Genomic DNA, 57,026 nt, shown 5'->3' on the forward strand with positions numbered 1-57,026 from the left:
CGCCACGGCGATCTCGATGCTCTCGGCGTATGTGCTGGCCCGCTTCGAGTTCCGCACGAAGTCCGCTCTGCTGATGGCCGCGCTGGTCACCCAGATGATCCCGTCGTTCATCGCGCTGGGACCGCTGTACCTGCTGATGACCGACCTGCGGCTGGTCGACAACCGCCTCGGCCTGATCCTCGTCTACATCGCGGTGTGCATCCCGTTCTGCACGGTGATGCTGCGCGGCTTCTTCGAGAACATCCCGGACGCCCTGGAGGAGGCCGCCATGATCGACGGCCTCTCGCGGTTCTCGGCGCTGTTCCGGGTCCTGTTGCCGGTGATGCGCCCGGGCATCGTCGCCGCGTTCATCTTCAACTTCGTCAACTGCTGGAACGAGCTCTTCCTGTCGGTGACGCTCATGAACAGCGACAGCAACAAGACCGTCCCCACGGCCCTGAACGGCTTCATCTCCAGCTTCAACATCGACTGGGGCTCGATGTCCGCGGCGGCCGTGCTCACCATCCTGCCCACCATGCTCCTGTTCGCCTTCGCCAGCCGCCACATCGTCCAAGGCCTCACTTCCGGGGCGGTGAAGGGCTGAAGGACAGCCGCTTGACGCATACGGAGATCGCCGTCGCGCCCCTTGGCGTCGCCGCAGTGAGCAAGGTGAAGTTGCCCCGCTACGACGACGCCGTCCTCTCGCGAGTCCCTGAGTGCGGTCAGTCGTAGACGCAGCTACTCACACCGGACGGCAACTGACGGTACGAACTCACCTTGTTGCGCCAGGAGACAGGGAGGTTGACATGGCCGCCAGGGGCGATGCGCACGTAGTTCCCGCCGTAGTCCCTGTCCCAGTAGACGCAGATGTTCCGGCTGGAGTGGTTCGCGACGGAGTTGGCCCGGTCGTTCCACCCGTACTCCGTCAGATACGGGTTGAACCTCGGCTCGTTCGAGTCGGAGTAGATGTCGCCGACCGCGTTGTTGTCGTCCCACATGCACCACGTGGCGGACGGGCAATCGGACCAGGCGTCCGCACCGGCAGGCGACTGCTTGCCGGCCGAGGCGACCGCACCGCCGCCGACCGTGAAAGCCCCGGCCAGCACAACGGCCCCCAGCAACCGAGCAACTTTGATCATCAGCTTCCTTCCCCGTGAGCAGGCGGCATCCACGGGGCGGAAGCCCCGCCCAACGATCGAATCCGCACAGACCAGTGCCTGAGCTCCACCTGCGGCTGATGCGACGCGGGCCTCATCGGGTGCCGGCCGGCACCCGTTACACGTGAGCAACGCGATCCAGCCACCGCTTTCGCCGACCCAGCGCGGGGTCACAGGACCACGTGGACAGGAATGCTTCCTGCGGGGAGATGCGCGCCCCGGGTTCTGCGGCCGGGGCAACGCCATACGGCGACCGTTCGCCCGAGGCACCGCCGAACACCTCGGCGACGGCCCGAACCCGAGAGGTCAGCGTGTCGCGGTCGGCCTCAGGCTCTTGCGGTGGGCCCGGTTCGTGGCCATCAGTACGTCGAGCGCGTCCCGAGTGCGGACAAGTTCCTCGATGTGCGCGGAGAGCCGGTCACGTTCCTCGGCCATCCGTTCCAGCGCGGCGTCGGACGTGGCCTCGCTGGGTGAGTCGACACAGGGCAGGAGTTCGGCGATGGTCCGGCTGGACAGACCTGCCGCGTACATCCGCTGGAGGAAGGTGACCCGCCCGACGTGCTCCTCCGTGTAGTGCCGCTGTCCACTGGCGCTGCGAGTGCTCGTGAGCAGGCCCTGTTCCTCGTAGTAGCGCAGGGACCGGACGCTCACTCCGGCCCGTGCCGCGAGGTCGCCGATTCGCATGCCGCCCTCCCTGCTGTGATCTGGGGCACAACCCTTGCCTCTGACGTCAATGTCAGGTTCTAGCGTAACCGTGTGCCCGACCAGGGCACGACGCAGCACGCGGGACAGACCAAGGAGACATGACGTGACGACCCTTTTCACCGGCTACCGGCTCGGCGAACTGGCGCTGCCCAACCGAGTGGTGATGGCCCCGATGACCCGGGTCCGGGCCGCCGCCGGCGGTCTCGCGACGCCCTCGATGGCGCGCTACTACGCCCAGCGGGCCACGGCCGGCCTGATCGTCACCGAAGGGGTGCAGCCAAGCCTGATCGGCCAGTCCAACCCGGGCACTCCGGGCCTGCACACCGACGATCAGGTGACCGCGTGGCGCATGGTGACCGACGCGGTGCACACCAACGGCGGCCGGATCTTCGCCCAGATCATGCACGGCGGACGCGTCTCGCACCCCGACACCACCGGAATGCAACCCGTCGGCCCCTCGGCCGTGGCGGCCGTCGGCGAGGTCTTCACCCCCACCGGACCGCAGCCGGCACCGACCCCGCGTGCCCTGGACACGGCCGAGGTGCCCGAGCACGTCCGGTCGTACGCGGACGCCGCGCGCCGGGCCGTGGACGCCGGCTTCGACGGTGTGGAACTCCACGGCGCCAACGGCTACCTGATCTCGCAGTTCCTCTCCCCCAACGCCAACCTGCGCACGGACCGTTACGGCGGCTCCGTGACCAACCGGATCCGGTTCGCCGTCGAGGCGGTCACCGCGACCGCCGAAGCCATCGGCGCGGAGCGGACCGGAATCCGCCTCTCCCCCGGTGGCCCCTTCTGGGGCATCGAGGAGACCGACGTCCCCGAGCTCTACACCGCGCTCCTGACCGAACTGTCGCGGCTGCGCCTGGCCTACGTCCACCTCGAGGCCACGACCGAGGAAGAGACACTTCTCGGACTGCGCCGGACCTGGCCCGGCACCCTTGTGATGAACCCGGTCCTGCCGATGGGCCCCAAGCAGACCGGCCACGCCGACGCGGATCACTGGCTCAATCTGGGAGCCGACCTCATCAGCTTCGGGCGCGCCTTCATCGCCAACCCCGACCTGGTGGAACGTCTGCGCACCGGCCTCCCGATCGCCCCCGCCGACGACACCACGTACTTCCAGGGCGGCGACAACGGCTATCTGACCTACTCGGCCTACCAGCACTCCGCGGCGTGAGGAAGGCCGCGCCGACGCCTGTCGCCGGTCGTCGCGGCCGGCAGGTGTACGGGCGGGACGTGGCCGTTGCGGAAGCCGCGCGCACTCTTGTCGTCCACTGCGACTGTGGTGGCCGCGTCCGGATCGCCACCGGCCAAGTCGGCCGGCCCACCTGGGCAGACCCGCTCCAGCACCCGGCGGATGGTCGCGGCACTGGGCGCGATACGCGCCGCGAGGGCGCCGACGCAGACTGACGACACATCGAAGCTCCGTTGCAGGCAGACGACTTGGGAAGGTCTTCTGCATCAACGGGGTTTCGTTGCATCAGGCACGGCCACCCCGCCCTGCGACGCTACAAGATCACGCGACTGGGCAACGGCCCCGCGCCGGGGCCTGCCATGCTGAGCAGGTTCGAGTCGATCCTCACACCTCGGAGGTTTTGATGCGTGCAGGCGTCGTTGTCGCCGCGCAGCCCGGTGTGGAGGACCTCGCCGTGCGGGCCGAGGAGTTGGGCTTGCACAGTTTCTGGGTCAACGACACCCCGATGGTCCACGGCGACCCCTTCGTCGCGCTGAGCCTGTGCGCGAAGGCCACCAGCCGCATCCGACTCGGCATCGGCGTGACCTCACCGGCACTGCGCTCGGCCCCGGCCACCTCGAGCGGGCTCGCCAGCCTCAACGCCCTGGCACCGGGCCGGATCATCTGCGGAGTCGGCACCGGAAACACCGCCCGGCGCACCCTGGGCATGCGGCCGACCACGGCGGCCAGGCTGGAGAACTTCACCGCCGCACTGCAGGACCTGTGCGCCGGACGTTCGACCGAGTACCGCGAAGGTGACCGGGTCCGCGACATCCGGTTCCTGCACGCCGGGGCGCAGGTGAACACCGCCGACCCGATCGAGTTCGTCGTGGCCGTGCTCGGGCCGAAGGGCGCCGCCGTCGCCGGCCGCCGCGGCACCGGCCTCATCTCCTTCGGCCTGCTGGACCCCACCGCCTGGCAGGCGCTGCACGACACCCGCCGCCACGCCGCCCAGGGGACACCCGGCGACCCCGACTCCCACACGGACTCCCGGGCGGACTCCTACGTGGTCACCTCGCTCCATCTACTCCACGAGGACGAGGACCCCCACGGCGACGCGGCCCGGGACGCGACGGGCCACCTCGTACTGTCGCTGCTGGCCTTCGCCGCGGACACTGCCGCCGACACACCCGCCTTCGCCGAGCAACTCGGCCCCGAGGAACGCGAGGCGGTGCGGCGGCTCCTCGACCGGCGCGGCACTACCGCGACCGCGCCGGACCGGCACACCAAGCTCTACCCCAACTACCTCGGACGCATCGCGCCGCAGGACCGGGACCTGGTTCTGCCCTCGCTGATGAACACCCTGGCCCTGGTCGGCACCCGCGACGACCTCCTCGCCCGCATCACCACCCTGGAACAGGCCAGCGTCGACGAACTCCTCATCCAGCCGGTGATCGACCCGCCCACCGAGATGGCCCAGCTCGCGAAACTCCTCACCTGAGCCGACCCGCACGCCGCACGTCCTTGACCCGCACACCTACAAGATCACCTAGACCTTGCCCTCAGAACTGCGGGGCGTGCTGGACGTGCACGACAGCTCCACTTGGGCCGTAGGTCAGCACGGTGCCCTCCCATCGGCCGAAGTCGAGGCCCTCCCCGGCTGAGCCCCTTGTGTACCGCTGGATGGCAGTCGAGGCCCGGACGGACGTGTTCAGCGTCTGCGCCATGCGGGAGCAGAACACGTTGCCGTCGCTGTTGCCAGGACCGATGAACGCCACCGAGCAGGAGAACAGGTCCACGCCCGCGGCGAACTTGCTCTTCAGCACGGCAAGTCGCGGAAGGTTGGCAGTAGACAGGTTCTCCTTGCAGAACTCCACGAAGGCGGGCGCGCCATGGGCCATCAGCTTGAGGCGAACACGCTCCGCGGTGTGGTCGGCGGTGTGGGCGGAGCTGTCCAAGAACCACTGCAGGGGCGTCTCGGCGTCGACCTCGATCACTGTGTCACCCGCCGGCTTGTTGCCGGTCAATCGCACGTCCCGGTACACGAGGCGATGCGGGCGGAACGCACCATCGCCGGCAACGAGTTCGTCCGGGAAGGCGTCCGGCGCCCTGAAGAATCCCTTGAGCGCTTTGAAGGTGTTCCTGCCAGGCTCGACAAGCCCGTCCTCGAAGCCGAGTTGCAAGAGCTGGAAGCGGCGGATCGCCCCAATGGTCTTCGGGCCGACCAGACCGTCCACGTCCAGCGCAGGGGCCGGTCCGCCCGCCGCCGAATCCACGTGGTTGAGCAGCATCTGGACGGTGAAGACGTCGTCGGAGTCGTTTGCTCCGCCTTCACCGACGCTCTCGGACAAGTCCCGAACACTCATTGCATGCTCCGTACGTGTCTGACTACTGCACGCCAACTGGTCATCTAGCCCTTTGCCTTGAAATACTCCTGGAGCTCTCGCTGGATCCCCTGGAGCACGTTGCTGGTTTGCTTCAGACTTGACAGGCGGGACTCTGCCGTTCGCGCGTAGTCCTCATCCTCCAATTCTGCGGCGAACAGATACCCGCTAAGAGCGTCCATGGCCGTTTCTCGATCGACACCATGACCGCTCTTGAGCAAGAAACGATCCAATGGACCGTCATCGCCAGCCATCACATTGGCGACTACCGAGGGATGCCAGTCTTCAGCATTGGTAAGCGAATGATGCGTATCGAATCTCACGGTGACCAATTCGCCCTTGGGGATCTCCACACTCCAGCGACCCTCATCGTTGGTATAGCCCTTGCCGATGAGACTGCGATCGCGATAGACACTAACTTTGATCATCGCGATCGGCGCGTTATCGATGACTGCCCGCACTTGCCCATACATGAGGTTTTCCTCACACGCGCTGTCTGTCATTCGCAGTAATAGTGGCCAGAAACCATCCTGAACCGGCCTGCCGCGCCATCCCCAAATTCCAGTATCCCCTGGATGTCGCGGTTCGCAACGCGTGTTGAAGGCGGAGAGTTCATGCACGATGCTCCTGGCGTCGATGGACCGGCCCGAGGTCCCGCCGCGGCCGGCCGACTGTAAGCGTTCGTCGCGCAGGGGCCAGCCGACGAGGTCGTACCCCCTCGGACGCGGCCAGCTCCCTGATCGCCCCGCCTTCGTCGGCCCGTACGCGTAGCACTCCACCTCGCTGGTGAAGCAGCCGTCCTCCCCGACGACCATGCCGGTCGCCACCACCCGGTCCGCGCCGAGCAGTTCACCGATCGGCTCGACGACCTCGGCTCCGTACGGTGCCCAACGCGGCCCTCCGGTTGATCAGTTCGCCTTCGTAGAACGACTTGCTGAACGTCAGCGTGCTCGACTTCGCGATAACCGTCTTGCCCAGGTCGAAGAAGGCTGCTGTGAGCAGCGAGCAGTGGTTTTCCACGAGCCCGAGCATAGGCGCCCGCCATTCGGCGTAGGGTGAGGCGCGTGTGATTGCCTGAGGGGGATCTCGGGTAGACCATGGACGCATCGGGTCACCCGGATGGCGTAGGCCGCCTGAATGAAAGAAGGCGGCTCCCTGCTGCAACAGGAGGCCGCCTGGAGTGGCTTATCACAGGTCCCTAGAAGGGGGAGAGCCCTCTCCATGTCTCATTCTACGACGGATGGCCACGAAAACCCATCCGACCCGTCGCAAGTCCTGCCGCCGCGGCTGACTCAGCATCGGAATCTGCTGGTCAGCAGCGTGTTGGCCGTGGCCGGAGTTCTCTGCGTGCTCGTGTTCGCGGGGGTTCTCGGTGCGGAACAGACATCGGCCGCAGCCGCGATTGCAGGGGTCGGCACGGCAGCGGTATTGGCAATCTGCAATTGGCAGGGCCGTGGCGGCAATTCCGGTCGTCGAGACCGAGAATCGCTTCCGCCGAATTAGTACGCGCCGCCAGTCTCGCAATGTGAGTGAGTTCCCCGGACCGACGCCTATCAATTCAGGTCCGGGGAATTTCATTTTCAGGAGCCCTAACATGCGCTTTCAATGACCAAGGTGCAGTTGTCACCATCCGACCTCGCCGAGCGCCGCCCCGGCATCGGCAGGCAACGCTGGGAGGCAGATCGGCTTCTCAGACCAGTGATCATTCAAAGGCCCCTGCCGATGACAGGATGTCCGCCGAGGAGCCGATGGGCGAGGTCACGGGGAGGCATCGGTGACAGACGTAGCGCTTGCGGTGCTGGACGATATGCCGTGGGAACGGCTGGAGTCTGCGCTCGGGCATACCCAGGTCAAGGAGATGCGGCGCGCTCTGCGGCGCCTGGCGCTCAAGGGGCAGGCGGCGACCGAGGCGGACTGCGCGCCCCTGTTCGACTGCTTCGCGCTGGGCGCCGGGCATGTGCCCTTCCTCGCGACCGCCGTGCTGCCGTTCGTCGTAGCTCTCGCCGGCCATCCGCATATGGGCGCGCGGGCCACACTCGTCCAGATGCTCGCGGGCTTGTCCGGTACGGCTGCCGATTCCGATCCGGGACTGGTGGACACGGAGTGGGGCGAGGCATGGCGGCGGCACCGGCCCAGTGTCCTGGCGCTGCTCGCGGACCCCCGGCCCGAGGTGCGAAGGGAAGCCCTGCCGCTCGCGGACGAGGTCGACCTGTTGCTGGCGCGGTGGCACACCGAGGCGGATCCGACGGTACGGCTACCCCTGCTGCTGGCACTGGGGACCGCGGCGGCCGGTTCCGCCGACGATCCCGGGACCGTGGCCCGAGTGCGATCAGTGGTGACCGAGGTGCTGCGAGGCGACGCCCCCGTCATGCGGGTCGCAGCCGTGCACGCTTGGGCTGCGTTCGATCCGCAGGCACCGGTCCGTGAGACGGGCCTTCTGTTGGAGGTCCTGTCCGACCCGGCTGTGCGCCCGCAGTTCGAGGCCACCTGGTATGTGCCGGACGTCGACAGCGCCTTCACCCGTGAGGACGTCGTCTCCTGGACGGTCCGGCTCTTCGAGGGCTCGCCGCAGAGGGCACTCTCCTTCATCGTCCAACTCATCGATACGGCACGCCGGAACGGGGACACCCCGCTGTGCCGGACCGCCCTGGACGAAGCCTGGCAACTCCTGATGGCACGGCCGTCCGCAGCATCCACCCTGCTGCCGCTCGCGGGCGCACTGCTCGCCGCCCCCGACGCCGATGTGCGGTACCGGGCGGCCCACCTACTCGCCGTGCTCGGGGAGCAAGCGGCGGCCTACGCCGACGAGTTGGCCGCCCTCCTGGACGACCAGGGCGAGGCCGAGTTCCTTGAGGGCACTGTCGGCGACCAAGCCCGCTGGGCATTGACCCGCCTCGGCGACCAGCGCGCCCTGCCGGGGCTGATCGAGCGGCTGTCTGCGCCGTATCGAGGTCAGTACTCCCGCGGGTACTGCGCGGGCGACCCGCACTTGCCGGAGGTCGAGGACGTCCTGACCCCGCTGCGGGCGCACGCGGAAGTCCTGCTTCCCGAGGTGCGGAAGCTACTGCGGGACGACGCAGCGGGGAGTGGACTGACCCGCCCCTTCCTCGAAGTGCTTGCGGCATGGGGGCCCGCCGCGGCGCCGGCCCTGCCGGAGGTGGTGGCCCGGCTGGACGACACCCGGTACTCACTTGGTGCGGTCGACGCGCTGGTGTCGATGGGACCTGCAACGGCGTCCGCCGAGCCCGACGTTCGCAAGTGCACGGTCCTCGACTTCCCCGGCAACCATCAGAAGATTGCGTGGGCTGCCTGGCGCCTCGGCGGCGACCGCGATACGGCCCTGCGGCTCATCGGCGAGGCGGTGCTCAACGAGGAGGAACCGCTCTACGGTCCCGTCGGCCTCCTCGGCGACTTCGGCCCGTCGGCAGCGAAGTACGCCGACCGGGTACGGCACGTCATGGAGCACGGCGACACCTGGGTGCGGCTGCGGGCGGCGATTGCGCTGTGGTCGATCACGGGCCGGCCGGAGCCGAGTGGGTCCGTCGTAGAGGAATGCCTCCTTCGCCTCGCCGATGGCGACGAAGCCTACGGCCACTTCCTGGACGCGCTGCGGGCCCTCGCCCGGATCGGCACGGTCTCTCCGGCGGTGCGGGCGACCCTCCGTTCGGTGCGGGGGTCCGACCGTCGGCTGTCGGCGTATCAGGACTACCGGGCGGTTCTTCAGGACGAGGAGATCCGCTCCGCGATCGACAGCGTCCTCGCCTTGCCGTGACAACCGGCCGGTGGGGGTGTCGGGACCGGCGCCGTGCGCGAGAAGCGTTCGAGGGGGCAATGCGTGCAAGGCTCGTCGCCGGAGGCAGGTGAGGGCACGCTGCCGCCGCCTGCCGACCACAGGGGTCGGTTCTCGGCTGGGTTGTAACTGCGCTGGTGTGAGGCCTACGGCGCTGACGGAGTTGTGTCGGCGATCGAAGCCGTCACGCGGACGGAGTCGCAGTCTCCGGAGGGGAGGGAAGCGTTCGTCCCAAGCGGGCGAGTGGGGACACCGCCATCAACACCGGCGACAGCAGCATGCCTGCGGCTGTCACCAAGAGGCTGGTGCGGGTTCCCCACGCTTCCGCGAGGAAGCCGCCGAGCAGTGAGCCGAGTGGGGTGAGACCCAGGCCGACGAAGTTGATCGTCGCGGCCACGCGGCCTTGCATCCCGTTCGGAGTGACGGTCTGCCGGACGGCCATGACCGTGACGTTCACGAGTTGACCGAAGATCCCGAAGACGAAGTTGACCGCGATGAGCGCCGGAACGGTCACCGCCAAGGTGCCGTGCAGTGTGGGCACCAGCAGGAACGCGCCGTCGCCGAGTGCTGCCGCGGACACGAGCACGGCGCCATGTCCGAAGCGGCTCGGCAGGCGGGCGGCCAGCAGCGAGCCCAGGAGCGCGCCCGGCCCCGTCGCCGCGAGCGCCAGCCCGACAGCGGTGCCCGACAGGTGCAGATCCCGCGGCAGGAACAGCAGATAGACGGTCATCACGGCCGCGAAGAAGAACTGGAAGGCGGCTGACGCGAGGCACACGGTCCGCAGCGAGCTGTCGTCGGCGACAAATCGGAGGCCCTCATGGATCTGCCGCCAGATCCCAGGGGATCCTTCCAGGCGTTCAGGGATGGATTCGCGGCGCCTGATCCGTCGGATCGACATGAACGACAGCGCGAAGAACACCGCACTGGACGCGGCGGCGATCGGCGCCGACAGTACGGACACCAGCGCACCGCCGAGGGCGGGACCGCCGATCTGCGCGGCGGACCGGCTGCCCTCGAGCGCGCTGTTGCCGCGCACCAACTGATGGCGTTTCACCAGCCGTACCAAGGACGCCTGGTATGCCACGTCGAAGAACACGGACAGAGCTCCGACGGCGAAGGCGACCACGAACAGCGCCGGCATGCCGAGCGCACCGAGGAGGCCGGCAACGGCGGCGGCGCCCAGCGCCAGGGCCCGACCGGCGTCGGTCAGCACCATCACCGTACGGGTCCGCCACCTGTCGACCCATGCGCCGACGAAGAGCGACAGCAACAGGATCGGCGCCTGCCCCACCGCGCGCAGGAGGCCCAACTGGCCGGCACCGGCGTCGAGCGTCAGGACTGCGAAGAGCGGCAGAATCACCAGGCTTGCGTGTTCGCCGAGTTGGGAGGCCGTCTGGCCCACCCAGAGCCTGCGGAAGTCGCCGTTGCGCCACAGGCTCGGCTGAACAGGTCGACCGGAATCGGATACGACGGAGGAAGCGGACGGCACAGGACCCCTCGGATGACCGAAGACGAGACCCGCCAACCGGCGCACGACAGGTGCACCGACCATCTCAGGCAGCGGGAAAGGAAGACTCGCTGTGCCGCGTATCCAGGGCAGCACGCGATGACAGGCCGCGTACGGCCTCAAAACGTCAACGCGCGCCGGGACGACCGACCATGCCTTCACTCCTCGTGAGTCACTCGCTGCGCAAACAGTAGCTCCCGCCCGGCAGGGCACGAAAGGTGATTAGGGAGCCGGGGAAATGGATGGATTGGTCCGACTGTTCGCGCCGCCCCACCGAGGCTCAAGGCCATGGCTCGCTGGTCACCAGGTGATTCCCGCCGCCACCGGCAGGTGGTCGCTTTCGGTGGCAGGCAGCACCCACGAGCTCGCCGGCTTCACGCCGCGGACCAGGATCTGGTCGATTCGCGCCACCGGGAACTTCGCCGGCCAGCTAAAGCCGAAACCGTCCCCGGCCGCCTTCTGGACCGAGTTCAGTTGTGACGTGATGCCGGCGAAGGCGCGGTCGTCCACGGTGCCGTTCAGGTCGCCGAGCAGTACCACCCGCTCGTTGCGCTCGGCGGTGAGCGCGTCGGCGAGCGCGTCCGCGTTGCGGTCCCGGCTGTCCGTCCAGAAGCCGTTCCTGGGCATCACGCGTACCGACCCCAAGTGGGCCACGTAAACCGCCAGCGGACCCTGGTCCGTGTCCACCGTGGTGCGCAGTGCCCGGTTGTAGGTCATCTTGACGTCGTCCGGCTTTGAGTCTCCCAGCGGCCCGACGTCCTGCTTGATGTCGACCGGCCGGGTGTCCGACAGCGGCAGCTTGCTCCACAGCCCGACCGTGCCCAGCACCGTGTGGTGCGGGTACGTCTTCGCCAGCACCTTCTCGTACGTACCGCGGGCCTGCGAGGTGATCTCCTGCAACGCCAGCACGTCCGCCCCGGAGGCGGCCAGGTCACGGGCGGTGGCGGCCGGGTCGGGGTTCTCGGCCCCGACGTTATGGCTGACCAGGGTGAGGTCGCTGCCCGGGTGGGACTTGTCGACGAGCAGCCCGCCGAAGAGGCTCACCCACACCACGGACGGCAGCAGCAGTGCGACCAGCGCGGAGGCGGACCGGCGCCACAGCGCACCGGCCAGGAGCACCGGAACGAACACGCCGAACCACGGCAGCAAGCTCTCCACCAGACTGCCGAGGCCCGCGCGGTCCGTGATCTGCGCGTGCAGCAGCATGAGCAGGCCCAGCAGCAGCGCCGACACCGCGAGTATCCGGCCGCGCTTCCAGGGACCCGGCCGGGACACGACGCGGATCGCACGGCGGATGCGTGCGTGCCGGGTTCCGGTTCCTGTCTCCGGGGTCCGCGAACTGGTTCCGGTGTGCGGGGTCCGGGTACCGGTTCCTGTGTCCGGGCGCCGCGTACCGGGCCCGGCGTCCGGTCCGCCGGCTCCGCCCTGTCCGGCCTCCCCCGTGTCCACCTGCGTCATCGCCGTTCCTCGCTCGCTGTCGGTCACTGCTGCATCCTCGGGTCCTGGGTGGGGTCGGCATACATACGCGGGCAGCCGTGATCGATCGCCTCGGTGCGCAGTTCGTAGTGCCAGGGTTCGTTCCGGTAGACCTGGCACAGCCCGTACTCGGCGCCGTGCCGGGACAGCCATGCCGTCGCATCGGTACGCCCGATGTCGACCGCGTCTCCCGACACGTGGGGAGATGTAGTCGCGGTGGCCACCCATCGGGCGGCCTCGCCCTCGGACCCGTATTTAGCGACCGCCTCGCGAAGGAGCTGATTCTGGTACTCCGGGGACCGCCAGCCGCCGTTGACGTAGAAGTCGACTCCGCTGTCCGCGGCATCCGTTGCAGCCTGACGGAGGGCCTTGAGCAGCTCTGCATCGAGGTGGGCCACAGCCGGCATCGCGTCATCGAACACCGTCACGCCGTCAGGTACGGCACCGTCGGCCTCGCCGAGCGGACCTCGGTGCTCACTGCGGCGCGTATTCGAGGGTGGCGGGGCCGAGGAGGGCGCGGAGGCCGTCGAGAAGGACGCGGACGAGAAGGGCGGCGAGGACTTCAGCGTCTGGTAGCCGAGGGCTGCGGTGATCGCCGCTATGACGGCGATGAGGCCGACGAAAAGGAGCGGCCATCGAATCCGGCGGGGCGCTGTTGGTGCTAATCGTGGTGTTCGAGACATGTTGCCAGTCAAGGCAGTGCACTGTTGCCCGCGCGTATGCGGTTTTCGATATGCCGACGATATCCGCCGGCTCCTAGCATGAATCACATGCGTGTGTTGATCGTCGAGGACGAGCCCTATCTGGCGGAAGCCATCCGTGATGGCCTACGGCTGGAAGCCATCGCGGCCGACATCGCGGGCGACGGGGACACCGCGCTGGATCTGCTGAGCGTCAACGCCTACGACATCGCCGTCCTCGACCGCGACATCCCCGGGCCGTCCGGGGACGAGATCGCCAAACGCGTCGTCGCCTCCGGCAGCGGCATGCCGATCCTCATGCTCACCGCGGCTGATCGCCTCGACGACAAGGCCTCCGGGTTCGAGCTCGGCGCCGACGACTACCTCACGAAGCCCTTCGAGCTCCGAGAACTCGTGCTCAGGCTCCGGGCACTCGACCGCAGACGCGGCCACAGCAGGCCGCCCGTGCGAGAGATCGCAGGTTTGCGGCTCGACCCGTTCCGCAGGGAGGTCTACCGGGGCGATCGCTACGTCGCACTGACCAGGAAACAGTTCGCCGTGCTCGAGGTCCTCGTCGCCGCCGAAGGCGGTGTCGTCAGCGCCGAGGAGCTCTTGGCGCGGGCGTGGGACGAGAACGCGGACCCGTTCACCAACGCCGTGCGCATCACCGTCTCGGCACTGCGCAAACGGCTTGGCGAACCCTGGCTGATCGCCACGGTGCCGGGCGTCGGCTATCGCATCGAGACGCCACCACGCTCCGGACACGAGGGAGCAGACCGTGGATAGGGCGCCTGGGTTGAGCGTTCGCGTCAAACTCACCCTCAGCTACGCCGGGTTCGTCATGCTCGCCGGTGTCCTGCTGCTCGGCGCCGTGTGGGTGTCTCTCCTGCAATACGTCCCGGACGACTGGGACCGCCGAATGCTCTACGAGAATCCCAACCGCCAACTCCTCCTGCGTACCTTCGCCCCGGCGGCAGCCGCCGTAATGGCGTTTCTGCTGGTATTCGGTCTCCTGGGAGGATGGTTCCTCGCCGGCCGGGTCCTCGCCCCCCTGAGCCGCATCACCGACGCCACCCGCATGGCCACGAGCGGATCGCTCTCCCACCGAATCCGGCTACCGGGCCGCAAGGACGAGTTCCGCGAACTCGCCGACGCCTTCGACACGATGCTCGCGCGGCTCGAAGCGCACGTCGCCGAACAGCAGAGATTCGCAGCCAACGCCTCGCACGAGTTGCGTACCCCGCTCGCGATCTCGAAGTCGCTTCTCGACGTGGCACGCGCCGATCCGAACCATGACACCGGCGAACTTCTCGACCGGCTCCACGCCGTCAACACCCGAGCGATCGACCTCACCGAGGCACTGCTCCTGGTCAGCCGCGCCGAGCAGCGATCCTTCACCCGGGAACCCGTGGACCTGTCCCTCATGGCGGAAGAAGCCACCGAAACACTCCTCCCCCTCGCGGAAAAACACGGCGTCACCATCGAGACCAGCGGCGAGGTCACGCCCGCGAGCGGCTCGCAAGCGCTCCTGCTTCAGCTCACCATGAACCTCGTGCACAACGCGATCGTCCACAATCTGCCGGAGCGGGGCACCGTGTGGGTCACCACCAGCTCCGGCCCCAATTCCGTGATGCTCACCGTCGAAAACACCGGCGAAAAGCTCACCCCAGAACTCGTCTCCACACTCACCGAACCATTCCGGCGCGGCACCGATCGCATCCACACCGACCACGCGGGCGTCGGCCTCGGCCTGGCCATCGTCAAAACCATCGCTCACGCCCACGACGGAACCCTCACCCTCACCCCACGCTCCGCCGGCGGGATCCGCATCGCCGTGGAACTACCCGCGACAGCCCCGGACACCGACAGGCGCAGCACGAAGGAACAGTGAGCCGTCAGCCCACGTCGAGCGGGCGAGTGCAGGGGCGGCATCACTTGGTGCCGGCAGCGGTCGGGTCGGTGCTGCGGTACCGACCCTCGCGGCGGGTTCAGTGTCTGTCCGGAACCGTGAGCAGTGTCAGGTGCGAGAGGTCTCTGGGCGGGGGAGTCGACACGGACCACAAGGGCGCGGGGCTTCCGTCGGCGACCGCCGCCGGCGCGTCCGTCAGGTTCATCCGCTGGCGCAGGCGGCCGTAGAAGTCCATCGGCCCGAGCCGGACGGCTCGCAGCCGGCGTGGCGCGGCGTACACCCCGATCCAGTCCCCCGGTTCGAGCACACCCCGCACCTGGCCGTCGATGCTGACCGCGGCCTGCCCCGACCGTTCGAGGACGCGCAGCCCAACGGGTTCGTCGGGTGCGGTGACGATGGACCGGTTGAACGTCATGTGCGGGGCGACGGGTGTGAAGACGAGCGCTTCGGCGCGCGGTGAGACGACAGGGCCGCCGGCGGCGAAGCTGTAGGCGGTGGAGCCCGTCGGGGTCGCCACCAGCAGGGCGTCGGCCGAGTAGGAGGCCAGGAGCCGGCCGGACACGTACACGCCGACGGATACCTGGCGGTCCCTGGAGAGCTTCTCGAGCACCACGTCGTTGAGCGCGGTGACGTTCAGCGGGATGCCCCACTCCTCGTCGACCTCGCAGTCCGAACGCACCTGAGGTGCCGGAAGCAGGGGTCCTCGGCCGTACCGCATCAGCTCCTCCACATCCGCCGGTACCTCCAGGCGTCGGGAGGCACGCAGCGCGAGCAGCATGCGGCTGTCGACGCGGAGACGGTTCTCGCGCACCGCGTCCAGCGCCACCCGCACCTCGGAGACCGGTACCTCGGTCAGGAATCCCACCCGGCCGAGGTCGACCCCGAGCACCAGCGCGTCGCTCTCGACAGCCAGCCGGGCCCCGCGCAGGAAGGTGCCGTCTCCGCCCAGCGTGACGATGAGATCGGGCCGACCTGCCGCTTCGACCTCGTCGCGAGCGCTGCGCCGGCCGCCGTCGTCCCATACGTCGATGTCCGCGCACCGTACGCCGTGCTCCTCGCACCAGGCGCGGACCACATGGCCTGCCTCCACTGCCTCCGCACGTCCGCCGTGCACGACCAGACCGAGCCGGTTCACCGTCATCTCTGCCTCCGGGACTTCGTCCTCGCACGGACGGGCAGGTGATCTCGATGCTCGCGGCCCTCCCAGCCTCGCGCCCTGGGGGACCCGGTAGGCGGAGGGTGCGGCGCCGCTGGAGCTGAGCCACTGCCGAAGGCGACGCCTATCCGCACATGCGCAGTGCCCTCACGCGGACCAGTCCGAGATTCCGCCGACCGCATGCTTCGGCGATGTCGCTACACGGTGTGCAGGGGCTCCTTGAATGCCTTGCGGAACACCGGTCCGGCGAAGGGAATGATCGGAGACAGCATCTTTGCCTTGAGCGAGGTGGGATGCCGTTCGAGTTTGACGTCGACGCGGGTGCCGTCGTCCGTGGGAGTCAGGTGAAAGTTCCATCCACCCGAGCCGAAGGGCTGCGAGTCGTGCGTGGTGACCGTGACCTCATTCGCCGAAGGGTCCCATTCGTAGCGTGCGCGCTCCCACGATTTGTCATTTCCCTCGGTGACCTCGGCCCAGGTGTCTCCCCGCTCATGGACCCGGAAGTGCTCGGCGTCGATGGAGGGCCACTCCTCGACACGGGAGGGACTGAAGTTGGTCAGTACCCCCATCACTTCGGAAGGGCTCATCGAGGAGTTCACATGAAAATGCAGGGATGGCATGTCTTACTCCTTGGTTTTTCGCCGACGCTGGTTCAGAGATCCCGGCCCGGCATACCCACTTCTCAGGATGCACCTCCGCCCAGCACTGCGCACCGGCAGGTTCTCGACCTGCTCTCACGCTTTCGCAGGCTGTTTCGAGTGCTCTCGCGCCGCCCACTTTCGACAACAGCAATGATCAAGGGTGTTGGAAGCCAGGTGTCAATTGGCAGGCAGGCTCACGACTCTTGATCACTGCTCCGAAAGATCCGGTTGAGGTGGTGGTCCAGCACTGCGGCGGCGGATCGTGGGCTGCGCTGGCCGACAAGGACGCTGGTGCCGAGTCCCGCGGACATGGCCAGCAGGCCGACTGCCTCCACCTGGACGTCCACACCGGGCTCGACGAGACCCGCCTCCTGTGCCTGCCGGAGGAGCCCTGTCAGGACCTCCTCGGCGGCATCGGGGTTCCGGATGAATGGCTGGGACGCGAGCGCCGGGTCGGTCACGGCCAGCACGGCGTACGAGGTATGGACGAGGTGGAAGGCCCGGCTTGCCTCGTCGGTCGGCAGTGACGCCATCAGGAGCGCCTCGATCATCGCGCGCGGTCCTGGATCGTCCTCCCCCTCCGTCCGGGACCGGGCCGCGACGCGTTCCCCGAATCTCTCCGCCAGATGCTGCAGCCCGTAGAGCAGCAACTTCTCCTTGGTCTCGAAGTAGTACTGCACCAGCCGCAGCGACACTCCCGCCTCCGCCGCCACGTCCCGCATCCCCACCGCGTGCAGGCCTCGTCGCCCGGCCACCCGGACGAGTGCCTCGGCGATCTCCGCACGCCGCTCTGCGTGGTCCACGCGCTTGGGCATCGGCCGCCTCTCCGCTCGTCGGTTGCCCTTGTCCGGGCGCCCTCAACTCATGATGATACAGCCGTACCATCAAAGTGGTACGTTCGTATCACGAAGAATCGAGATCCCGGAGGTGGCAGTGTCCGCGACCACGACCCGCAGCCAGGCCGACGTCGGCCGCTACGTGAGCGATGCCTTGCGTAACCGCTACTTCGCAGCGTGCGACGCGGTGTACGGGCTAGGGGAGCCCCCGCTCGCGGAGGAGGACGTGGAGACCTCCTTCGGCACCACAGCCCCTATGAGCGGGGTCCTGGCTGTAGTTGTTTGACCAGGTGGAAGACCTCGCGGGCAGCCTCACGGCTCGCCACTTCCTGGCCTACGTCAGCAGATCACGGTATCCCGCAGAGCGCCGACGACAAGTCTGCGGGGCAGGCGGCGTACTGGACATTGGTCGAACTGGACATGCCCGTCCCCCTTCCGGTCCGATGGCGCGTCACGTTGCCGGTACCGGGCCGCATGGGGCGGTCAGAATCGTGAGGACGCCACAACTGATCGGCAGGCCCCTATCGGGACACGCCCCGCCGCCCGGCACCGACAACGCACCATCCCCGGCCAACGGCCGACATTGTGAGACCAGGACACTTCGGTCAGGCGTGTCATGAGTCAGACCCCGGACCCGGGACAGCACCCGCCCATCCTCCCGCCCGTCACAGCATCCCCACCCAGAAATACTGAGCATTACAGGCACCGGCATGTGGATCTCACCCGGCCCACGATGATGGGCTGTACTCTCCACTGCTTCCGGAGCTTCTACGCCTCACCGTTCGAAGCCGCCGCGGCCCCGGTCAGGAGCAGAGCCACCAACCACGTGAGCCGGGGGCGAACTCGCAGGCCACCTCGCCACATGGGGCTGCCCACCATGAGCACCCCGTCCGACCGGCCCGGGACGGCCGGATACAGTGCGCGCGACGGCAGCCTGGTTGCTCAAGGAGGGGAAGCGTGACCGACACCAGCGAAACCCGACCCGCCGACAGTGCAGCGCACGAGACCCAGCGGACCCGGCTGCGCCGCCTGATGCGGTACCTCCCCCTGATCGCCCCCGTCCTGCTGTGGAGCGTGCCCTGCTGGCTGCTGCTGCACGCCGGCCAGCACTGGCCGCTCCCAGTCACGCTGGCCGGAACCGCCCTGTTCGCCCTCGGCCTGATCGGCATGCCGCTCGCGATGGTGCGCGGCCACGGCCGACGGCAGCAGGATTGGGCGGCGATCATCGGGGACACCCTGCTGGGCACCATCTGGGTCCTGTTCACCTGGTCCGTCGTGCTCGGCGTCCTGCTGCGGCTCGCCCTGACCGTGACCGGCGTCGGCGACGGCCAGGAGCGGGCCCGGATCGTCACCTGGGCGGTTCTCGGCGCAGCCGCCGTGCTGCTCGCCTGGGGGTACGCCGAGGCCCGCCGGGTACCACGGGTGCGCCGCCTGGACGTGCAACTTCCGCGCCTGGGGGCCGGGTTGGACGGCACGCGCGTCGTCCTCATCACCGACACGCACTACGGCCCGCTCGACCGCGCCCGCTGGTCGGCGCGGGTCTGCGAGACGGTCAACACGCTGAAGGCCGACCTGGTCTGCCACACCGGAGACATCGCGGACGGCACGGCCGAACGCCGCCGCGCCCAAGCCGCCCCACTCGGCACCGTGCAGGCCACCCGGGCCCGGGTCTACGTCACCGGCAACCACGAGTACTACAGCGAGGCCCAGGGCTGGGTCGACCTCATGGACGAGTTGGGCTGGGAGCCGCTGCGCAACCGCCACCTGCTGCTCGAACGCGGCGGCGACACCCTCGTGGTCGCCGGCGTGGATGACGTCACGGCCGAGTCCTCCGGCCTCGCCGGCCACCGCGCCCACCTCGTTGGAGCCCTGCACGGCGCCGACCCCGACCACCCCGTCCTGCTCCTGGCCCACCAGCCCAAGTTCGTCGACCGGGCGGCAGCCGGCGGCGTCGACCTCCAGCTCTCCGGCCACACCCACGGCGGCCAGATCTGGCCCTTCCACCACCTGGTCCGCATCGACCAGCCCGCCCTCGCCGGCCTCAGCCGCCACGGCACCCGCACCCTCCTCTACACCAGCCGTGGCACCGGCTTCTGGGGCCCGCCCTTCCGCGTCTTCGCCCCGAGCGAGATCACCCTGCTCGTACTCCGCTCCCCGCAGCGGCCTCCCACGCCGTAGCGCTGGGCGGGCCGGGGGTTCCGCCTGGAGATGCTGCAGTGCGCCGGCACCCCGAAGAAGGGCTACGCATCCTGCAACGCCCTGCGCGTCACCAGCGGCACCACCGCCTTCCAGGAAGAGCAGGCGACGAAGAAGGGCATCGCACCCCAGACGTCCGTCCGAACTCCGCCGCGGACTCCCCCACCGGCTACGGCCCCAGCGACCTGCAGCCGGCCTACGGCCTGACCTCCGCCGCCTCCGCCAGCGGCTGCGGCTGCGGCTGCGGCTGCGGCTGCGGCTGCGGCAGGACCATCGCCATCGTCGACGCCTACGACGCCCCGAACGCCGAGTCGGGCCTGGCCAACACCCACGACAGTCAGGCTCTGATTCCCCTGTCCGGAGCCTCCCGCCGATCCGCTTCACCGCGGGCCGCACCGACCCCGGCTGGCCAAGTTCCACGGGGCAAGGGCTGTGACTACTTCCACTTGCGCGGATGGCTGCACTGGCAAGGCATCCCCCTACAGCGCCGACGGTGGACCGTGGCCACTTCGTCTCGCAGATCAGGGTTGTGTGAACTACGTATTTACGCGGCCGACCTCGATCGTGTGTGGAGCGAGCCGTGGTGTACGCGACTTCGATGGCCCTGGGAGTGCCTGAGGTGAGGGAGTCGCCGGGCGAGGCCGCTGGCGCAGGCGATCACCCCGCCAGGCAGAGGCGACGGCATACACGGAGCGCGCGGCGTCCAGCGGCTCCTGCATGCCGGCCACCATGCAGGCGAAGCCGGTGCCCGCGACCGGCACCGCGTCATTCCGGAGGAATGCGAAACTCGAATTCGGGACGGTCCCACGGCACGGCGGGCGGGTTCGCAAACGCGGTCCCGGTCCGCACCGCACCAACTCGGTGGTAGAAGTCCTCGGCGGGAAGATGCGACACGACCTTGACACGGTCGAGCCCGGCGGCACGGGCCTCGGACTGCATGTGCGCGACAAGCAGCCGTCCAATACCCCGTCCTTGCGCTTCGTCGGCGACGAACAGCAGGTCGAGCTCCGGTGGAGCGAGGACAAGCGAGTAGAACCCGAGGACCCGGCCTCCATGCTCGTCGGCGCCCACGGCTACGAAGGCGCGGTGGGCTTCGATGTAATCAGGACCGACCCGGTAGCCCGCCACTGCGGCTGCGTACTTACCCTCGTAGGCGCCTGAGCCACGCACGAGCCGCGTGAGCCGTTTGGCATCCCGCGCGACTGCCCTCCGTATCGTGATCGACTGGCTGATCGGGGAAGTGCGTGAACTCATCGGGACAGCATCTCGCACCGGGGAGTGCCTTCCTGCGGCGGGTCGGCTGCTCGGGCGGGCGTTCCTGCACCGCTCCCGGAACCACTCGTGCGAGCACGCTCTCACGCGGCTGGGCCTCGTCGAAAGATGGCGGGTGCGCAGTCTGGACCTGCTGCTCGACTTGCACGGCGGCCCGCACTCGGGGAGGGGGCGTACTGGTCATGCTCGTCGCCATCAGATTCACCTGCAATAAGCGACTCAGCCAGCACACCGGGATCCTTAGCGCCGACTCGCCAATTCGTCAATCCAGGCCGGTTGCCGAGATTCGGTCCACGGCACGTAGCAGTTCGTCGGTGTCCCAGCCCGGAAGCGGATGTCGGGCGAGTTCCCACTCCAGGTACTTGTTGTAGGGGCGGGGACCGCGATCGAGAGCGAAGAGCAGTTCCAGCAGAAAGCGGACGCTGTCGGCGGCGTCGAGGCGAGCGGCGAGGCTGAGCGGTCACTGTGCGGATCTCCGGTGGAGTGGTGACGGGCACGACTGTCGAGGGCGGCCCCTGTTCCGGGAAGCACCCCGCACCGTCTGCGACCGCACAAGGCGGCCGCCCGGGAGATCAACGCACCTCTGGACCCTATCGGCCCGCCGACCGTGACGCAGGGCATCCGGGAAGTGGTCGTGACGCGCGCTCTCAGCCCTCCATGCCGATGACCCCCGGCTCCTGCGCAGTGGAGCACCTCAGCGCGAGCGCCGCGATGTCGTCGTCGAGCCTTCCGCCGCTGTGGTGGAGCAGATCCCGGTGCAGCCGGTCGAGCAGGTCGCGAGGCTGCTCCAGGTCCTGCTGCCGCATCCAGTCCGCCAGCGGGAAGAACCGGCCGGCGTGGTCCCGGGCCTCCGATACGCCGTCCGTATAGAGCAGCAGCCGGTCGCCCGGGGCGAAGGCGACGACGTCGACCCAGTAGCGGTCACCGATCAGCGCCGCGAGGTTGAGGGGCGGGGATGCGATGGTCGGCTCCAGGACCCGGACCTTCCCGCCATGTGCGATCAGTGGCGGGGGATGCCCGCAGTTGAGAAAGCGTACGCGGCCGCCGCCGTGCGGGATCTCGGCGAGGAGGGCGGTGGCGAAGTGCTCGGGCTGGTCCGGAACGGGAAACGCGGCACTGTGGCGGGTGATGGTGGTCTCCAGGCGATGGATGATGGCTCTCAGGTCGGGCTCGTCGTACGCGGCCTCCCTGAAGCAACTGATCACCGCCGAGGCCGCCCCCACGGCGGACAGGCCCTTGCCCCGCACGTCGCCTATGAGCAGCCGGATCCCGTGCGGTGTGCCGATCGCCTCATAGAAGTCGCCGCCGATCCGGGCCTGCTCCTGGGCCGCCAGATACAGCGACTCGATCTCGACGTCGTCGATGCGGCGCGGCAGCGGCCGTAGCAGCACCTTCTGGGCCGCGTCGGCGACGAGCCGGACGTGGAAGAGGATCTCCTCCCGCTGGAGTCGGACATGGCTGCCGTATGCGGCCGCCAGGGTGACGGCGATGATCGCGGCCGCCGTGTACTGCGTCCCCAGGTCGGTGTAGAAGAAGCTGAGAACGATCATGATCAGCAGGCAGAACGCCCCCAACAGGATCGTGGGGAGCACGGGCCACATCGCGGCGGCCAGGGCCGGTGCGGCGGGCAGAAGGCGGCTGACGGCGATCTCCCTGGGAGTGGAGAACGCCAGGCCGGCGATGAGGACGGCCAGGATCACGGGTGACAGCCGGGCGGCTTCCCATCGGCCGCTATAGGCGGGGCGACGGCGCCCGAGCCGTGCAGACATGATCACAAATGGAATGATATCGGGCTAAGCCGACATTGGGCGCGGAGAAAATCATGCGCCTCACGGGAGCCCGCACGGCGGACCGGGCATACCCTCGGGAACCGAGGCCGGCCAAGTGTGGCGGTACGGACATCCAAGGTCTGGCAGGCGAGGATCCGGCGGGCGGGCTCTGGCCACTTGGGATCACCGATGCTAGAAAGGTCGCATGGCGAATCGATTCGCCCGTTTTCGGCACCTATCGGTCAAGCGGCTTGTCGGCAAGAGCACCCGTAGTGTGGCCGGGCAGGTGCTGATATTCCAGGTGGCTCTGGTGGTGCTGCTCGTGGCCTGCGCCGTCATCGCCCTCGTCCTGCAATCGGAACGGGACACGAGCGCCGAGGCCAGGCATCGCTCCACGGCCGTGGCGCAGACCTTCGCGCACTCACCGGGCGTCCTGGAGGCATTGCAGACCCCGGACCCGAGCAAGATCCTCCAGCCGCTGACCGAAGCGGCACGCCGGGCGGCCGACGTCGACTTCATCGTGGTCATGAACACCGAGGGCATCCGGTACACGCACCCCTTGCCTGACCGGATCGGAAAGCGGTTCGTGGGCGAGATCGGGCCGTCACTGGCGGGCAAGGTCTACGTGGAGAACGTCAACGGCCCGCTCGGCCGCGAGGTGCAGGCCACGGTCCCGATCAAGAACGCCGACGGCGAGGTGGTGGCCCTCGTCTCGGCCGGGATGAAGGTCAAGAACGTCGAGAGTCAGGTGGACCGGCAACTGCCGATCATCCTGGGCGCCGGGGCCGCGGCCCTCGTGTTGTCCACCGGTGTGACGGCGCTGGTCGGCAGGCGGCTGCGACGGCAGACACACAGCCTGGCCCCGGACGAGATGACCCTCATGTACGAGCACCACGACACGGTGCTCCACTCCGTACGGGAAGGCGTACTGATCGTTGGCCCGGACGGGCGGCTGATGCTGGCGAACGACGAGGCCAGACGCCTGCTGGAGCTGCCTCCGGACGTCGAGGGACGCCTCGTGCCGGAGCTGGCCGGCCTCGATCCCGAGACCAAGGCGCTGCTCGCCTCCGGGCGCGAGGCCACCGACGAGGTGTACCTCGCCGGAGAGCGGCTGCTCGCGGTCAACCAGCGGCCCACGGATCGTGATGGCGGCCCCAAGGGAACGGTGGTGACGCTGCGCGACTCCACCGAGCTCCAGGCGGTGACCGGCAGGGCGGAGGTCGCCCGGGAGCGGCTCAGGCTGCTGTACGACGCCGGACTGCGGATCGGCACCACCCTGGACGTGCTGCGCACCGCTGACGAACTGGCGCGCGTCCCCATTCCGCGTTTCGCGGACTTCGTCACCGTCGACCTGGCCGACGCCGTCCTGCACGGCGAGGAACCGGCCCCCGCGGCGGCGGACATGCGACGCGCGGCCGTGTGCGGCATCCGGGACGACCATCCGCTCTCCGAGCAGGGCCGGCTTTTCGCCTACCTTCCCGCCACTCCCCAGGCGCGCGGTTACGGCAGCGGCCGCTCCCAGTTGGTGAGCGATCTGCCGACCGCCACGAGCTGGCGTGTGCAGGACCCGGAGCGCGCCCAGGCGATCATCGACTACGGTATCCATTCCCTCATCACCGCCCCCATCCAGGCCCGTGGCGTCGTGCTGGGCATGGCCAACTTCTGGCGCGCGCAACATCATGAGCGCTTCGACGACGAGGACCTGTCACTGGCGGAGGAACTGGTGGCCCGTGCGGCGATAAGCATCGACAACGCCCGCCGCTACACCCGTGAGCACGCCATGGCGGTCACCCTCCAGCGCAGCCTGCTGCCGCAGGCCATGCCCGAGCAGAACGCCCTCGACATCGCCTACCGCTATCTCCCGGCCCAGTCGGGTGTGGGCGGTGACTGGTTCGACGTGATCCCCCTGCCGGGGAGCCGGGTGGCCCTGGCGGTCGGCGATGTGGTCGGCCACGGCCTGCACGCCGCCGCCACGATGGGACGGCTGCGCACCGCGGTGCACAACTTCTCCGCCCTCGATCTGCCGCCCGACGAGCTGCTGAGCCACCTGGACGACCTGGTCGGCCGCATCGACCAGAACGAGGCGGCGGCGAGCGCCTCGGGCGTCGTAGGGGCCACCTGCCTGTACGGGATCTACGACCCCGTGACGCGCCGCTACGTCATGGCACGTGCGGGGCATCTGGCGCCCGCACTGGTCCGGCCCGACGGAACCGCCACCTTCCCGGACGTGCCGGCCGGTCCGCCCCTCGGCGTCGGCGGCATGCCGTTCCAGACCGCGGAGCTGTGCCTTGAGGAGGGAACCCAGCTCGTCCTGTACACCGACGGCCTCATCGAGGACCGCAGGCGCGACCTGGACGTGGGGATGGAAATGCTGCGCGACGCGCTGACAGGACACCCCAAGCGGCCTCCGGAGGAGACCTGCCGATACGTGCTGGACCGGCTGCTCCCCGAGCGCCCCAAGGACGACGTCGCCCTGCTCGTTGCCCGCACCCGGGAGCTGCCGCCCGACCAGATCGCCGACTGGGACGTACGGCCGGACCCGGCGGCGGTCGGGGCAATGCGCGACGCCGTCTCCGAAAAGCTCGAGGCGTGGGGCCTGTCAGAACTCGGCTTCACCATGGAACTCATCCTGAGCGAGCTCATCACCAACGCCATCCGGTACGGCGCCGAGCCGATCCACGTTCGGCTGATCCGCGACCGCACGCTGACCTGCGAGGTGTCCGACGGCAGCAGCACCTCACCGCATCTGCGCTATGCCGCGACGACGGACGAGGGCGGCCGGGGCCTGTTCCTGGTGTCCCAGATAGCAGAGCGGTGGGGCACCCGCTACACCCCGCAGGGCAAGGTCATCTGGGCCGAACAGGCCCTGCCCGAGGTCATCGAACAGCCGGTCCCGACACCGGCCGCGGCGGGGAGGCACGCGACCGAAGCGGAGGCCGACCGAAAAGCCCCGAGGTGAGCACGACGTGGCCCGGCCATAGCGCCGTGGGCGGTCCACGCCGGCCCGAGGGCAAGGACCGGCTCGGTCCGGTGACGGTGGCCGCGACGGGCCGTAAGTGACCGAGCAGTCGGGCAGGGGTTGCGGGAACGGCTCGATCAGCTCTGGTTCGTGTGCGGGGTCCAGCCCGGCGGACCGAAGACGTAGCCCGCGCGGTCGCGCCAGCGGGTGGCGCCTCGTACGTCGCGCCAGGCGGCCGCGTACTCGTGGAAGGCGACGCGCAGCGGGTTGTAGGTCTCGATGTTCTTGGTGAGGCCGTACACGACGCGCTCCCTCTCGGCTTCGAACGTGCCGAAGGTCCGGTCCCAGACGATGAGGATGCCGCCGTAGTTGCGGTCCAGGTAGGCGTTGTTGGAACCGTGGTGGACGCGGTGGTGCGAGGGCGTGTTGAAGACGAACTCGATGGGCCGCCACAGGCGGTCCACTCGCTCGGTGTGCAGGAAGAACTGGTAGATGAGGCTGACCGATTGCTGGAGCAGGATCATCCAGGGCGGAATGCCGAGCAGGGCGAGCGGCAGCCAGAACGGCAGGGTGGTCATCGGGGTCCAGCTCTGCCGCAGAGCGGTGGAAAGGTTGAACCGCACGCTGGAGTGGTGGACCACGTGGCTCGCCCACAGGACCCGGACACGGTGGTGCGAGCGGTGGAAGACGTAGTAGGCGAGGTCCTCGGCGAAGAACAGCAGCACCCAGGTCCACACCGACGCGGGAGAGAGCTGCCAGGGCGCCAGGCTGTAGAGCGCGGCGTAGGCGACGATCGTGACGGCCTTCCACGGCAGCGCGATGACCTGACTGCCCGCGCCCATCGACATGCTGGTCACGGTGTCGCGGGCCTCGTAGCCGCGTTCGTCGTCGTCCGGGAGGAAGCGGTACGACAGTGCCTCCACGGTGACCAGCAGGACGAAGGCGGGTATGGCGTAGACGACGGCGGGTATCACGACGTGCCTCCTTCGGGTTCCCGGGTGTGCGAGCCGGCGGGGACGCTGCGGGCCAGCAGTGCGCGTGCCGCGGCCTCGGCACCCTCTTCGTCGCGTGAGGCGATGAGTGCGGCGAGCTTCATGTGTCCGGCGACGTCCAGCAGTTCGGTGGCCCGCAGCTCGGTCGGCACCTCGCCGGCGGTGAAGCCCTCTCCGACCAGGCTGTTGAACGCGAGGAGGTAGGCGATGTTCCCGGACCCCTCGACGATGAGCCGCCACCAGGTGACGTCTGCCGCGGCCAGATCGGTGAGGTCGGGGCCGCAGTTGATGTACGCGGCGGCCGCCCTGACGATCTCGGCCGCAGTCTCGTCCGGGCAGCGGGCGGCGCACAGTCGGGCCGAGTCCGCGCCGATGGAGGCCCGCATCTCAAGGACGTCGCGGCGAAGGTCGTAGGACGTGGACAGTTGCTCGGTGTGGGCGAGTTGCAGGGCGAGGTCGAGACCGGCGGTGCGCCGCCAGTCGAGCACCATGGTGCGCCCGCCGTGGCTGACCTCGACCAGCCTCGCCTGCTGGAGACGCTTCACCGCCTCCCGTACCGCGTGCCGGTTCACCCCGAACTCGGCGGCGAGTTCACGCTCGGCGGTCAGAGGGACTCCGGGCGCGAGGTCGCCGCTCAGGATGCGGTCTCTGAGCAGCGTGAACAACTGCTCGGAGACCGCTTCTCGCCGGATGCGCTGCTCTGTCATGGACACACCCTGGCCATGCTCACCCGGACTGGTCAACTGGTTGGACCAGATTGGGCATGTTCACGGGGTGTCGGTCTGGAGGCCTGCCAGGGCACGGGAGTTCGCCGGTGTGCCGACGGAGCACTACGAACGCCCGACCGCTCTCAGGGAGCCACGGTCACGCGGGCTGCCACAGCTCGATCCGATTGCCCTCGGGGTCGGTGACCCAGCCGAACCGGCCGACGCCCTCCATGTCCTGCGTCTCCTCGGCCACGTCCGCTCCCTTGGCGCGCAGTTGCGCGAGCATCGCGTCCAGGTCGCGGACGCGGAAGTTGAGCATGGTTCGCTGGTCGCGGGACCCGAAGTAGTCGGTCTCGGCCTCGAACGTCGCGAACACCGTGAGCCCGGCTTCGGGACGCCACAGGCCGTGCTCGTCGGTATCCAGGCCCAGGCAGTCGCGGTACCACGCGCTCAGGGCCGCCGGGTCTGCGGCCCTCATGAAGTAGCCGCCGATTCCAAGCACACGTTCCATGCCGCCATCCTGCCAGGACGACGATCGGGCGGCCCGGCATCACACCTGGGTGCGCCGCGCTCACCCGCCGTGCAGTTCGACGGAGGGCTGCGGGCCGTCAGGGATGCAGGCTCCTGTCGTACGGCGGTCGGGCGACGGCGTCGAACCGTCGCCGTCGGCACTCACGCACGCAGCCACCCGGCGGCGCAGAGGGACACCGTTGCGGCGCAGCACGTCCCGGACGTCGAGGATCAGAGGGAAGACCTCGTGGTTGCGGTCTTCGCCCTGTTCATCCCACGCCCGCTGTTCCGCCTCGACGGCCATGCGGTCCTCGGCGAACACCCGCTCGGTGAAGCGCCTGATGAGCGGCCAGGCCAGGTGCAGCGCACCGGGAATGCCGGGCTTCTCGATCATCAGCAGGCCGTAGGCGTGGCACGTGCGCTGCTCGGCGTCCTCGGGCACATACACGGCCCAGAGTCGGAAGGCCGGGCGTTGGGCGTTCTCGGGTACCAGGTCGAGTGTCTGGTACGGGTATTCGGTGCGGATGGTCATGACGTCGGCGGAGTCCCTGCCGCCGAAGCCCTCCGCGGCCAGCAGGCCCGCGCCACGATTCCGCTTTCCACCGGTGTGGGTGAAGAGGTAGCGGGCCTCCACCGAGTTCGCGGAAGTCTCGTACCCCAGCAAATCGGGGTGGAGCTTGCCGACAACTCCGCGGTGGAGAAACTGGTGGTTCATGTCGAGCAAGTTCTCGTGCATGAACGAGTAATGGCAGCGCACCGTTCGGGAGAAGGTCATCGTCCTGTACTGCGGTGATCCGAACGCGGGCAACACGGGCAGCGGGGTGTCCGCGGCCTTCTCCGGGTCGCCCGGGAAGACGAACACCAGGCCGTATGCCTCACGGACCGAATAGCCGCGTACGCCGCGCGGCGGTCGGCCATCGCCCTTGGACAGATAGGGGATCTGCGAGATACGGCCGTCGCCGCGATAGGCCCACGCGTGATAGCAACAGCGAAGCGTCTCGCCCTCGACGACGCCCATGCTCAACGGCACCTGTCGATGGGCGCACCTGTCCTCCAGGGCGTGGACGGTGCCGCCGGCCCCTCGGTACAGCGCGATGCGCTCACCGGCGAACGCGGTCGCGATCACCCGGCCTCGCCGCACCTTCCGGGACAGCGCGACCGGGTACCAGAAGTCCGGGTTCGCCCCGACACGCCTCAGGTCGATACCGGCGAGATCCGTACCGTGATGCCCCGGGCGCCGACTGCTGCTGGTCCCGTCGGAGTCTGTCTCGTTCATACCTCTCCCTTACAGCGGGGATACCGGCATGGATAGGCCACGCATCACCGACCGGCAGACGCGACAGAGCCCAGCACCATCCCAGCCTGGCGGTCCCCGGCCGCCCTGTCCTGCCCAGGACGCCCGCAGGGGTGAGCCGTCGGGTCGTGAACCGACAGAGCGGCATTCCGGTACGCCCGGCGCCTGCCGCGGGGGCCGCCGACGCCCACGACAAGCGAGTCCGGCCCTGCGGCGATACGCTCGTTGTGTCTGCTGCACGGCTGAGAGGCACGTAGATGAACTGCTATGAATGCGCCCAGGCCGGGCGCACCACAGAGGCAGTAGCCGTCTGCCGAGTGTGCGGAGCTGCTGTCTGCCCAGAGCACGTGCGTTCCGAGTCGGTGGTCCTGCGAGGTACCGCCCAACCCGGCGAAGTGATCCACGAAGTGCCGGCCAGGCGTCTGACCTGCCCGGTGTGCCGGGCGGCGGAACAGGAGACCTGAGCCGTTCCCCGACCCACGGCAGGTCAGGTTTCCACGAAGCTCGGTTCACGACGCAAGAACGCTGCTCCGATCGATGAGCCCTGCTCCCCGGTGCGGTCATATCTCAAGGACCGCACGGGAAAGGGGCGAGCCGATGAAACTCACCACCATGACGCAGGTCACCGTGGACGGAGTGATGCAGGGAAACGGCCACGCGACGGACGAGGAGCGTAGGCAGGGATTCGATCGCGGCGGATGGGCAATGGGGGTCTTCGACGACGAGAGCATCGCGCTCATCAACGAGACCTACCAGCGCGCTGACGCGTTCCTGTTCGGCCGACGGACGTACGAGATCTTCGCCCCCTGCTGGGGCGCGGAGGAGAGGGCTCGTGCGGCGGCGGCAGATCCGGGCAACCACCAGATCGCCGCTGCCCTGAACACCAAGCCCAAGTACCTCGCGTCGACCACGGTCACCGACCCGCAGTGGGCGAACACGACCGTCCTCTCCGGTGACCTCGCGGCGGCCGTCCGCGAGCTGAAGTCCCGGCCGGGCGGTGAGCTTCAGGTGCACGGCAGCGGCGCCCTGATCCGCTCGCTGCTCGCCGAGGACCTCGTCGACGAGATCACCCTCCTCGTCGTCCCCGTGGTCCTCGGCCAGGGCACGCGGCTGTTCCCCGCCGATGGCCCGGACATCGCACTGGACCTGGTCGAATCGCGAGCCGACTCGAAGGGCGTGACCATCCAGGTCTACCGGCCCGCCGGCCGCCCGCACTACGCACCGGCCGGTCCGTCGCACAGGGCGTGACGCGGTTCCCCCCGCACTGACCGCACCCTCCTCTGCGCCGGCAGCCTGACGGGCGCCCGCTCGGTCGCCGATGTCACGGTCGGGGTACGCCTCGCCGATATTTCTGGCCCCGCAACCGCCGTGGCCGAAAATGTGTCTCTGAGCGCGTGGCGCGGTCGCTGTGGAGTGGGTGAGGCTCCCGCGGCGCGCCGACAAGCGGCCTGGGGGGCGTAATGAGCACATGGGAAGTGCCGGGATACACCGAGTCGCTCGAACTCGGTTCGGGAGCGAGCGGGCGGGTCGTCCTGGCCGTCCACGAGGAGACCGGCGTCGCGGTCGCGGTGAAGTACCTCAGCGAGGCACTGCGCACCCGGCCGGGCTTCGTGCACGACTTCCGGGCGGAGGCGCGGCTGCTGGGCGGGCTCGAGAGCCCGTACGTCACCGGGCTGTACGAGTACGTGGAGAGCCCGCACGGCGCCGCCATCGTGATGGAGCTGGTGGACGGGATCTCGTTGCGGACCCTGCTGAGCCGTCAGGGCCCGCTCGGCCCTGAGGCCGCGCTCGTCATCCTCAAGGGGTCGCTGCTCGGTCTCGCCGACGCCCACCGCGTCGGTGTCGTCCACCGCGACTACAAGCCGGAGAACGTCCTGGTCGCGCCGGACGGGTCGTCCAGGCTCGTCGACTTCGGGATCGCGGTGGACTCGGGCACCAGCGCCGGCGTGGCGGGAACCCCGTCGTACATGGCCCCGGAGCAGTGGACCGGCGCGCCCGCCTCGCCTGCCGCCGACGTGTACGCGGCCACGGCCACCTTCTTCGAGTGCCTGACAGGTCACAAGCCGTACTCGGGCGACAACTTCGCCGAGTTGGCGCTCCAGCACGTCGAGGCGCCGGTCCCTGCCGAGGAGGCGCCCGAGGCCGTGCGCGGGCTTGTGCGTAGCGGACTGGCCAAGGACCCGGCAGAGCGGCCCGCGCAGGCCGAGGAATTCGTGACGGAACTGGAGGCCGTCGCCGGCGCCGCCTACGGGCCCGACTGGGAGGAGCGCGGCCGAGGCAGGCTCGCCGCGCTGGTGGCACTGCTGCCCCTGCTGCTGCCTTCGGCCCGCAGCACCCCTCGGACCACCACGGACACCGCGCGCACGGTTCTGCGCCAGGAGCCGGGCTACTCCCTCACCCCAGCACGGTCGTGGCTGCCCGGCCGCCCCGGAATGCTGGTTTCCGGCGCCGCCGTACTCCTCGCGGTTCTCCTGACCTACGGGGTCCCGTTCACCCCGGGGACCGCCGCTCAGCGGGCGGAACGGGCCCTGGCCACGACCAGCGCCCAGCCCGGCGCGGAGCCGGCCGGGACCACCGCGCCGACGCCGTCGGCCTCCTCGTCCACGTCCCCGACGCCCGGCGACTCGGTCGACCCGTCGTCGTCACCGAGCGAGTCTTCCTCGGAGCCGACGGCAACCGACGGCACGGAACCCACCGCCACCCCTGCCGAAGGGGAGGAGACGACGCCGGCCGCAGACCCGGAGACCACCGCGCCGCCGACGACTGACTCTCCCTCATCGCCTGCCGCACCCGCCGTCAAGGACGTCGCGGTGTCGAACTTCGTACAAACGGGTCCGACTACCGCCGCCGCAACCATCAACGTCAGCACGGACGGCACCGGGCCTGTCTCCATCACCGTCTCGTGGTTCACGGGCAACCTAGCGGGACTGCCGGGCGCCTCCGACGGGGCGCCGCAGACCTTCACGCGCAGCGGCGCCACCCAGTACTCGATCCCTGTCGACCACACCTTCCAGAACACCGGCTGCTACTGGACGGTCCAGGCCACGACCGACCCGGGCTCCGCCGACGGAGGTGCCTCCCAGCAGCTTCTGACCAGGCGGTGTGACATCCGATGACCACCCACCACGACCGCACTCCCGCGCCGGACGAGGAGGAGCCGACCCGGCTCCTAGCGCCCTCCGCGACCATGCCGCTCGGCCCCGACCGCGGTGGCGCACAGAGCGACGAACCCGACTCGACCGACGCCGAGTACAGCGCCACCGTGCTGGCCAGCCACTGGATACAGCGGCCGGAAACGGACGACACACTCGTGGACCAGGGTGCTTCCGAGGCTCGGCCGTCGACCCCGCCGGACCGCGTCGAAGGCACCGTGCTGCGTTTCGGCCCAGGGGTCACCGCCGCCGTCGCGGAGCGCACTCATCGGACGATCCCCGCCGTGCCGGTACCCCCGGCGCCCCCTCGCCGACAACTGCGCAGACACGCGCTGCCCGCGCTGGTGCTGCTCTGTGTCCTGGCGTTCCTGGCCTGGCAGCGCCTCGGGCCGTCCGTCGAGGTGAGGACGGTGGCGGTCACGGCTCAGCCGGCGGTTCTGGCGTGCGACGACACGGCTGACGTCGTCGGCCTCGTCACGACGAACGGCCGTCCGGGCACGCTGTCGTATCGCTGGACCCGAAGCGACGGCACCACCTCCGGCGTGCTGCGCGAAGAGATGGTCCGCGGCCAGAAGCAGGCACGCCTTCATCTGCTGTGGACCTTCCAGGGCGAGGGCCACCGCGCGGCGCGTGCCGAGCTGCGGATTCTCTCGCCCGCCCACAGCGCGGTGGCCGCCCAGTTCACCTACGACTGCCGCTGATCCCGACCGGCTGTCCGAAACCGGTCGGGAAAACAGGCACCAAATGGGCACGTGAGGGTTGAGAAACGGGCGATGACCTCCCCCGCCATTCAGCCCTCACCTCCGTCATTCCGGCACTGCGCACGTTGCAATACGGGCACATTCGGTCACGAACTGCTCTACGCCGAACCTGGTGACCACCGGTGAAACCCTTGTAGAAATTTGGCCACCGAAGCCGAATGGGACGGGCTCCGGGAAACAGCCGGCGCGGGAACATCGCGCCGCGCGTGAAACGGAGGTGTCGCCGTGGACGCCGAAGAACGAAGACGCGGAATTCTGGAAAGGGCACGCTGTTCCGGATCCGTCGATGTGGGACAGCTCGCAGCCGACCTCGGGGTCTCCAAGGAGACCGTGCGGCGGGATCTGAATCTGCTGGAGGGGCACGGGCTGGTCCGCCGTACTCATGGCGGCGCCCATCCCGTGGAGAGCCGCAGCTTCGAGACGACGCTCGCCTTCCGTACCACCATGCAGGTCCCCGAAAAGTCCCGGATCGCGGCAGCCGCGGCCGGCCTGCTCGGGGACGCCGAGACCGTCTTCGTCGACGAGGGCTACACCCCGCAGCTCATCGCCGCAGCCCTCCCCCGCGACCGCCAACTGACCGTGGTCACCTCCTCGTTGGCCACGGCGGGTGACCTGGCGTCCGCCCAGAACATCACCGTGCTCCTGCTCGGTGGCCGGGTGCGCGGCGGGACCCTCGCCACCGTCGACCACTGGGCGACACGCATGCTGGCCGGCCTCGTCATCGACCTGGCGTACGTCGGCGCGAACGGCATCTCCCGCGAGTACGGACTCACCACCCCCGACCCCGCCGTCAGCGAGGTCAAAGCCCAGGTCCTCAGGACCGCCAGGCGCCGGGTCTTCTCCGGCGTCCACACGAAGTTCGGCGCCGTGAGCTTCTGCCGCTTCGCCGATGTCACGGAGTTCGAGGCGATCGTCACCGACGCCGGACTCAGCGCCGCCGAGGCACACCGCTATTCACTGCTGGGCCCCGAGGTCATCCGGGTCTGAGCCGCGGTTCATCTCCGTAACCCACTCCACCCCCGTCAGTCCGGGGGCCTGGTTCCGCACACCCTGAAACACATCTCCTGGAGTCAGTCATGCGCACACGAAGAATGATCCAAGTCACCGCCGCGGCGGCGGCCGCGGGCTCGCTGCTGGTCGCGTGCAGCGGGGCGGGCGGCTCCTCCAGCTCCGATGGCAGCGGCAAGAGCATCAACGTGCTGATGGTCGGCAATCCGCAGATGGAGGACATCGCGAAGCTGACGAAGGACACCTTCACGAAGGACACCGGCATCAAGGTGAACTTCACCGTGCTGCCCGAGAACGAACTGCGCGACAAGGTCACCCAGGACGTCGCCACCCAGGCCGGCCAGTACGACGTCGCCACCATCGGCGCCTACGAGGTGCCCATCTGGGAGAAGAACGGCTGGCTGCACGAACTCAGCTCCTACGCCGACAAGGACACCGGCTTCGACAAGGCCGACCTGCTCAAGCCCATGGTCACGTCCCTGTCGGGCTCCGACGGCAAGCTCTACGCCCTGCCGTTCTACGGGGAGTCCTCCTTCCTCATGTACAACAAGGACGTCATGGAGGCGAAGGGCATCACGGTGCCCGAGCGTCCGACCTGGCAGCAGATAGCCGACATCGCCGCCAAGGTGGACGGCGCGGAGCCGGGTATGCGGGGCATCTGTCTGCGCGGTCTGGCCGGCTGGGGTGAACTCGGCGCGTCGCTGACGACCGTGGTCAACACCTACGGCGGCACCTGGTTCACCAAGGACTGGAAGGCGCAGGTCAACTCCCCGGAGTTCAAGAAGGCGGCGAACTTCTACGTCGACCTGGTCCGGGGGCACGGCGAGGCGGGAGCGGCACAGGCCGGGTTCACCGAGTGCCTGAACGCCATGAGCCAGAAGAAGGTCGCGATGTGGTACGACGCGACCAGCGCGGCCGGATCGCTGGAGGACCCGAACTCCAGCAAGATCGCCGGGCATGTCGGCTACGCGTACGCGCCGACGGCCGAGACCAAGAGCAGCGGCTGGCTGTGGAGTTGGGCGTGGGCCATGCCCAAGACCACGAAGAACGCCGATGCCGCGTCGAAGTTCATGCTGTGGGCCTCCGGCAAGGACTACGAGCAACTGGTCGGCGAGAAGCTCGGCTGGTCGCGTGTCCCGGCCGGCAAGCGGGCCAGCACATACGAGATCCCGCAGTACCAGAAGGCCGCCGCGTCGTTCGGTGACATCACCCTGAAGTCCATCGAGCAGGCCGACCCGGCCGACCCCGGTGTCCAGCCGAGGCCGACCGTGGGCGTCCAGTACGTGGCCATCCCCGAGTTCCAGGATCTCGGAACCAAGGTCACCCAGGAGATCTCCGCCGCCATCGCCGGCAAGACCAGCGTGGACAAGGCACTCGACGACGGCCAGAAGCTCGCCGAGGACGTCGCCAAGAACTACCAGTGACCGTCACCGCCCGGCCGGCGTCCCGGCCGGCCGGGCCCGCTTTCCCCATCCCGGCCGTCACTGGCAGAGGAAACCTCCATGACCACGCTCACCGCACCCCCCAAGACCGCACCACCACCCAGCCGCAGGCGCACGCCCGCGGGCGCCGGCAAGTGGCGCCGCCGCATCCCGCTGCTGCCGGCGCTCGTCTTCACCATCGTCGTCACACAGCTTCCGTTCGTCGCCACGCTCGTCATCTCCACGCTCCAGTGGAACGTCCTCAAGCCGGGCGAGCGGCACTTCGTCGGCCTGTCCAACTTCAAGTTCGTCTTCACCGACGAGCGGCTGCGCACGGCGGTCCTCAACACCGTCGTACTCACCGCCTCGGTCGTCCTCATCAGCGTGGTCCTCGGCCTGGGCCTGGCGATGCTGCTCGACCGCCGGTTCCTCGGCCGCGGTCTGGCCCGGACGATGCTCATCGCGCCGTTCCTGGTCATGCCGGTCGCCGCGGCGCTGCTGTGGAAGCACGCCATCTACAACCCCGACTACGGCCTGCTCAACGGCACCCTGAACGCCGTGTACCGCCTGTTCGGCGCGGACAACGGCCCCACGATCGACTGGGTTTCCTCCTACCCGATGCCCGCCGTCGTCCTCTCGCTGGTCTGGCAGTGGACGCCGTTCATGATGCTCATCCTCCTGGCCGGTCTTCAGGCGCAGCCCGGTGACGTCCTGGAGGCGGCCCGCGTCGACGGGGCGTCGGCCATGGCGACCTTCCGCTTCATCACGCTGCCGCATCTGCGCCAGTACATCGAGCTGGGCGTCCTGCTCGGCACGATCTACGTCGTGCAGACCTTCGACGCGGTCTACACCATCACCCAGGGCGGCCCCGGCTCCCGGACCACCAACCTGCCCTACGAGATCTACCTGACCATGTTCCGCAAGTACGAGTACGGCCAGGCGGCCGCCGCCGGCGTGGTCGTCGTACTCGGCTCGATCGTGATCGCGACCTTCGCGCTGCGCACCATCGCGTCGCTGTTCCGCGAGGAGGTTTCCCGATGACCACTCACGCGGCAGTCGCCGCGCCCGGCGCGCGACTCAAGAAGGCCCTTCGACGCCGCGAGGACCACGGCGGTACGCCGCGGCTGTCCCCGCTGTGGACGTTCGTCGCCTGGCTCGCCACGCTGGCGTTCTTCGCGCCGGTGGCGTGGATGGTGCTCACCTCCTTCCACCAGGAGGCGGACGCGGCCACCAACCCGCCCAGCCCGCTGGCACCGGTCACGTTCGACCAGTACAAGCTGCTGTTCAGCCGGGACATCACCCCGTTCCTGCTGAACTCGACCATGGCCAGCGTCATTTCGACGCTCCTGGTGCTCGTCCTGGCGGTGCCGACGGCCTACGCGCTGTCCATCAAGCCGGTCGAGAAGTGGACCGACGTGATGTTCTTCTTCCTGTCCACCAAGTTCCTGCCCGCCATCGCGGCCCTGCTGCCGGTGTACCTGATCGTCAAGGACGCCGGGATGCTCGACAACGTGTGGACGCTGATCATCCTCTACACCGCCATGAACCTGCCGATCGCGGTGTGGATGATGCGCTCGTTCCTCGCCGAGGTGCCCAAGGAGATCCTGGAGGCCGCCGAGGTCGACGGCGCGGGCCTGCCCACCGTGCTGCTGCGGATCGTCGCGCCGGTCGCCATGCCCGGACTGGCCGCGACCTCGTTGATCTGCTTCATCTTTAGCTGGAACGAGTTCATGTTCGCCGTCAACCTCACGGCGACCAACGCGTCGACCGCGCCCGTCTTCCTGGTCGGCTTCATCACCAGCGAAGGCCTCTTCCTCGCCCGGCTGTGCGCCGCCGCCACGTTGGTCTCCCTGCCGGTCCTCATCGCCGGTTTCGCCGCCCAGGACAAACTGGTCCGAGGGCTGTCCCTAGGAGCAGTCAAGTGAAAGCCGCTGTCATCGAAGCACCCGGCAAGGTCACCGTCAGCACGGTGCCCGACCCCACCCCCGGGCCGCGCGAGGTCGTGGTCGACGTGGCGGCCTGCGGGCTGTGCGGAACCGATCTGCACATCCTCCAGGGCGAGTTCGCGCCGACGCTGCCGGTCGTGCCGGGCCACGAGTTCGCCGGCGAGGTCGTGGGCCTCGGCAGCGAGGTCACCGAACTCGCCCTCGGCGACCGGGTCGCCGTCGATCCCTCGCTCTACTGCCACGAGTGCCGCTACTGCCGGGTCGGCCGCAACAACCTGTGCGACCGGTGGCAGGCGATCGGTGTGACGGTGGCCGGTGGCGCCGCCGAGTACGCTCTCGCGCCCGTCGCCAACTGCGTACGGCTGCCCGACCACGTGGACGTCCAGGACGCGGCCCTGATCGAACCGCTGTCCTGCGCGGTGCGCGGCTACGACGTGCTCAACAGCAGGCTCGGCTCCCACGTGCTGATCTACGGCAGCGGCACGATGGGCCTGATGATGCTGGAGCTGGCCAAGCGCACCGGCGCCACCTCGGTGGACGTCGTCGACGTGAACCCGGAGCGACTGGTGACGGCCGAGAAGCTGGGCTGCTCCCAAGTGGCGCTCTCGGCCGACGAGTTGGGCCGGGCGGGTGGCTGGGACGTGGTCGTCGACGCGACCGGGAACGCCGCCGCCATCCAGGACGGCCTGGAGCGGGTCGCCAAGGCGGGCACGTTCTTGCAGTTCGGAGTCTCCGACTACGCGACGAAGGCCACCATCTCGCCGTACCGCATCTACAACCAGGAGATCACGATCACCGGTTCGATGGCGGTGCTGCACAGTTACGAACGCGCGGCGGAACTGTTCGCCACCGGGGTGCTGGATCCGCAGGTCTTCATCAGCCATCGGCTGCCGCTGACGGCGTACCCGCAGGCGCTGGAGCAGTTCGCCGCCGGCCAGGGACGCAAGATCGTCGTGCTGCCCTGACCCTCGCACGGGCATGCCCGCACGTCAGCACATCGGTGCTGCCAAGCCGTGTTCGGGACGGGACTGTCGTGCTCAGGCCCTCTGCACACTTGCCTTCGATGCTTGATACTGCTCGGAACTGCTGTCTATCGAGCACGTATTGACATGCAAGCGTCGAAGCCCGCAGAGTCGTGCACCGACAGTCCCCGTGCCCCCACAGTCCCGACAGTGCACCGGCAGTGATGCAAGCCACCTCACCGAGGAGTGTTGCCGTCATGTCCGAAACACCCGCTGTCTCACGCCGACTGCTCCTGGGCGGAGCCGTCGCCACCGGCGCGGTCGCGGCCGGGATGACCGCCGCCGCACCGGCCGCGCACGCCGCGACCGGGCAGGCGCCCCGCCGGCGTCCCGGGCAGAAGTCGATGATCGGCGTGCCGTTCGAGGTCCACAGAACCGTCCGCGTCGGTGTCATCGGCCTGGGCAACCGCGGCGGCGGCATGGTCATGAGCTGGGCGGCCGTGCCCGGCTGCACCGTGACCGCCGTCTGCGACATCCGCGCCGACCGCGCGCGAAGCGCCGCCGACCGGCTGGTGGGCAAGGGCGAGCCCCGCCCCGCCGAATACGGCGGATCGGCCGACTCCTATGCGCAGATGCTCCGGCGCGAGGACATCGACCTGGTGTACGTCGCCACGCCGTGGGAGTTCCACTACGAGCACGGCAGAGCGGCGCTGCTCAGCGGCAGGCATGCCGTCGTGGAACTCCCCGTCGCGACCGAGCTGCGCCAGCTCTGGGACCTGGTCGACACCTCCGAGCGCACCCGCAAGCACCTGCTCCTCGCCGAGAACTGCAACTACGGCCGCAACGAACTGGCCATGCTGCGGATGGCACACGCCGGCCTGTTCGGAGACATCACCAACGGCCATGGCGGCTACCAGCACGACCTGCGTGAACTCCTCTTCTCCGACACGTACTACACCGACTCCTGGCGGCGGCTGTGGCACACCCGCAGCACGGCGTCCCTCTACCCGATGCACGGGCTGGCGCCGATCGCGGCGGCCATGGACGTCAACCGCGGCGATCGCATGGTCACCCTGCGCGCCACCGCGACCGCCCCGAAGGGGCTCGCCGACTACCGCGAGCGCTTCATCCCCCGGGACCATCCGTCCTGGAAGGAGACGTACATCAATGGCGACCTGGTCACCTGCCTGATCGAGACCGAGAAGGGCAGGGTCATCAGGGCCGAGCACGACGTGAGTTCACCCCGGCCGTACAGCAGGATCAACACGCTCGCCGGCAGCCGCGGGATCGTCGAGGACTACTCCGGGCCGACCCCGACCGGCGCGCGCGTCTATCTCGAACCGGACCACGCCGGCCACACCTGGCGCGACTTCGCCGACTACCGCAAGGAGTACGACCACTGGCTGTGGCGGAAGGTCGGTGACGACGCCGCGAACAACGGCGGTCACGGCGGCATGGACTACGTCCTGCAATGGCGCACCGTCCAGCTCATGCGCGCCGGGCTGGTGCCCGACATCGACGTGTACGACTCGGCCGCCTGGTGCTCGGCGGTCCCGCTGAGCGCGGCGTCCCTGGCGCGCGGCGGCCGCCCGGTGGAGATCCCCGACTTCACCCGCGGCGCCTGGGACGGCAAACGGCCCGGACTCGACTCCAGCCCGACGGACATGCCGCCCGTCGGCTGAACGGCGAACCGCCTCACGTCGCGGCGCCGCCACGTCCGGCCGGCCGCCGGGTCGGGGTGCGGGCTTCGGTGGCCCCACCCCGATCGACGGCTTCGGCCCATACTCGGATCCATGGCCATCTACGACACGCTCGGCACGACGTACGGCCGGACACGGCAGCCTGATCCGCGGATCGCCGCTCAGATCCATGCCGCGCTCGGGAACCCCGCGGGCGTGGTCAACGTGGGCGCGGGCACCGGCTCGTACGAACCGCCGCAGACCGTTCTCGCCGTCGAGCCCAGCCAGGTCATGCTCGCCCAGCGGCCGCGCCGGTCCGCGCCGGCCGTGCGCGCGATCGCCGAGCGTCTGCCGCTGCGCGACAACGCCGCCGACACCGTCATGGCGCTGCTGACGGTCCATCACTGGAGTGACGTCGGCGCCGGCATCGCCGAGCTCCGGCGGGTCGCTCGCCGCCGCATCGTCGTCCTGACCTGGGACCAGCAGGTCTTCCGCGAGCGGTTCTGGCTCGTGCGCGAGTACCTCCCGCAGGCCGCCGCCTTCGACGACACCCGCGCCATCGCGCCCGAGCGGCTTGCCGCTCTGCTCGGCGGAGCCCGTCAGGTGCCCGTTCACATCCCGCACGACTGCACGGACGGGTTCGGCGCGGCGTTCTGGCGCCGGCCCCACGCCTATCTCGACCCACAGGTGCGTTCCGGAATCTCGATGCTCGCCCAGACCCGGGAGGACGCCCTCGCCCCCGGCCTGGCAGCGCTCACCGAGGACCTCGCGACCGGCCGCTGGCACCGGTGCCACGCCGATCTGCTCGCGCTCGACTCCATCGACGTCGGCTACCGCCTCCTGGTGGCGGACTCCTGACCCTGTCGCCGGGTACGGCCAGCCAGCGTGAGTGCGGTCCTCGGGTGTGGTGAGGTGGGGATCATGACGACGAGTGACGCGATCGTGGTGCCCGGGTTGTACATCGGCTACCCCGCAGTGGCCTTCGGCGGCTATGTCGCCGGGGTGCTGGCCCAGAGGTCCGGCGCGGGAACGGTTCGGGTGGACTTTCGCGGGCCCGTGCCGGTCGAGGTACCCGTGCGGATCGCCGAAACGGCGGACGGCGCCGTGGAGTTGGGCGAGGCCGAGCGGCCTCTGGCCGCCGCGCGCCCCGCCGAGCTGCTGCTCGACACACCGGCCGCGCCCTCCTGGGACGAGGCGGCGGCAGCGGCCGAGAGGTTCCGAGAAGCGCCGCCTTCGGGCGTGGTCGACTGCTTCGGCTGTGGCCTGCGTACGGCGGACCGAGGTCTGCGGGTGCACGGTACGCCGGTGCCGGATCTCGGCATGGTGGCCTCGGCCTGGGTTCCGGACCGCGCCTTCGCCGACGCGGACGGCCTGCTCCCGACCCGGTTGGTCTGGGGCGCGCTTGACTGCCCGGGACACTGGGCGGGCCGTTTCCTCGGGACCCTGCGTCCGGGTGCGGTCACGGCATCCCTCACGGGCACGGTCCTGCGTCCGGTCGTCGCGGGTGAACCGCACATCTCGTACGCGTGGTTGCTGTCGGAGTCCGGCCGCAAGCACACGATGGGCGTGGCGCTCGCCACGGCGGAGGGCGAACTGTGCGGCGTCTCCGAGGCGTTGTGGATCGACCCCAAGGCCACTACCTGAAGCTGCCGCCTCTATTGCTTTCGCCGCCATTCATTGCAACGCCCCATTGCATTCAAGGGCAGCGTCATTGCATCAATTTATCGCCCTCTAGCTGCACTTACGCCATTCTGCAGATTGACCCGACTGTGAATGCAACGTAGCTTTCGAGCATTGCAAACACGTCATATCGCGAGATGAGGAATGGTCATGAGTGAGTCCGTCCACACCGTCGCGACGCTGCCGACGGCGCGTCAGTCCGGTTGTCCCTTCGACCCGCCGGCAGAGCTGCTCGAAGCCCGTCAGCACGGCCCCATAAGCCGCTGCACCCATCCAGGCGGAAAACCCGGCTGGTTGATCACCGGCCACGAGCTGGTCCGGTCCGTCCTGGCCGACCCGCGGTTCAGCTCGCGCAAGGAGCTCATGAACGTCGTGGACTTCGAGCTTCCTCCGGCGCCGCCCGGCGAGTTCCTCCTGATGGACGACCCACAACACCGGCGCTACCGCCAGCCGCTGGCCGGCAAGTTCACGGTACGGCGGATGCGCCTGCTCACCGAGCGCATCGAGCAGATCACCGCGGACTGCCTGGACGCCATGGAGAAGGCAGGGCCGCCGGTGGACCTGGTGACCGCGTTCGCCAAGCCCATCCCCACCATCGTGATCTGCGAGATCCTCGGCGTGCCGTACCAGGACCGGGGTTCCTTCCAGGAGCAGATCGACACGTTCATGGGCGGGGACGTGAGCGACGAGGAACTGATCGCGGCCTACACCGCGACCCAGGAGTACCTCGCTCAGCTCGTGGCCGCCAAGCGCGCGAACCCCACCGACGACGTGCTCAGCGAGCTCACCGACAGCGATCTGACGGATGAGGAGCTGAAGGGGATCAGCCTGATCCTGCTGGCCGCCGGATTCGACACCACGGCGAACATGCTGTCCCTCGGCACCTTCGCGCTGCTTCAGAACCCGGCACAACTGGCCGCGCTGCGCGCCGACCCCGCGCTCACCGACGGGGCCGTGGAGGAGTTGCTGCGGTATCTGAGCGTCGCCAAGTCGTTCATGCGGACGGCACTCGAGGATGTCGAGGTGGGCGGCCAGACCATCGAGGCCGGCACGACGGTCGTGCTGTCGTTCAACACCGCCAACCGCGACCCCGAGCGCTTCACCGACCCCCACGTCCTCGACCTGAGCAGGCAGGACACGGGCGGGCACCTGGCCTTCAGCCACGGCATCCACCAGTGCCTGGGCCAGCAGCTCGCCCGCGTCGAGATGCGGGTCGCGTTCCGCGCGCTCATCGACCGGTTCCCGACACTGCGCCTGGCGGTACCGGCCGAGGAGGTCGGCCTGCGCCCGGAGACCGCGGACATCTACGGGGTCAAGAGCCTCCCGGTGACCTGGGACACGGAGGAGTCATGAGGACGGCGCAGGTGAGCGTCGACCGTGAGCGGTGCATCGGCGCCGGGATGTGCGCCCTCACCGCCCCCGAGGTCTTCGACCAGGACGAGGACGACGGCCGCGTGCTCCTGCTCCAGGTCGAGCCGACCCCCGACCGCCGCGCCGCCGCCCGGATGGCCGCCGGTGTCTGCCCCTCCCGGGCGATCACCTTCAACGACCCGGAACCCAGCGGCTCCTGACGCCGGGATGATCACGCATCCGGACAGAGCCCCGCTCCGCGTATTGGTGCGGGGCTCTCGTCCGAACGGCACGCCTCAGGCATCCCTGGGCCGGCGTCAGCACGGCCTCCGCCAGGCGTCCAGCTCCAGCCTCTTCAGCATCGACGACAGGCGCAGTTGGCGGGACTCCCGGCAGAAACGGGACGTGGGCTCGGCGTACTCCACGTGGAAGACCGCCTTGCCCACCGCGACGAACGGTTCGAGGAGCTCGCACTCGCCGTACTGCGCGCACTCCTCGTTGACCGCGAAGTCGAAGTCGGCGATCAGTTGCGGGATTTGCGCCAAGTCGTTCTTGAGGCCGACGGCGAGCCCGCGTTCGTGCGCGATGGCCGCGATCATGCGGTTGTAGCGGAGTTGGTCGTGAGCGGTGAGCCGGAAGCCGGTTTTGTTTGCGTAGCCCTCGACCAGGTCCGGTTCCACCGCGTCGAAGCCCTTGTCCCGGCACATGTCGAAGCGTCGTTCCATGATGGGTCTCAGGACCCCCAACCGGCGGATGTCCAGCCATCGTTCGCCGTCCCAGCCGTTGGTCAGGCCGAGCACGGAGCGGGGAAAGTCGCGTCGGTCGGGGCGGAAGTTCTCCCAGGCGCCGACGTTGATGTAGCAGATCACCTTGCGGCCGTCCCGGTGCAGGCGTGCGACGTCATCGGCACCGTTCTCGAATCCGTCGATGTCGTAGACGGGCACGTCGACGGACGGGTCGACCTTGCCGTCCAGTTGCCACTGCCAGGCCAGCCCGGGCCGTGGCTGCCAACGCGCGCCGGTGGCGGTCGCCTTGCCGGGGACAGGGGCGGGGTCGTCGGAGCATGCGGTCAGGGTGGTCAGGATGAGCAGGGCGGCCATGACGGCCGGGACCGCCCGCCTCACCGGCCCGCCTCCGCCAGCGCGGGCGTGAGCTGCGACCAGGGGTTGGGCAGGTCTCCCGTGACCGGCCCGGACACTCCCGCGCCCCGCTCCCCCGCCGTCCGCATGGCGAGCGGCACGAGCGGTTCCGGAACGCCGTAGACCAGGTGGCACAGCCGCTCGGCGGGCAGCCGCTCGGTCCATGAGGGGCGGCTGAAGTCCGACACGTATCTCGACCAGTGCCCTTCGAAGGTGACCGTCAGGTCGGCCAGCCGGGCGTAGCCCGGCGCGGGATGGACGCCGGGGTTGAGGACGACCGTCGAGGCGCCGAGCCTGCGCACGGAGCGGACCAGGCGTCGGCAGTCCGGCAGCCCGTGCGGGGCCGCCGGCACCTGGTCCAGGAAGCAGCCGTCGACGGCGTACCACTCCTTGTGCCGGCGCAGATCCTCGGTGATCTCAGCGGGGTCGCGGGCGCCGTAGTCCGTGTCGAGGTACCCCAGCACGCGGGCCCCCGCTGTGCGCAGTGCCTTGGCCGCCGTGGCGAACGCCGGGTCCGGGGCCCGGCCGGGTCCGTTCGCAGGGTTCAGTACGACGGCGTAGGTGCGCGCGGCGCAGGTGATGAGCCGGTGCCAGGCGCCCGGGTCCTCGGCCGGATGCACGTACAGCGGGATCAGCAGGCTCACCGCGCCGGTACCCCCTCGGCGGTGCGCTGCCCGGGACGGGCAGCCGCCCACAGTGCCGTCACGGATGCGTCGAGGCTGTGCACCGGTGTCCAGTCGAGGGCGTCGTGGGCCGCGGTGATGTCCGAGCACTGCCACGACACCTGCGCGGACCGGGCGGATCCGCCGGCCCCTGCCTCGACGACCCGGCCCCGGAAACCGGCCGCTTCCGCGAGCGTGCGCACCAGGTCGCGGACCGGGCGGGCGTCGCCGCCGCCGATGTTCAGCACGGGTGGCAGTGGTCCTGTGGCCGTGACCGCCAATTGGGCGGCCCGCGCCACATCGCGTGCGTCCACGAAGTCGCGGTGCGCGGACAGGTCGCCGAGCCGCAGCTCCGCGTCCGGGTCGTCCCCGGCGTCGGCGAGCATGCGCGCGACCCGGCCGGGCAGCCCGGTGGACGGGGCCCCCGCGCCCACCGGGTTCCCCACCCTGAGCACCGTCGCGTCCAGCCCGGACGCCGTCACGGCCACCGTGCCCGCCAGCTTGGTCGCGCCGTACGGGCCCGTCGGCCGGGTCGCCGCCGATTCCGTCACCCGCACTCCGGGCTCGGTGGGCCCGTACTCGGCGGCCGAGCCCAGATGGACCAGGCGGGCTCCCGGCGCCGCCGCCCGCAGGGCCGAGCACAGCATGGCGGGCCCACGGGCGTTCACCTCCGCGAGGGTGACGGCGTCGCCGCCGGTCGCGCCCGCGCAGTTGACGACGGCGTCGGGCGCGGCCTCGGCCAACGCGGCCGTCAGGTCCTGCGGGCGGTCGGCGGCGAGGTCCACGGTGACGTCGGCGCTGGGCGAGCGGCCGGCGACGAGGACCCGCGCGTCCGGCAGGGTGCGCAGGTGCTCGGCGACGTGCGCGCCCAGGTAGCCGGTGGCGCCGAGTACGAGGATGTGCATGGCTCTCCTCAGGCTCCCTTGAGCAGGAGCGACTTGCGGCTGGTGAACTCCGCGTTGGCCCGGTCGTAGTCGTCGGGGCGGCCGATGTCCAGCCAGTAGCCGTCGAACTCGTAGGCGTGCGGGGGGCGTTCGGCCGCGAGCAGGTCCATCACCAGCTCGTCGAAGCCGAGCGGCAGCCCGGGGGTGTAGTGGTCGAGAGTGGTGCGGGAGACACCGTAGACGCCCATGGAGACCCGGTAGTCGATGCTGGGCTTCTCGGTGAAGGCGACCACCCGGCTGGCGTCGGTGGTCAGCACCCCGAAGTCGATGTGCACCTTGCGGGCGTACGTCGCGATGGTCAGGGGCGTGCCGGACGCCTCGTGCGTGCGCAGCACGTCGGCGTAGTCGAGGTCGGTGAGGATGTCGCCGTTCATGACCAGGAAGTGCTCGGGCAGCCGGTCGCGCAGGGTCAGCAGCGGGCCCATGGTGCCCAGCGGGCTCTCCTCGGTGGCGTAGTCGACGCTCAGACCCCATTGGGTCCCGTCGCCGACATAGGCGCGGATGATCTCCCCCAGGTGACCGATGGCGATGGTGCAGCGGGTGAAGCCGGCCGTGGACAACTGACGCAGCACGATCTCCAGGATCGCGTGCTGGTCGCCGATGGGGACGAGTGGCTTGGGCAGCGCGGTCGTGTACGGCCGCAGCCTCACGCCCTTCCCCCCGGCCAGGATCACTGCGTGCATGGCATACCTCCTGCGGTGCGTGCCGGTCGGGTCAGATGTTGTAGATGCCGGTCTTGTAGCGGGCCAGGTTGGCCGGGTCGGTGAACCACTGCGCGGTGCGTGCGAGCCCTTCCTCCAGCGTGCTGCCGGGCCGCCAGCCGGTCGCCGCGGTCAGCCGGGTGGCGTCGGCGACGAGCCGCATCACCTCGGATGCCGCGGGCCTCAGGCGCGCGGAGTCCTCGCGGACGTCGAGCGGGGCGTCCATGACCTTGCCGATGAGCGCGACCAGGTCACCGACGGAGATCTCGCCTCCGGTCCCGGCGTTGAAGGTGCGGCCCACCACCTGGTCCGCCGGCGCGGTGCCGACCGCGAGGAACGCCCGCGCGGTGTCCTCGACGAAGGTGAAGTCCCGGGTGGGGCGCAGGTCGCCGAGCGTGATGGTGCGCTGCCCGGCCGCCACCTGGCCGATGACGGTGGGGATCACCGCGCGCATCGACTGGCGCGGGCCGAAGGTGTTGAACGGCCGCAGCGTCACCACGGGCGTGCCGAAGCTGGCGTGGTAGCTGTCGGCCAGCCGGTCGCCGCCCGCCTTCGAAGCGGCGTACGGCGACTGGGTGTTGATGGGGTGGTCCTCGGTGATCGGCACGGTCTGTGCGGTGCCGTACGTCTCGCTGGTCGAGGTGTGCACCAGGCGCGGGGTCTGAAGCGCGCGCACCGCTTCGAGCACGTTGAGCGTGCCGGTGACGTTGGTGTCCACGTAGCTGTGCGGCGCCTGGTAGGAGTACGGGATCGCGATGAGCGCGGCGAGATGGTAGGCGCAGTCGGCGCCGTCGAGCAGGCCGCGCACCGAGCCGGGGTCGCGTACGTCACCGAGGACGATCTCCACCTGGTCCAGGACATCGGCGGGCAGGGTCTCCAGCCACCCGTAGGAGGAGAACGAGTTGTACTGGGCCATGGCCCTGACGCGGTGACCGCGGGCGACGAGCGCCTCGGTGAGATGCGAGCCGATGAAGCCTTCGGCTCCGGTGACGGCGGCGAGCGGTGCGGAGGTCAACTCTTGGTCCCTTCATAGTCGTTGCCGGACGGGAGCCCCGGCGCCCAGCGGGTGCCGGTCTGCGGTCCGATCGGGATCGTGCGCGTGGTCAGACGTGTGGAGGACCTTGCGGTCCGGTCGGGGATCATTCGCGTGGTCAGGCGTGCGGGGAGGGCCGGCCGAGGCGGCGTATCGCGCACGCCGCGAGACAGACGGCGGCCACGGCGCAGGCCGCGGGCAGTACGGCAGGTCCTGGTGGCAGGTCCAGGAGGGTCACCGCTGCGGCCGCGCCGGCGGCGGCCAGGCAGAGCAGCGCGGGTGGCCAGGCCACGCCGAACGCCTGGAGCAGCAGGGCGGTCCACAGCACTGCGGCGAGCAGCAGCGGTGCGGCCGGGTCGGAGCCGGTGAGCAGGGCGGCCGGCAACAACAGCAGCAGGTAGGCGGACAGGCACAGTCCGAGGACGGCGGCCGAGCGCAGCAGGAATCCGACGGGGGTCGCGCTGGCCCGCAGCGCGGCGACCGACCAGCCGCGGTAGCGGTACAGCAGCCACTCGGCGGGGCCCATGCTCAGGGTCAGGGCGATCACCATGTACGGCTGCCGCCGGCCCTCCAGCATGACGAGCACCGCCGCGGCCAGCCCGAACAGGCCGTACGGGACGGACGCGAGCAGCCGGGGCCGCGCGGCGTCGGATGCTGCCGGGCCGGCGCGGCCCTTCCTCAGGACCCAGCCCGCGGCCGCAAGCGTGGCCAGGAGCGCCAGCAGGGGCAGCCCGGCCCGCAGTTCCGGCCCGGGCTCCCACCAGGGCAGTGCCGCGGCGCCCGCGATGAGTGGGCTGAGGGCGGCCAGCAGCAGCCGCTCCCGGGCCAGGACCAGCAGCACGCTCGCCGCGGCCAGGTACAGGGACTGGGCGGCCGCCGCCCCGACGGCCACGGGGGTGTCGGCGGGCAGCACGGCGAGCGACGTGGCCATCGCGGCACCCAGCAGCGACCCGCTCAGCAATGTGCCGGACGCCTCCCGGCGTCCCGCCACCAGCCGCAGGTGCGCGCGGTGGCCGAGTGCCTGCCCCCAGGCCCACGAGGCGGTGCCCGCCACGATCAGCACGGGGGCGTGCCGGTCGAGCGACCACAGCGGCGCGGTCAGCAGGTAGGCCAGGGCCGGCAGCGCGAACAGCACGCCGCGCAGCAGGCAGCGCAGTGTGTCGGGCCGCCAGGGGTCGGTCGCGGGCGGCGGCTCGGGGAACGTGCGGGGCACCCGCTCGTACAGCGCGGTCGCCAGCGAGAACAGGTTCGGGTGCCCGTACCGCTCCTTGATCAGCGAGGCGGACAGGCCCTCGGCCTCCAGCAGTGCCGCCACCTCGTAGGGATGGACGGCGGGGCCGATGGCGTCGGCGAGTTCGGCGGCCAGCGTGCTGATCGCCTCCTCGTCAGGACCCCGGCCGGGCAGCCGGATCGCGAGCGTGGCGTCGTCCAGGGCCCAGCGCGGGCGCCGGCGCGGCGGGCGGGGTTCGGCCAGCCGCAGGGCCAGCGTGTCCCGCTCGGCACCTCCGGGTTCGAGGGATATCGGACCGCTCATCCGGTCAGGCTCCCCGTGCCGCTGACCGCCGGAGACGGCAGCACCACTCTGGCGGGCAACTCGACCTTGCCTGCGGCCAGTTCGTGGTAGATGGCGCGGAACGTGTCGATGGTCTGCCGCAGGGTGAACTGCTCGATCACCCGCAGCCGCGCCGCTTCTCCCATGGCCCGGCGCCGCACGGGATCACCCAGCAGCTCCAGCGCGGCGGCGGCCATGGAGGCCGGGTCGCGCGGCGGCACCACGAGCCCGGTGTCGCCGACGGCCTCGCGCACGCCGCCGACGTCGGTGGACACGGTCGCCCGGCCGCATGACATGGCCTCGATCAGCGTGAAGGGGAAGCCCTCGCTGATGCTGGACAGCATCACCACGTTGCCGGCCGCGTAGGCGTCCTTGATGTCCTCCACGCGGCCCTCGAAGGTCACCGCGTCGCCGTGCCCCAGCTCGGCGGCCAGGGCCTCGCAGCGTTCGCGGTATCCCTCACCGCCCCGAGGGGTGCCCCCGAACAACCGCAGCCGTACGTCGGGGAGTTGCTCCCGGACGAGGGCGAAGGCGCGGATCAGGGTCTCCAGGTCCTTGATCGGGTCGACCCGTCCGGCCCAGCTCAGGGTGAGCGACTCCGGCTCCGGGCCGGCCGGCGGGAAGGCGGCCGGATCGACGCCGTTGTAGACGGTGCGTATCGACTCCGGGTCGGCGCCGCCCTGCTCCTCCCAGAGCCGGTTGTAGCGGTTGCCGGGGGTGATCAGCGCCGCCTGACGGTAACTCTCCTCCGCCAGCAGCCGGAAGAAGCCGAGCACCACCGCCTTCACCGGCCAGCGGTAGGGCGCGGTGCGATAGCCGAGGTAGCGCTCACGCAGATACACCCCGTGCTCGGTGAGCAGCAGCGGAACCCCGTACCGCTCCCGTGCCGCGAGCCCCGGCAGGACGGCGACGCCGCCGCTGACGGCGTGCGCGACGCCGTCCTGTGGGGGCGGCGCGGCCAGCGGGCGCAGCGCGTGTTCGAGCAGAGCGGTGGCGGTGAGCGCGTCGTGCAGCGTCGGCCGCGCCTCACGCACGGCGAGCCCGGGGCGTGTCCATACGGAGGTCAGGATCGCGATCGCGGCGTCGCCCCGCAGGAAAGGGCTGAGCTCGCCGGCCGCCGCCGCGCGCGCCAGGGTGTGCAGGGCGGGTGCGAAGCCGTCCTCGGCGCCGGGGTCGACGAGCGCGGTCAGGAACCGCTCGTAGGCGCCGGCGAGTTGCCTGCGCGACCGGCCGCGCGGCGGCCGGCCCTCGGGAGCCGCGCCCCACATGGGGACGGACAGGACGCCGCGGACATGGTCAGGAAGATCCCACACGATCGACTCCCGTCCGGTGCCGGTGACGGCGATGACGTCGAACTCGATGTCGGGCATGCCGGTGACGAGCTGGTCGCACCAGACGCTCACACCCCCGTGACTGTGCGGGTAGGTGCCTTCGGTGAGCAGGGTGACGCGCGAGGCGGCGTTGCGTCGCGCGCCGTGGTGAACGTGCATTGATGTGCTCCACGGCCGAAGTGTGAGGAGGGGTACCGGTCCCGGCGCGCCGATGGGCGGCCGGGACCTCGCTGCCGGTGGACCCCGGTCAGCTCCCCGCGGGAGAGACGGGCTCGGCCACGCCCTCGGGCACGCGGGCGTCCGGTGCCGGGTCGGTGGCCGGCGCGGAACCGTCCGGGCCGGCGGCCGTGGAGGATGCCGCGGACTGCGGCAGGGTGAGGGTGAGCGGCGTGGCGGTCTGGCCGGTCCACCCGGACCGTTCGCCCGCGTACGCGCCGCCGAAGGCGGAGCCGGCCCGCGTGGTGCCCTCGGGCATCGTCGCGGGGACGTCGACACCGGCGGGGCTCTCGATCGTGACGGTGCCGCCGATCCGGTAGGCGGTGACCTGTCCGTCGGCCACCGCGGTCCGCCACGAGGCACGCCGCTTCAGCTCGTTGCCGATGTCCTTCATTCTCAGGTTGACCACCGGCGTGTTCTGCGCGAACAGCGTGCCGTAGGTGTCGAGCATGCCGTCCAGGACGGGGTAGGCGATCCGGTCCTCGGCCAGGTTGGACTGATGGATGAAGTGCGGCTTGGGGTCGTTGCCGAGGACGTGGCCGAGCGCGATCTGCCGCTCCAGGGGCACGATGTACTGCGTGTAGCCGGTCGCCGTGTCGAGGGGCTCGGCCAGGCAGGTCGTGGTGGCCGGGTTGTCCTCGCAGATGCCGCTGCCGCCCTGGGCGCGGCTGGTGTAGATCCAGTTGTACTCGTCGACCTGCTCGGCCGCCCGGCCCGCGTTGTAGAAGATGTTCATCGGGTAGCGCGGGATGGTGGTGGCGGGGCCGACCTGCCGCTGGGCGGGCTCGCGGGAGTTGTCCGAGCCGAGCCAGTCGATGCCGTTGTCGGCGAGGGCGAGCGCCAGGTTGGGGTTGTCGGCAGGCTGCTGCGGCAGCACCCGCAGTCCGGAGTGCTCACCGGTCACCAACTCGTCGTCGTCCAGCGGCAGTCCGGCCGACCGCCCCCAGGCGGTGTTGTGAGCGATCTCGTCGGCGACGTCGTTGCGGCTGACCCACTTGGTGCTGCCGTCGGCGTTGGTGGCGCACCGCCACGGCACCGCCGTGGTGTCCTGCTGGCAGCCGAGGAAGGCGTGTGTGTAGGTGTGGTTGATCCACCGGAACTCGGCCCGTTCGGCGAGGAACCGGTCGGCCAGCGGGTCGGCTCCGTTGTTGTCCTCGCGGTGGTCGACGCTGCCGGCGCCGTTGTAGGCGAGGTCGAGGGTGATGCCTCGCTCGCGCTGCCAGGCGACGGCGCGGTCGACGTCGGCGGGCGTCATCCTGATCGGGTCGGGCGTGGCGTTCGGGTCCGTGCAGTCCACGTCGCCGGGTGTGCAGTTGAGGGTGGAGTTCCACCGGTCGTCACCGGCGAACACGTCGTCCACGTGCACGGCGAAGTAGTTGCGGGAGGAGCCGAGGTGGACGCCGCCGGTCATCCACTCGACGATGCCGCGGGCCAGAAGCCGGAACTGCTGCTGGTACTGGTTGTAGACGAACGTGACGACGAGTTCACGCCGCCCGTCGTGCCGGTACTCCCCCACCAGGGAGCCCTGCTTGGCCGTGCCCGGGATCGGGGCCTGGACGTACGGGGTGAAGTCGGCGCCCGTCATCGGCGTCGACAGGAAGGCGTAACTCTCGCCGACGGTCGGCGAGTTGTCCTCGAACGGCACCGGTCCGTCGAGGTAGCCGAACGGGCCTGCCCGCCCGGCGTCCGTCACCTGGGCCTGCACTCCGTCGACGCTGCCGGCGTATCCGCCGTAAACGGGGTACTGCAGGCCTGCCTCGGGGCGGGCGTAGGTGTACGCGTCGACCTGCGGGATGTCGAAGGCCGTCTCGTACGCCATGAGCGCGGCCATCTCGGTCGAGTTCGCCGGGAACGGGTTGTCGTTCGGCAGGACGACCGCCTGGAACTTGGCGCGGTCGTGGCCGTCCACGGTGTCCGAGAGGTAGCCGGCGTCGATCACGGGGCGGTCGGACCGGGTGAGGTCGATCTCCGTGTACGGCGTTCCCGCGGCATCCAGTTCGGCGGCTATGGCGTCGGTGGCCGGGCCGCCGTCGCTGACTATGAGCACGCGCAGGTCGATGCGGGGCGACGGCTCGGCCGATGCCGGTGCGGCCGGCAGGCCGAAGGCGGCTATGAGCACACCCGTCGTCAGCAGCGTGGTGCGTAAGGTCCGCTTCATGCGGTGCTGTCCCCTCCCCGGGCAGGGGTGAGTACTGCTCCGCTGAGCGGACGCACCCCCGCGCGTGACGCCGGCTTCCCCCTCAGAGACCGGTCGTCGACGCATTCGTCGCGTCAAATAGTGATGTATCTGTGGAGCTTTCGTGCTCTTGCTGCGGAACCTGACGGAAAAACGCAGGTGCACAGGGATGGGTCGCGCCCCCTGGACCGTGTGCTCGACGGTGGGTCACGGACCTCCGCCGGGGCCCCTTCGGGCTCTGCCGCCCAGGTGGGAGAGGGAAGCACCGTTTCGGCGGACGGCTGCGCTCCGCCGGTGCGACTGCCACTGGTATGGACCGGTCGGGTGGGCGGGCGCGGGCCGGTTTCAGGTCATCTCGACGGGGTGACGGCGGGGAAACCGGCCCTTGCTCTGGGTGCGGACCACGGCGTGGAGGGGCGGCCGTCGACGCTGTTGGCGGCCTGGGCACGTGTGGTCGGCCAACGGTTCACCAGAATTTGAAGTGCCACGCCCCCGATCAGCCGCGCTCGCGGAGGTACTCCTCCAGCTCCGCGGCACCCCTCAGCATCGCCCGCCCGCGGGCGGTCAGCCGGTCGCGCCAGTCCGACAGTGCGGCCTCCAGCGGCCCCAGTCCGCCGGCCGACCGCACCTGGGTGATCAACGGGGCGATGTGCTCCAGCAGATAGCCGCCCCGCCTGAGCTGGTGGGCGAGCCGGGCGTCCCGTACGTCCGCCTCGTCGTAGACGCGGTAGCCGGTCCGCGGGTCGCGGCGCGGGTGCACCAGTCCCGCGCGCTCCCATTTGCGCAGGGTCGCGGGCCGGATCCCGAGCGCCTGGGCAAGCGGCCCGATGAAGGTGCCGCCGGGCCCGGACACCTCTGCCGGATCGGAACCCGCGGCGGACACCGTGCCGAACTCGGGCGCCGCCCCGCGCTCCAGGTCGCGCAGGGCGCTCTCCACCGCCTGGAGGGTGCGCCGATCGTCGCGGAGTTGGACGTGACTCTCGTCGATGAGGTGGAAGGCCTCATCGACGAGCCCCTGGTTCACGGCCCGCATGATCGACGTCGCCGTCCGGTGGCCGTGGCCGGGCACCAGGGCGAGGAACGCGCGCAGTGCGCCCGCGTGGAGCGAGGTGTAGGTGCGATAGCCGTGGGGCGTGCGGTCGGCGGCCGGAAGGATGCCGGCCTCCTCGTAGTTCCGGACGGCCTGCGTGGACAGACCGTGCCCGCGCGCCAGATCAACCGGCCTGAGCCGACCCGCGTTTTGAAGGTTTTGCCCCATGGGGTGGACGATATCGCGGCAAAGTTTCAACCGGGGGTTCAACGATACCGTTGAAGGCATGGCAACCGACATCAAGGACACCGCCCGTGCCGTCGAGGCCGCCTCCGTCATGGGGCTTCTCCCGTCTCGCCCCCGGCTGCTCGCCCTGGGCGAGCCCACCCACGGCGAGGACGCTCTGCTCCATCTGCGCAACGACCTCTTCCGGCAGTTGGTCGAGCAGGAGGGATACCGGACGATCGCGATCGAGAGCGACTGCCTGATGGGCCTGGTCGTGGACGACCACGTCACCTCGGGCACCGGCACACTCGACGCGGCCATGGAGCTCGGAATCAGCCACGGCTGGGGCGCCTTCGCGGGCAACCGCGAGCTCGTGCGCTGGATGCGTGCCTACAACGACGGCCGGCCCGCGCCCGAGCAGCTCCGCTTCGCCGGTTTCGACGGCCCTCTGGAGATCACACACGCGGCGAGCCCCCGGCAGGCCCTCACCGCACTCCACGGCTACCTCTCGGCCCGGGTGGACGCGGACCTGCTGCCCTGCGCCGCGGACACACTCGACCGTCTGCTCGGCACCGACGACGGGTGGACCGACCGCGCCGCGATGATGGATCCGTCCCGGTCGATGGGGCGCTCGGCGGAGGCCGGGGAGCTGCGCCTGATCGCCGACGACATGGCTGCGCTGCTGAGCGAGCACATGCCGCACCTGCTCGCGGAGTCCTCACCGGCGGAATGGGAACGGGCCCGCCTGTTCGCCCGCACCGCCACCGGCCTGCTGCGCTACCACCACTGGATGGCGGACACCTCACCCGCCCGCATGACCCGGCTGGTGAGCGTGCGGGACCAGATGATGGCCGACAACCTCTTGGCCCTCGCCGACCGAGGTCCGGTGTTCGTCCACGCCCACAACTCCCATCTCCAGCGGGAGAAGAGCTCGATGCGGATGGGCGGAAGCAGGCTGGAGTGGTGGAGCGCCGGCGCGTTGGTGCACACCCAACTCGGCGAGGACTACGCCTTCGTGGCCACGGCCCTCGGCACGATCCCCCACCGGGGAGTCGGCACACCGCCGCCGGACACCGTGGAAGGGCTGCTGTACGACCTCCCGAGGCAAAGCTCCCTCCTCGACCCCGCCCGGCTCACCGGCACCGGTGGCGACGCACGCCCCGCGCCCCGCGTATCCCCCTGGTTCGGCTACGCCCCGCTCGACCCGGCCCACCTCACGGCGATCGACGGGATCATGTTCGTCAAGGACGTCACGCAGAGCTAGTGGGTGCAGTGCGGGAGCAAGCCCCGGCCGGATACGGAGTGCGGCCCTGTGCTCCGTCCGTGTGAATGTGACACACGATCAGACAGTGTCGGTTTGCGGCAAGGAAATCTCGGTCTGTGATCTTCCCGCGCGCACGTGTCACGCCCCTCGCCGTCGCTGCTGTCCTGTCCCTGCTCACCGCGCTTCTCATCGGCGGTGCCACTCCGGCCGCCGCACTGACCAAACCGGTCGTCAACGGGCCCGTGTTCAATGACCCACTGGGCACGGCGGCGCAGCAGAAGGCGGTCTTCACTCAGCTCGTCCGGTTGATCGAGGCGACGCCGGCCGGGGCGCAGATCCGCGGCGCGATGCACGAGTTCATGGATCAGGAGGTGGCGAACGCCCTGATCGCCGCTCACCGCCGCGGCGTCGACGTCAGACTCATCGTCGACGACTCGACCTACGTGAGTCCCGGCGGCACCGAGTTCACGAACGCGGCCTTCCGGTCCCTCAGGTCCGCGCTGGGCACCAACACGGACGCGCGTTCCTGGATCGTCGTCTGCGACGACAGATTCGAGGACGCCGACGGCGTGGACGACGTCCAGCGCGGCTGCCTTGCCGTGGCCCCGCCCCAACCGGCGTACAACCACAACAAGTTCTTCCTCTTCTCGCGGATCGGGCCCTTCGACGACGGCACCAGCTATTCGAGGGTCGTCTTCCAGACCTCCTCGAACCTCTCCGACTGGTACAAGGTCGAGTCCTTCAACGACGCCGTCACCTTCACGGACAGCACGGTCTACAACGGCTACGCCTCCTACCACGAGCAGCTCCGCCGTGGGCGCACCCTCGCCCGCGGCGACAACAACGCGTACTTCTCCACACCGACCGGCTCGACCTACCGCGGCTACTTCTTCCCGCGCGGTGACGCGTCGTACAACAACCCGGCCACGGACACCGTCGTCAACGTGCTCGACGAGGTCACCTGCACCTACACCGGTACGGACGGGCTGCGGCACCAGAGCGCCATCCGGATCGTGACGCACAGCTTCTTCGGCTCGCGCCGCCAGGTCGCCGACAAACTGGCCCAGCTACGCGGACGGGGTTGCTGGATCGACATCGTCTACGGCGACAGTGACTCCGCGATCACCACTCGGCTGAACGCCGCGGGCATCCAGCACCGCAGATGCCGTATTCCCAACGGACCCGGAATCGACGTCCGTCCGCACAACAAGCAGATCCTGATCGACGGCGACTTCAACGGCGCCACCACCCCGCGCGTTTACACGGGGAGCGCCAACCTCACCGGGTCGTCACTGCGCTCGGCCGACGAGGCGATCGTGCGGATCACCAGCGCGGCCTACCACGCCCGGTATCTGAGCACGTTCCACAAGATCCGCTCCGCCTGTGGCGGATGACGCCCTCGCGGGTCCTCATCGCCTCCCCCTCGGCGTGTCACCGACGTCAAACACTACCAAACGGTAATAACTTGGACATCAGATGTTCGGACGAGAGGCACAACGAAGGGCCATTCATGCCGTCGAGGTTTCGCGCACATCTGAAGGCCGACCTCGCCGCAGGCGTGGTCATGGCGACCACAGCGGCCCTGGCGGGCCCCGCGCACGCCCAACCCGCCAAGGCCGCACCGCTCTTCGAACAGCAGGTGATCTTCAGAGCGTCCCAGGATCCTGGCGGTTACTCGTGCTTCCGGATCCCTGCCGT

At 69.7% G+C, this 57,026-nt stretch carries 50 protein-coding genes and 4 pseudogenes (2 of these 54 running past the window's edge); 26 read left to right on the plus strand and 28 right to left on the minus strand.

All coding sequences use genetic code 11. From position 1 onward, the window contains the following. A protein-coding gene (locus ACZ69Q_RS30360) for a carbohydrate ABC transporter permease (protein ID WP_471047704.1) crosses the window boundary here: on the plus strand, positions 1-583 show its 3' portion. 254 nt of this gene lie to the left of the window's left edge; the window shows 583 of its 837 coding nt (coding positions 255-837); the start codon falls outside the window, past its left edge; its stop codon occupies positions 581-583. Between the two features lie 118 nt (positions 584-701). Here the strand turns inward: ACZ69Q_RS30360 and ACZ69Q_RS30365 are convergent, their stop codons facing one another. Continuing rightward, positions 702-1,118, minus strand: coding sequence for a peptidase inhibitor family I36 protein (locus tag ACZ69Q_RS30365; protein WP_471047706.1), 417 nt, complete (start codon positions 1,116-1,118; stop codon positions 702-704). A 324-nt stretch (positions 1,119-1,442) separates the two neighbouring features. Then, entirely contained in the window at positions 1,443-1,820 is a 378-nt protein-coding gene (locus ACZ69Q_RS30370; RefSeq protein ID WP_471047709.1) for a MerR family transcriptional regulator, read from the minus strand. A gap of 124 nt (positions 1,821-1,944) precedes the next feature. Here ACZ69Q_RS30370 and ACZ69Q_RS30375 point away from each other — a divergent pair, with 124 nt between their 5' ends. Next, on the plus strand, positions 1,945-3,021 hold the full coding sequence (locus ACZ69Q_RS30375) for an alkene reductase (protein WP_471047711.1): 1,077 nt from the start codon (positions 1,945-1,947) through the stop codon (positions 3,019-3,021). On the opposite strand, the gene ACZ69Q_RS30380 is transcribed toward ACZ69Q_RS30375, so the two are convergent. Next, positions 3,000-3,260: a hypothetical protein gene (locus tag ACZ69Q_RS30380; protein ID WP_471047714.1), complete on the minus strand. Its 261-nt coding sequence runs from the start codon at positions 3,258-3,260 to the stop codon at positions 3,000-3,002. The genes ACZ69Q_RS30375 and ACZ69Q_RS30380 overlap by 22 nt on opposite strands. A gap of 182 nt (positions 3,261-3,442) precedes the next feature. On the opposite strand from ACZ69Q_RS30380, the gene ACZ69Q_RS30385 reads away from it, so the two are divergent. Then, on the plus strand, positions 3,443-4,519 hold the full coding sequence (locus tag ACZ69Q_RS30385; RefSeq protein WP_471047716.1) for an LLM class flavin-dependent oxidoreductase: 1,077 nt from the start codon (positions 3,443-3,445) through the stop codon (positions 4,517-4,519). A 61-nt stretch (positions 4,520-4,580) separates the two neighbouring features. Here the strand turns inward: ACZ69Q_RS30385 and ACZ69Q_RS30390 are convergent, their stop codons facing one another. From ACZ69Q_RS30390 to ACZ69Q_RS30400, 3 genes and pseudogenes are all read right to left on the minus strand, one after another. Further along, positions 4,581-5,384, minus strand: coding sequence for a peptidoglycan-binding domain-containing protein (locus tag ACZ69Q_RS30390; protein ID WP_471047717.1), 804 nt, complete (start codon positions 5,382-5,384; stop codon positions 4,581-4,583). Positions 5,385-5,428: 44 nt separating this feature from the next. Beyond that, positions 5,429-6,022: a carboxypeptidase regulatory-like domain-containing protein gene (locus ACZ69Q_RS30395; RefSeq protein WP_471047720.1), complete on the minus strand. Its 594-nt coding sequence runs from the start codon at positions 6,020-6,022 to the stop codon at positions 5,429-5,431. A 94-nt stretch (positions 6,023-6,116) separates the two neighbouring features. Beyond that, positions 6,117-6,434, minus strand: a pseudogene (locus tag ACZ69Q_RS30400) (HAD-IB family hydrolase); the annotation flags it as partial. A gap of 742 nt (positions 6,435-7,176) precedes the next feature. Here ACZ69Q_RS30400 and ACZ69Q_RS30405 point away from each other — a divergent pair. Continuing rightward, entirely contained in the window at positions 7,177-9,174 is a 1,998-nt protein-coding gene (locus tag ACZ69Q_RS30405) for a hypothetical protein (protein ID WP_471047722.1), read from the plus strand. Between the two features lie 202 nt (positions 9,175-9,376). Here ACZ69Q_RS30405 and ACZ69Q_RS30410 read toward each other — a convergent pair whose 3' ends face one another. From ACZ69Q_RS30410 to ACZ69Q_RS30420, 3 genes are all read right to left on the minus strand, one after another. Next, positions 9,377-10,681, minus strand: a complete 1,305-nt coding sequence (locus tag ACZ69Q_RS30410) for an MFS transporter (RefSeq protein WP_471048251.1) — start codon at positions 10,679-10,681, stop codon at positions 9,377-9,379. A 318-nt stretch (positions 10,682-10,999) separates the two neighbouring features. After that, positions 11,000-12,157 carry an endonuclease/exonuclease/phosphatase family protein gene (locus ACZ69Q_RS30415; protein WP_471047724.1) on the minus strand — a complete coding sequence of 386 codons (1,158 nt, stop codon included), beginning with the start codon at positions 12,155-12,157 and terminating at the stop codon, positions 11,000-11,002. 23 nt (positions 12,158-12,180) lie between these two features. After that, complete coding sequence (locus ACZ69Q_RS30420; protein WP_471047726.1) at positions 12,181-12,858, minus strand: M15 family metallopeptidase; 678 nt, start codon at positions 12,856-12,858, stop codon at positions 12,181-12,183. An 87-nt stretch (positions 12,859-12,945) separates the two neighbouring features. Here ACZ69Q_RS30420 and ACZ69Q_RS30425 point away from each other — a divergent pair, with 87 nt between their 5' ends. Both ACZ69Q_RS30425 and ACZ69Q_RS30430 read left to right on the plus strand, forming a co-directional pair. Continuing rightward, positions 12,946-13,641, plus strand: coding sequence for a response regulator transcription factor (locus tag ACZ69Q_RS30425; protein ID WP_471047728.1), 696 nt, complete (start codon positions 12,946-12,948; stop codon positions 13,639-13,641). 10 nt (positions 13,642-13,651) lie between these two features. After that, positions 13,652-14,746, plus strand: coding sequence for a sensor histidine kinase (locus tag ACZ69Q_RS30430; RefSeq protein ID WP_471047731.1), 1,095 nt, complete (start codon positions 13,652-13,654; stop codon positions 14,744-14,746). Positions 14,747-14,843: 97 nt separating this feature from the next. Here ACZ69Q_RS30430 and ACZ69Q_RS30435 read toward each other — a convergent pair. The 3 genes and pseudogenes from ACZ69Q_RS30435 to ACZ69Q_RS30445 all read right to left on the minus strand — a co-directional run. Then, positions 14,844-15,995: pseudogene (locus ACZ69Q_RS30435) on the minus strand (NAD(+)/NADH kinase); the annotation flags it as partial. Between the two features lie 122 nt (positions 15,996-16,117). After that, positions 16,118-16,540 carry an SRPBCC family protein gene (locus tag ACZ69Q_RS30440; RefSeq protein ID WP_471047734.1) on the minus strand — a complete coding sequence of 141 codons (423 nt, stop codon included), beginning with the start codon at positions 16,538-16,540 and terminating at the stop codon, positions 16,118-16,120. 215 nt (positions 16,541-16,755) lie between these two features. Continuing rightward, positions 16,756-17,376, minus strand: coding sequence for a TetR/AcrR family transcriptional regulator (locus ACZ69Q_RS30445; protein ID WP_471047736.1), 621 nt, complete (start codon positions 17,374-17,376; stop codon positions 16,756-16,758). Positions 17,377-17,488: 112 nt separating this feature from the next. Between ACZ69Q_RS30445 and ACZ69Q_RS30450 the strand changes: the two are divergent. Further along, positions 17,489-17,647: pseudogene (locus ACZ69Q_RS30450) on the plus strand (alpha/beta fold hydrolase); the annotation flags it as partial. 707 nt (positions 17,648-18,354) lie between these two features. Further along, on the plus strand, positions 18,355-19,575 hold the full coding sequence (locus tag ACZ69Q_RS30455; protein WP_471047739.1) for a metallophosphoesterase: 1,221 nt from the start codon (positions 18,355-18,357) through the stop codon (positions 19,573-19,575). Between the two features lie 783 nt (positions 19,576-20,358). On the opposite strand, the gene ACZ69Q_RS30460 is transcribed toward ACZ69Q_RS30455, so the two are convergent. The 3 genes and pseudogenes from ACZ69Q_RS30460 to ACZ69Q_RS30470 form a co-directional block, all read right to left on the minus strand. After that, positions 20,359-20,847 (minus strand): GNAT family N-acetyltransferase, encoded by a 489-nt coding sequence (locus ACZ69Q_RS30460; RefSeq protein ID WP_471047741.1) that lies wholly within the window; start codon positions 20,845-20,847, stop codon positions 20,359-20,361. Positions 20,848-21,136: 289 nt separating this feature from the next. Continuing rightward, positions 21,137-21,319, minus strand: a pseudogene (locus tag ACZ69Q_RS30465) (hypothetical protein); the annotation flags it as partial. Positions 21,320-21,512: 193 nt separating this feature from the next. After that, positions 21,513-22,634: a PP2C family protein-serine/threonine phosphatase gene (locus ACZ69Q_RS30470; RefSeq protein WP_471047744.1), complete on the minus strand. Its 1,122-nt coding sequence runs from the start codon at positions 22,632-22,634 to the stop codon at positions 21,513-21,515. A gap of 205 nt (positions 22,635-22,839) precedes the next feature. On the opposite strand from ACZ69Q_RS30470, the gene ACZ69Q_RS30475 reads away from it, so the two are divergent. Continuing rightward, complete coding sequence (locus tag ACZ69Q_RS30475) at positions 22,840-25,593, plus strand: SpoIIE family protein phosphatase (RefSeq protein ID WP_471047747.1); 2,754 nt, start codon at positions 22,840-22,842, stop codon at positions 25,591-25,593. Positions 25,594-25,730: 137 nt separating this feature from the next. Here ACZ69Q_RS30475 and ACZ69Q_RS30480 read toward each other — a convergent pair whose 3' ends face one another. The 4 genes from ACZ69Q_RS30480 to ACZ69Q_RS30495 all read right to left on the minus strand — a co-directional run bounded on the left by ACZ69Q_RS30480 (position 25,731) and on the right by ACZ69Q_RS30495 (position 29,078). After that, the gene (locus tag ACZ69Q_RS30480; RefSeq protein ID WP_471047750.1) at positions 25,731-26,567 is read right to left on the minus strand and encodes a sterol desaturase family protein; all 837 of its coding nucleotides are present in this window, start codon (positions 26,565-26,567) and stop codon (positions 25,731-25,733) included. Further along, complete coding sequence (locus ACZ69Q_RS30485; RefSeq protein WP_471047752.1) at positions 26,564-27,292, minus strand: FadR/GntR family transcriptional regulator; 729 nt, start codon at positions 27,290-27,292, stop codon at positions 26,564-26,566. Before ACZ69Q_RS30485 ends, ACZ69Q_RS30480 begins: the two co-directional genes overlap by 4 nt. 157 nt (positions 27,293-27,449) lie before the next feature. Further along, entirely contained in the window at positions 27,450-27,803 is a 354-nt protein-coding gene (locus ACZ69Q_RS30490; RefSeq protein WP_471047755.1) for a VOC family protein, read from the minus strand. Between the two features lie 60 nt (positions 27,804-27,863). Beyond that, the gene (locus tag ACZ69Q_RS30495; protein WP_471047757.1) at positions 27,864-29,078 is read right to left on the minus strand and encodes a Rieske 2Fe-2S domain-containing protein; all 1,215 of its coding nucleotides are present in this window, start codon (positions 29,076-29,078) and stop codon (positions 27,864-27,866) included. Positions 29,079-29,353: 275 nt separating this feature from the next. Between ACZ69Q_RS30495 and ACZ69Q_RS30500 the strand changes: the two genes are divergently transcribed. The 14 genes from ACZ69Q_RS30500 (at position 29,354) to ACZ69Q_RS30565 (ending at position 43,276) form a co-directional block, all read left to right on the plus strand. Further along, a complete protein-coding gene (locus ACZ69Q_RS30500) occupies positions 29,354-29,560 on the plus strand; it encodes a DUF2180 family protein (protein ID WP_471047759.1) in 207 nt (68 codons plus the stop codon). A 133-nt stretch (positions 29,561-29,693) separates the two neighbouring features. After that, the gene (locus ACZ69Q_RS30505; RefSeq protein ID WP_471047762.1) at positions 29,694-30,344 is read left to right on the plus strand and encodes a dihydrofolate reductase family protein; all 651 of its coding nucleotides are present in this window, start codon (positions 29,694-29,696) and stop codon (positions 30,342-30,344) included. Positions 30,345-30,556: 212 nt separating this feature from the next. After that, positions 30,557-32,212 carry a serine/threonine-protein kinase gene (locus ACZ69Q_RS30510; protein ID WP_471047765.1) on the plus strand — a complete coding sequence of 552 codons (1,656 nt, stop codon included), beginning with the start codon at positions 30,557-30,559 and terminating at the stop codon, positions 32,210-32,212. Beyond that, on the plus strand, positions 32,209-32,949 hold the full coding sequence (locus ACZ69Q_RS30515) for a hypothetical protein (RefSeq protein ID WP_471047767.1): 741 nt from the start codon (positions 32,209-32,211) through the stop codon (positions 32,947-32,949). The genes ACZ69Q_RS30510 and ACZ69Q_RS30515 overlap by 4 nt, the downstream gene beginning before the upstream one ends. Positions 32,950-33,234: 285 nt before the next feature. Further along, positions 33,235-33,996 (plus strand): DeoR/GlpR family DNA-binding transcription regulator, encoded by a 762-nt coding sequence (locus ACZ69Q_RS30520; RefSeq protein ID WP_471047770.1) that lies wholly within the window; start codon positions 33,235-33,237, stop codon positions 33,994-33,996. Positions 33,997-34,085: 89 nt separating this feature from the next. Continuing rightward, the gene (locus ACZ69Q_RS30525; RefSeq protein WP_471047772.1) at positions 34,086-35,441 is read left to right on the plus strand and encodes an ABC transporter substrate-binding protein; all 1,356 of its coding nucleotides are present in this window, start codon (positions 34,086-34,088) and stop codon (positions 35,439-35,441) included. 78 nt (positions 35,442-35,519) lie between these two features. Then, positions 35,520-36,479: a carbohydrate ABC transporter permease gene (locus tag ACZ69Q_RS30530; protein ID WP_471047774.1), complete on the plus strand. Its 960-nt coding sequence runs from the start codon at positions 35,520-35,522 to the stop codon at positions 36,477-36,479. Then, on the plus strand, positions 36,476-37,363 hold the full coding sequence (locus ACZ69Q_RS30535; RefSeq protein ID WP_471047777.1) for a carbohydrate ABC transporter permease: 888 nt from the start codon (positions 36,476-36,478) through the stop codon (positions 37,361-37,363). The genes ACZ69Q_RS30530 and ACZ69Q_RS30535 overlap by 4 nt, the downstream gene beginning before the upstream one ends. Continuing rightward, positions 37,360-38,349, plus strand: coding sequence for a zinc-dependent alcohol dehydrogenase family protein (locus ACZ69Q_RS30540; protein WP_471047780.1), 990 nt, complete (start codon positions 37,360-37,362; stop codon positions 38,347-38,349). The genes ACZ69Q_RS30535 and ACZ69Q_RS30540 overlap by 4 nt, the downstream gene beginning before the upstream one ends. 254 nt (positions 38,350-38,603) lie before the next feature. Beyond that, positions 38,604-40,028, plus strand: coding sequence for a Gfo/Idh/MocA family protein (locus ACZ69Q_RS30545; protein WP_471047783.1), 1,425 nt, complete (start codon positions 38,604-38,606; stop codon positions 40,026-40,028). A 111-nt stretch (positions 40,029-40,139) separates the two neighbouring features. Next, positions 40,140-40,883 carry a class I SAM-dependent methyltransferase gene (locus tag ACZ69Q_RS30550; RefSeq protein WP_471047786.1) on the plus strand — a complete coding sequence of 248 codons (744 nt, stop codon included), beginning with the start codon at positions 40,140-40,142 and terminating at the stop codon, positions 40,881-40,883. Between the two features lie 63 nt (positions 40,884-40,946). Then, positions 40,947-41,669 (plus strand): hypothetical protein, encoded by a 723-nt coding sequence (locus ACZ69Q_RS30555; RefSeq protein ID WP_471047789.1) that lies wholly within the window; start codon positions 40,947-40,949, stop codon positions 41,667-41,669. A 186-nt stretch (positions 41,670-41,855) separates the two neighbouring features. Further along, a complete protein-coding gene (locus ACZ69Q_RS30560; RefSeq protein ID WP_471047792.1) occupies positions 41,856-43,058 on the plus strand; it encodes a cytochrome P450 in 1,203 nt (400 codons plus the stop codon). After that, positions 43,055-43,276, plus strand: coding sequence for a ferredoxin (locus tag ACZ69Q_RS30565; protein ID WP_471047795.1), 222 nt, complete (start codon positions 43,055-43,057; stop codon positions 43,274-43,276). The genes ACZ69Q_RS30560 and ACZ69Q_RS30565 overlap by 4 nt, the downstream gene beginning before the upstream one ends. Positions 43,277-43,372: 96 nt before the next feature. Here ACZ69Q_RS30565 and ACZ69Q_RS30570 read toward each other — a convergent pair whose 3' ends face one another. From ACZ69Q_RS30570 to ACZ69Q_RS30610, 9 genes are all read right to left on the minus strand, one after another. Further along, the gene (locus ACZ69Q_RS30570; protein WP_471048253.1) at positions 43,373-44,155 is read right to left on the minus strand and encodes an endo alpha-1,4 polygalactosaminidase; all 783 of its coding nucleotides are present in this window, start codon (positions 44,153-44,155) and stop codon (positions 43,373-43,375) included. A 20-nt stretch (positions 44,156-44,175) separates the two neighbouring features. Further along, positions 44,176-44,838, minus strand: coding sequence for a spherulation-specific family 4 protein (locus ACZ69Q_RS30575; RefSeq protein WP_471047798.1), 663 nt, complete (start codon positions 44,836-44,838; stop codon positions 44,176-44,178). Continuing rightward, entirely contained in the window at positions 44,835-45,761 is a 927-nt protein-coding gene (locus ACZ69Q_RS30580) for an NAD-dependent epimerase/dehydratase family protein (RefSeq protein WP_471047801.1), read from the minus strand. The genes ACZ69Q_RS30575 and ACZ69Q_RS30580 overlap by 4 nt, the downstream gene beginning before the upstream one ends. An 8-nt stretch (positions 45,762-45,769) precedes the next feature. After that, positions 45,770-46,483, minus strand: a complete 714-nt coding sequence (locus tag ACZ69Q_RS30585) for a nucleotidyltransferase family protein (protein WP_471047804.1) — start codon at positions 46,481-46,483, stop codon at positions 45,770-45,772. Between the two features lie 31 nt (positions 46,484-46,514). Further along, the gene (locus ACZ69Q_RS30590) at positions 46,515-47,516 is read right to left on the minus strand and encodes a GDP-mannose 4,6-dehydratase (protein WP_471047807.1); all 1,002 of its coding nucleotides are present in this window, start codon (positions 47,514-47,516) and stop codon (positions 46,515-46,517) included. Positions 47,517-47,652: 136 nt separating this feature from the next. Beyond that, entirely contained in the window at positions 47,653-49,068 is a 1,416-nt protein-coding gene (locus ACZ69Q_RS30595; RefSeq protein WP_471047811.1) for a hypothetical protein, read from the minus strand. Further along, the gene (gene pelF / locus ACZ69Q_RS30600) at positions 49,065-50,576 is read right to left on the minus strand and encodes a GT4 family glycosyltransferase PelF (RefSeq protein ID WP_471047814.1); all 1,512 of its coding nucleotides are present in this window, start codon (positions 50,574-50,576) and stop codon (positions 49,065-49,067) included. The genes ACZ69Q_RS30595 and pelF overlap by 4 nt, the downstream gene beginning before the upstream one ends. An 88-nt stretch (positions 50,577-50,664) precedes the next feature. Beyond that, a complete protein-coding gene (locus tag ACZ69Q_RS30605) occupies positions 50,665-52,791 on the minus strand; it encodes a hypothetical protein (protein WP_471047817.1) in 2,127 nt (708 codons plus the stop codon). Between the two features lie 514 nt (positions 52,792-53,305). Then, positions 53,306-54,067 (minus strand): TioE family transcriptional regulator, encoded by a 762-nt coding sequence (locus ACZ69Q_RS30610; RefSeq protein ID WP_471047820.1) that lies wholly within the window; start codon positions 54,065-54,067, stop codon positions 53,306-53,308. A gap of 58 nt (positions 54,068-54,125) precedes the next feature. Here ACZ69Q_RS30610 and ACZ69Q_RS30615 point away from each other — a divergent pair, with 58 nt between their 5' ends. The 3 genes from ACZ69Q_RS30615 to ACZ69Q_RS30625 all read left to right on the plus strand — a co-directional run. Continuing rightward, positions 54,126-55,328 carry an erythromycin esterase family protein gene (locus ACZ69Q_RS30615; protein ID WP_471047823.1) on the plus strand — a complete coding sequence of 401 codons (1,203 nt, stop codon included), beginning with the start codon at positions 54,126-54,128 and terminating at the stop codon, positions 55,326-55,328. 116 nt (positions 55,329-55,444) lie between these two features. Further along, positions 55,445-56,722: a phospholipase D-like domain-containing protein gene (locus ACZ69Q_RS30620; RefSeq protein WP_471047826.1), complete on the plus strand. Its 1,278-nt coding sequence runs from the start codon at positions 55,445-55,447 to the stop codon at positions 56,720-56,722. A 116-nt stretch (positions 56,723-56,838) separates the two neighbouring features. Next, positions 56,839-57,026: the start of an exo-alpha-sialidase gene (locus ACZ69Q_RS30625; protein WP_471047829.1), read on the plus strand. 1,693 nt of this gene lie beyond the right edge of the window; the window shows 188 of its 1,881 coding nt (coding positions 1-188); it begins with the start codon at positions 56,839-56,841; its stop codon lies beyond the right edge, outside the window.

The organism is Streptomyces sp. NPDC036764, from assembly GCF_055609385.1.

Bases quoted from the DNA above. Each gene is read 5' to 3' on its own strand.
- ACZ69Q_RS30365 (WP_471047706.1), bottom strand. From the start codon at position 1,118: ATGATCAAAGTTGCTCGGTTGCTGGGGGCCGTTGTGCTGGCCGGGGCT.
- ACZ69Q_RS30370 (WP_471047709.1), bottom strand. From the start codon at position 1,820: ATGCGAATCGGCGACCTCGCGGCACGGGCCGGAGTGAGCGTCCGGTCC.
- ACZ69Q_RS30385 (WP_471047716.1), top strand. From the start codon at position 3,443: ATGCGTGCAGGCGTCGTTGTCGCCGCGCAGCCCGGTGTGGAGGACCTC.
- ACZ69Q_RS30390 (WP_471047717.1), bottom strand. From the start codon at position 5,384: ATGAGTGTTCGGGACTTGTCCGAGAGCGTCGGTGAAGGCGGAGCAAAC.
- ACZ69Q_RS30415 (WP_471047724.1), bottom strand. From the start codon at position 12,157: ATGACGCAGGTGGACACGGGGGAGGCCGGACAGGGCGGAGCCGGCGGA.
- ACZ69Q_RS30420 (WP_471047726.1), bottom strand. From the start codon at position 12,858: ATGTCTCGAACACCACGATTAGCACCAACAGCGCCCCGCCGGATTCGA.
- ACZ69Q_RS30425 (WP_471047728.1), top strand. From the start codon at position 12,946: ATGCGTGTGTTGATCGTCGAGGACGAGCCCTATCTGGCGGAAGCCATC.
- ACZ69Q_RS30440 (WP_471047734.1), bottom strand. From the start codon at position 16,540: ATGCCATCCCTGCATTTTCATGTGAACTCCTCGATGAGCCCTTCCGAA.
- ACZ69Q_RS30445 (WP_471047736.1), bottom strand. From the start codon at position 17,376: ATGCCCAAGCGCGTGGACCACGCAGAGCGGCGTGCGGAGATCGCCGAG.
- ACZ69Q_RS30460 (WP_471047741.1), bottom strand. From the start codon at position 20,847: ATGAGTTCACGCACTTCCCCGATCAGCCAGTCGATCACGATACGGAGG.
- ACZ69Q_RS30470 (WP_471047744.1), bottom strand. From the start codon at position 22,634: ATGTCTGCACGGCTCGGGCGCCGTCGCCCCGCCTATAGCGGCCGATGG.
- ACZ69Q_RS30475 (WP_471047747.1), top strand. From the start codon at position 22,840: ATGGCGAATCGATTCGCCCGTTTTCGGCACCTATCGGTCAAGCGGCTT.
- ACZ69Q_RS30485 (WP_471047752.1), bottom strand. From the start codon at position 27,292: ATGACAGAGCAGCGCATCCGGCGAGAAGCGGTCTCCGAGCAGTTGTTC.
- ACZ69Q_RS30490 (WP_471047755.1), bottom strand. From the start codon at position 27,803: ATGGAACGTGTGCTTGGAATCGGCGGCTACTTCATGAGGGCCGCAGAC.
- ACZ69Q_RS30495 (WP_471047757.1), bottom strand. From the start codon at position 29,078: ATGAACGAGACAGACTCCGACGGGACCAGCAGCAGTCGGCGCCCGGGG.
- ACZ69Q_RS30500 (WP_471047759.1), top strand. From the start codon at position 29,354: ATGAACTGCTATGAATGCGCCCAGGCCGGGCGCACCACAGAGGCAGTA.
- ACZ69Q_RS30505 (WP_471047762.1), top strand. From the start codon at position 29,694: ATGAAACTCACCACCATGACGCAGGTCACCGTGGACGGAGTGATGCAG.
- ACZ69Q_RS30510 (WP_471047765.1), top strand. From the start codon at position 30,557: ATGAGCACATGGGAAGTGCCGGGATACACCGAGTCGCTCGAACTCGGT.
- ACZ69Q_RS30515 (WP_471047767.1), top strand. From the start codon at position 32,209: ATGACCACCCACCACGACCGCACTCCCGCGCCGGACGAGGAGGAGCCG.
- ACZ69Q_RS30525 (WP_471047772.1), top strand. From the start codon at position 34,086: ATGCGCACACGAAGAATGATCCAAGTCACCGCCGCGGCGGCGGCCGCG.
- ACZ69Q_RS30530 (WP_471047774.1), top strand. From the start codon at position 35,520: ATGACCACGCTCACCGCACCCCCCAAGACCGCACCACCACCCAGCCGC.
- ACZ69Q_RS30535 (WP_471047777.1), top strand. From the start codon at position 36,476: ATGACCACTCACGCGGCAGTCGCCGCGCCCGGCGCGCGACTCAAGAAG.
- ACZ69Q_RS30545 (WP_471047783.1), top strand. From the start codon at position 38,604: ATGTCCGAAACACCCGCTGTCTCACGCCGACTGCTCCTGGGCGGAGCC.
- ACZ69Q_RS30550 (WP_471047786.1), top strand. From the start codon at position 40,140: ATGGCCATCTACGACACGCTCGGCACGACGTACGGCCGGACACGGCAG.
- ACZ69Q_RS30555 (WP_471047789.1), top strand. From the start codon at position 40,947: ATGACGACGAGTGACGCGATCGTGGTGCCCGGGTTGTACATCGGCTAC.
- ACZ69Q_RS30560 (WP_471047792.1), top strand. From the start codon at position 41,856: ATGAGTGAGTCCGTCCACACCGTCGCGACGCTGCCGACGGCGCGTCAG.
- ACZ69Q_RS30565 (WP_471047795.1), top strand. From the start codon at position 43,055: ATGAGGACGGCGCAGGTGAGCGTCGACCGTGAGCGGTGCATCGGCGCC.
- ACZ69Q_RS30570 (WP_471048253.1), bottom strand. From the start codon at position 44,155: ATGGCCGCCCTGCTCATCCTGACCACCCTGACCGCATGCTCCGACGAC.
- ACZ69Q_RS30580 (WP_471047801.1), bottom strand. From the start codon at position 45,761: ATGCACATCCTCGTACTCGGCGCCACCGGCTACCTGGGCGCGCACGTC.
- ACZ69Q_RS30585 (WP_471047804.1), bottom strand. From the start codon at position 46,483: ATGCACGCAGTGATCCTGGCCGGGGGGAAGGGCGTGAGGCTGCGGCCG.
- ACZ69Q_RS30595 (WP_471047811.1), bottom strand. From the start codon at position 49,068: ATGAGCGGTCCGATATCCCTCGAACCCGGAGGTGCCGAGCGGGACACG.
- pelF (WP_471047814.1), bottom strand. From the start codon at position 50,576: ATGCACGTTCACCACGGCGCGCGACGCAACGCCGCCTCGCGCGTCACC.
- ACZ69Q_RS30605 (WP_471047817.1), bottom strand. From the start codon at position 52,791: ATGAAGCGGACCTTACGCACCACGCTGCTGACGACGGGTGTGCTCATA.
- ACZ69Q_RS30610 (WP_471047820.1), bottom strand. From the start codon at position 54,067: ATGGGGCAAAACCTTCAAAACGCGGGTCGGCTCAGGCCGGTTGATCTG.
- ACZ69Q_RS30615 (WP_471047823.1), top strand. From the start codon at position 54,126: ATGGCAACCGACATCAAGGACACCGCCCGTGCCGTCGAGGCCGCCTCC.